Source organism: Bacteroidota bacterium, from assembly GCA_021300195.1.
In the GTDB taxonomy this organism is placed as follows: domain Bacteria; phylum Bacteroidota; class Bacteroidia; order J057; family JAJTIE01; genus JAJTIE01.
This window is the reverse complement of the sequence record JAJTIE010000025.1, coordinates 1-57,671: the sequence shown is the minus strand read 5'-3', so window position 1 is coordinate 57,671 and position 57,671 is coordinate 1. Positions and strand designations below refer to the sequence as shown.

At 58.9% G+C, this 57,671-nt stretch carries 37 protein-coding genes, 1 tRNA gene and 1 other RNA gene (1 of these 39 running past the window's edge); 25 read left to right on the top strand and 14 right to left on the bottom strand.

Annotated elements, in window-relative coordinates:
• Positions 1 to 3,081, top strand: the 3' portion of a protein-coding gene (locus LW884_06520; protein ID MCE3007983.1) for a gliding motility-associated C-terminal domain-containing protein. The gene continues 483 nt to the left of window position 1, outside the view; 3,081 of the gene's 3,564 nt are visible here — the last part of the coding sequence; its start codon lies off the left edge, out of view; the stop codon is at positions 3,079 to 3,081.
• 29 nt (positions 3,082 to 3,110) lie between these two features.
• Here LW884_06520 and LW884_06515 read toward each other — a convergent pair whose 3' ends face one another.
• The gene (locus LW884_06515; GenBank protein MCE3007982.1) at positions 3,111 to 8,747 is read right to left on the bottom strand and encodes a T9SS type A sorting domain-containing protein; all 5,637 of its coding nucleotides are present in this window, start codon (positions 8,745 to 8,747) and stop codon (positions 3,111 to 3,113) included.
• A gap of 454 nt (positions 8,748 to 9,201) precedes the next feature.
• On the opposite strand from LW884_06515, the gene LW884_06510 reads away from it, so the two are divergent.
• Positions 9,202 to 17,220: a gliding motility-associated C-terminal domain-containing protein gene (locus LW884_06510; protein MCE3007981.1), complete on the top strand. Its 8,019-nt coding sequence runs from the start codon at positions 9,202 to 9,204 to the stop codon at positions 17,218 to 17,220.
• 182 nt (positions 17,221 to 17,402) lie between these two features.
• Here LW884_06510 and hflX read toward each other — a convergent pair whose 3' ends face one another.
• The 3 genes from hflX to LW884_06495 are packed head-to-tail and all read right to left on the bottom strand — an operon-like array spanning position 17,403 to position 19,947.
• Positions 17,403 to 18,563 carry a GTPase HflX gene (gene hflX / locus LW884_06505; GenBank protein MCE3007980.1) on the bottom strand — a complete coding sequence of 387 codons (1,161 nt, stop codon included), beginning with the start codon at positions 18,561 to 18,563 and terminating at the stop codon, positions 17,403 to 17,405.
• The gene (locus LW884_06500; protein MCE3007979.1) at positions 18,564 to 19,208 is read right to left on the bottom strand and encodes a hypothetical protein; all 645 of its coding nucleotides are present in this window, start codon (positions 19,206 to 19,208) and stop codon (positions 18,564 to 18,566) included.
• A 25-nt stretch (positions 19,209 to 19,233) separates the two neighbouring features.
• A complete protein-coding gene (locus tag LW884_06495) occupies positions 19,234 to 19,947 on the bottom strand; it encodes a hypothetical protein (GenBank protein MCE3007978.1) in 714 nt (237 codons plus the stop codon).
• A gap of 114 nt (positions 19,948 to 20,061) precedes the next feature.
• Here LW884_06495 and LW884_06490 point away from each other — a divergent pair, with 114 nt between their 5' ends.
• From LW884_06490 to rnpB, 9 genes are all read left to right on the top strand, one after another.
• Complete coding sequence (locus LW884_06490) at positions 20,062 to 20,775, top strand: hypothetical protein (GenBank protein ID MCE3007977.1); 714 nt, start codon at positions 20,062 to 20,064, stop codon at positions 20,773 to 20,775.
• Complete coding sequence (locus LW884_06485; GenBank protein ID MCE3007976.1) at positions 20,772 to 21,341, top strand: RNA polymerase sigma factor; 570 nt, start codon at positions 20,772 to 20,774, stop codon at positions 21,339 to 21,341. The genes LW884_06490 and LW884_06485 overlap by 4 nt, the downstream gene beginning before the upstream one ends.
• A 28-nt stretch (positions 21,342 to 21,369) precedes the next feature.
• The gene (locus tag LW884_06480) at positions 21,370 to 22,074 is read left to right on the top strand and encodes a hypothetical protein (protein MCE3007975.1); all 705 of its coding nucleotides are present in this window, start codon (positions 21,370 to 21,372) and stop codon (positions 22,072 to 22,074) included.
• 139 nt (positions 22,075 to 22,213) lie between these two features.
• Positions 22,214 to 25,198: a TonB-dependent receptor gene (locus LW884_06475; protein MCE3007974.1), complete on the top strand. Its 2,985-nt coding sequence runs from the start codon at positions 22,214 to 22,216 to the stop codon at positions 25,196 to 25,198.
• A 294-nt stretch (positions 25,199 to 25,492) separates the two neighbouring features.
• Entirely contained in the window at positions 25,493 to 26,134 is a 642-nt protein-coding gene (locus LW884_06470) for a hypothetical protein (protein MCE3007973.1), read from the top strand.
• A gap of 84 nt (positions 26,135 to 26,218) precedes the next feature.
• Positions 26,219 to 26,821 carry a thioredoxin family protein gene (locus LW884_06465; protein ID MCE3007972.1) on the top strand — a complete coding sequence of 201 codons (603 nt, stop codon included), beginning with the start codon at positions 26,219 to 26,221 and terminating at the stop codon, positions 26,819 to 26,821.
• A gap of 1 nt (position 26,822) precedes the next feature.
• Positions 26,823 to 28,520 carry a DNA repair protein RecN gene (gene recN / locus LW884_06460; protein ID MCE3007971.1) on the top strand — a complete coding sequence of 566 codons (1,698 nt, stop codon included), beginning with the start codon at positions 26,823 to 26,825 and terminating at the stop codon, positions 28,518 to 28,520.
• Between the two features lie 69 nt (positions 28,521 to 28,589).
• Complete coding sequence (locus tag LW884_06455) at positions 28,590 to 29,570, top strand: DUF6263 family protein (protein MCE3007970.1); 981 nt, start codon at positions 28,590 to 28,592, stop codon at positions 29,568 to 29,570.
• Positions 29,571 to 29,611: 41 nt separating this feature from the next.
• An RNA gene (rnpB, locus tag LW884_06450) (RNase P RNA component class A) lies at positions 29,612 to 30,023 on the top strand.
• 250 nt (positions 30,024 to 30,273) lie between these two features.
• Here the strand turns inward: rnpB and LW884_06445 are convergent.
• A tRNA-Val gene (locus LW884_06445) sits at positions 30,274 to 30,348 on the bottom strand.
• 211 nt (positions 30,349 to 30,559) lie between these two features.
• On the opposite strand from LW884_06445, the gene LW884_06440 reads away from it, so the two are divergent.
• From LW884_06440 to LW884_06415, 6 genes are all read left to right on the top strand, one after another.
• Positions 30,560 to 31,087, top strand: coding sequence for an NADH-quinone oxidoreductase subunit J (locus tag LW884_06440; protein ID MCE3007969.1), 528 nt, complete (start codon positions 30,560 to 30,562; stop codon positions 31,085 to 31,087).
• A gap of 30 nt (positions 31,088 to 31,117) precedes the next feature.
• Entirely contained in the window at positions 31,118 to 31,429 is a 312-nt protein-coding gene (gene nuoK / locus LW884_06435) for an NADH-quinone oxidoreductase subunit NuoK (protein MCE3007968.1), read from the top strand.
• Position 31,430: 1 nt separating this feature from the next.
• Positions 31,431 to 33,398 (top strand): NADH-quinone oxidoreductase subunit L, encoded by a 1,968-nt coding sequence (gene nuoL, locus LW884_06430; GenBank protein ID MCE3007967.1) that lies wholly within the window; start codon positions 31,431 to 31,433, stop codon positions 33,396 to 33,398.
• A gap of 150 nt (positions 33,399 to 33,548) precedes the next feature.
• Positions 33,549 to 34,724, top strand: coding sequence for a 1-deoxy-D-xylulose-5-phosphate reductoisomerase (locus LW884_06425; GenBank protein MCE3007966.1), 1,176 nt, complete (start codon positions 33,549 to 33,551; stop codon positions 34,722 to 34,724).
• Positions 34,725 to 34,758: 34 nt separating this feature from the next.
• Positions 34,759 to 36,141, top strand: coding sequence for an RIP metalloprotease RseP (rseP, locus tag LW884_06420; GenBank protein ID MCE3007965.1), 1,383 nt, complete (start codon positions 34,759 to 34,761; stop codon positions 36,139 to 36,141).
• A gap of 24 nt (positions 36,142 to 36,165) precedes the next feature.
• Entirely contained in the window at positions 36,166 to 37,278 is a 1,113-nt protein-coding gene (locus LW884_06415) for an RluA family pseudouridine synthase (GenBank protein ID MCE3007964.1), read from the top strand.
• 89 nt (positions 37,279 to 37,367) lie between these two features.
• Here the strand turns inward: LW884_06415 and rsgA are convergent, their stop codons facing one another.
• Positions 37,368 to 38,309 (bottom strand): ribosome small subunit-dependent GTPase A, encoded by a 942-nt coding sequence (gene rsgA, locus LW884_06410; GenBank protein MCE3007963.1) that lies wholly within the window; start codon positions 38,307 to 38,309, stop codon positions 37,368 to 37,370.
• Between the two features lie 29 nt (positions 38,310 to 38,338).
• On the opposite strand from rsgA, the gene LW884_06405 reads away from it, so the two are divergent.
• Entirely contained in the window at positions 38,339 to 39,481 is a 1,143-nt protein-coding gene (locus LW884_06405; protein ID MCE3007962.1) for a trypsin-like peptidase domain-containing protein, read from the top strand.
• Here the strand turns inward: LW884_06405 and dgt are convergent.
• Positions 39,478 to 40,896: a dNTP triphosphohydrolase gene (gene dgt, locus LW884_06400; protein MCE3007961.1), complete on the bottom strand. Its 1,419-nt coding sequence runs from the start codon at positions 40,894 to 40,896 to the stop codon at positions 39,478 to 39,480. The genes LW884_06405 and dgt overlap by 4 nt on opposite strands.
• Before the next feature lie 160 nt (positions 40,897 to 41,056).
• On the opposite strand from dgt, the gene LW884_06395 reads away from it, so the two are divergent.
• A complete protein-coding gene (locus LW884_06395) occupies positions 41,057 to 42,511 on the top strand; it encodes a hypothetical protein (protein MCE3007960.1) in 1,455 nt (484 codons plus the stop codon).
• Here LW884_06395 and LW884_06390 read toward each other — a convergent pair.
• Positions 42,489 to 43,493, bottom strand: coding sequence for a M28 family peptidase (locus tag LW884_06390; protein MCE3007959.1), 1,005 nt, complete (start codon positions 43,491 to 43,493; stop codon positions 42,489 to 42,491). The genes LW884_06395 and LW884_06390 overlap by 23 nt on opposite strands.
• 123 nt (positions 43,494 to 43,616) lie before the next feature.
• Here LW884_06390 and LW884_06385 point away from each other — a divergent pair, with 123 nt between their 5' ends.
• Positions 43,617 to 45,203 carry a T9SS type A sorting domain-containing protein gene (locus LW884_06385; GenBank protein MCE3007958.1) on the top strand — a complete coding sequence of 529 codons (1,587 nt, stop codon included), beginning with the start codon at positions 43,617 to 43,619 and terminating at the stop codon, positions 45,201 to 45,203.
• A 201-nt stretch (positions 45,204 to 45,404) separates the two neighbouring features.
• Here LW884_06385 and LW884_06380 read toward each other — a convergent pair whose 3' ends face one another.
• The gene (locus LW884_06380) at positions 45,405 to 46,583 is read right to left on the bottom strand and encodes a tetratricopeptide repeat protein (protein MCE3007957.1); all 1,179 of its coding nucleotides are present in this window, start codon (positions 46,581 to 46,583) and stop codon (positions 45,405 to 45,407) included.
• 37 nt (positions 46,584 to 46,620) lie between these two features.
• Between LW884_06380 and LW884_06375 the strand changes: the two genes are divergently transcribed.
• On the top strand, positions 46,621 to 48,333 hold the full coding sequence (locus LW884_06375) for a glycosyltransferase family 39 protein (GenBank protein MCE3007956.1): 1,713 nt from the start codon (positions 46,621 to 46,623) through the stop codon (positions 48,331 to 48,333).
• Positions 48,334 to 48,416: 83 nt separating this feature from the next.
• Here the strand turns inward: LW884_06375 and LW884_06370 are convergent, their stop codons facing one another.
• Complete coding sequence (locus LW884_06370) at positions 48,417 to 48,848, bottom strand: hypothetical protein (protein MCE3007955.1); 432 nt, start codon at positions 48,846 to 48,848, stop codon at positions 48,417 to 48,419.
• Between the two features lie 139 nt (positions 48,849 to 48,987).
• On the opposite strand from LW884_06370, the gene LW884_06365 reads away from it, so the two are divergent.
• Both LW884_06365 and LW884_06360 read left to right on the top strand, forming a co-directional pair.
• Positions 48,988 to 49,716 (top strand): SAM-dependent methyltransferase, encoded by a 729-nt coding sequence (locus LW884_06365; protein ID MCE3007954.1) that lies wholly within the window; start codon positions 48,988 to 48,990, stop codon positions 49,714 to 49,716.
• Between the two features lie 24 nt (positions 49,717 to 49,740).
• Positions 49,741 to 50,667 (top strand): ABC transporter substrate-binding protein, encoded by a 927-nt coding sequence (locus tag LW884_06360; protein ID MCE3007953.1) that lies wholly within the window; start codon positions 49,741 to 49,743, stop codon positions 50,665 to 50,667.
• Between the two features lie 120 nt (positions 50,668 to 50,787).
• Here the strand turns inward: LW884_06360 and LW884_06355 are convergent, their stop codons facing one another.
• Positions 50,788 to 51,945 (bottom strand): class I SAM-dependent methyltransferase, encoded by a 1,158-nt coding sequence (locus LW884_06355; protein ID MCE3007952.1) that lies wholly within the window; start codon positions 51,943 to 51,945, stop codon positions 50,788 to 50,790.
• Positions 51,946 to 52,017: 72 nt separating this feature from the next.
• On the opposite strand from LW884_06355, the gene LW884_06350 reads away from it, so the two are divergent.
• Positions 52,018 to 52,488 carry an NADH-quinone oxidoreductase subunit A gene (locus LW884_06350; protein MCE3007951.1) on the top strand — a complete coding sequence of 157 codons (471 nt, stop codon included), beginning with the start codon at positions 52,018 to 52,020 and terminating at the stop codon, positions 52,486 to 52,488.
• Positions 52,489 to 52,578: 90 nt separating this feature from the next.
• Here the strand turns inward: LW884_06350 and LW884_06345 are convergent, their stop codons facing one another.
• From LW884_06345 to LW884_06335, 3 genes are all read right to left on the bottom strand, one after another.
• Positions 52,579 to 53,115, bottom strand: a complete 537-nt coding sequence (locus LW884_06345; GenBank protein MCE3007950.1) for a GNAT family N-acetyltransferase — start codon at positions 53,113 to 53,115, stop codon at positions 52,579 to 52,581.
• A 70-nt stretch (positions 53,116 to 53,185) separates the two neighbouring features.
• A complete protein-coding gene (gene crtI, locus LW884_06340) occupies positions 53,186 to 54,652 on the bottom strand; it encodes a phytoene desaturase family protein (GenBank protein MCE3007949.1) in 1,467 nt (488 codons plus the stop codon).
• The gene (locus LW884_06335) at positions 54,645 to 55,091 is read right to left on the bottom strand and encodes a MarR family transcriptional regulator (protein MCE3007948.1); all 447 of its coding nucleotides are present in this window, start codon (positions 55,089 to 55,091) and stop codon (positions 54,645 to 54,647) included. Before LW884_06335 ends, crtI begins: the two co-directional genes overlap by 8 nt.
• 128 nt (positions 55,092 to 55,219) lie before the next feature.
• Here LW884_06335 and LW884_06330 point away from each other — a divergent pair, with 128 nt between their 5' ends.
• Positions 55,220 to 57,487, top strand: coding sequence for an aconitate hydratase (locus tag LW884_06330; GenBank protein ID MCE3007947.1), 2,268 nt, complete (start codon positions 55,220 to 55,222; stop codon positions 57,485 to 57,487).
• Positions 57,488 to 57,671 lie beyond the last annotated feature (184 nt).

The window sequence follows — 57,671 nt, the reverse complement described above, 5'->3', positions numbered from 1 at the left end:
ATCCCGCACGCCAATGGCGAGGATGTGTGGATACTTGGCCACCGCCGGAATAGCAACGTATTTGTACGCTACCTGCTCACCAAGACTGGCCTGGGCCCACAGGGCACACAGGCCATAGGCAGCATAAGCAGCCGGGGCGATGTAGTAACCGCTGCCGAGGCGGGCGTGCTGCGCAGCAACTTTCAGTATACCCGTGTGGTGAACTGCCTCTTTGGCGACGGAGTCATCAATATCTTCGATTTCAACAACACGACAGGCCTGCTAGCTACCCCCCGGAACATCGTGCTGACGGGCCAAACCCCTTACGGAGCCGTGTTTTCGCCCAATGGACAGTACCTGTACACCACTACCGAAAGCCCCCTGCCCATCCGGCAGTATGACCTGACTGCTACCAACCTGCTGGCATCCCAGCGGGAGTTTGGCGAGCCCGGTACAGCCCTGAATAAATATGGTGACCTGCAGCTGGGGCCCGACGGGCGCATCTATGTGGCCCAGTCGGGCGGCACCGTACACCGCATCAATACCCCCGATGCACGTGTGGGCACCCCGGCCTTCCAGTTTCAGCGGAATGCCATTGTGCTGCCCGCAGGTACCGAGAGTGTGCAGGGCCTACCCAACTTTTTCCCGGGCTATCAGAAGTATGTATTTGATATTCCCGCGTTTCTGCCGCTATGCCCCGACCTGAAACGCACCCTGATAGGACCCACGGGTACCGACCTTACCTACAGCTGGCGGGCGGGTAGCAACACGCTGGCCAACCAGGTAGCCACCACCAAGGACTATACCGCTACCGGAAAAGGTAAGTTCTACCTGGAAGTGCGAAATCCATGTGGCCTGCTAGGCCTGGATTCTATCGAGCTGAAGGACCCCGAGCCCTTTACGCCCCCTAGCCTGGGCGAAACAAGCCGCCTGTGCCTGGATGAAAAGCGGATACTATCTGGCCCCGAAAGCCCCGACTATGCCTACCGCTGGTACAGGGACGGAGAATTTACTGGCATAACCACACGCGAGCTGGAGGTGAAAAACCAGGGAGGTCTCTATCGCCTGGAGGTAACCAATGGCTGCGGTGCCACGGTGTCTGGCCAGGTGGTCGTCGAGTTTGCGAATGAGAAGCGGATTGGTGATTTTGCCATCACGCCCGATCCGCCGGGTGGCACGCTCTGCGAGCTAACGGCTAAGGACCTGATAGGTCCCGACGTGTCTTATCAGTACGAGTGGCGCAAGGACCCTGACCCGACGATAATAGGCACTGAGCGAAGGCTGGAGGTGGATGAACCCGGCACCTACTCGCTCACCCTGCGCAATGGCTGTAATGCCAAGCGGGTTCCCTTTGTCTTGGTACCCCCGACCCCTGTGCCAGCAGTGCTGCTGCTGGGCGATCCGCGCAGCCTGTGCCAGGGTCAAACCGTCCGGATTTTTTCCCCCTACTGGAATGTGCCTGGCCCGCCGGCCCATACCTGGCGCCGGGATGGCACGATTTTTTCGTCTAACCCCGGCTTTATAGATGTAAACCAGCCCGGAACCTACCAGCTGGAAGTAAACAATGGCTGTGGCTCTACGGGTAGCGGCAGCGTAACCGTAACCCTACTGCCCCAACCTGTGCCCGTGCTAGCTATACCAGATGTGCTGCTGTGCGCAGAAAACACGGCCGATGTAGCTACGCTGACTGCGCCCGCAGCAGCTGGGGCTCTCTACAGCTGGATCCGCGTGGGTAACCCCGCACCACTGTCTACCAGCCAGGTATTCACCACCAACAGGTGGGGCAACTACCAGCTGACCCTTACCAATGCCTGCGGCGTGTTCACCCAGGTGATCCGGGTATTTGGCCCTAGCCCCATACCGGAGTTTGACCTTGGGCCGGATGACATCCTGTGTGCGGATGCCAAGCGAATCATTGGAGATAACATGATAGACCCAACGAAGAGTGTGCCAGTGGGTGCTGGCTTCCAGTACGAGTGGACCAACAAGCTGACCGGCGAGCGGCTGGCCGACACACGCACCTATCTGGCAGGCCCGGGCGAGTACCGCATCGTGGTACGAAACGGCTGCGGCCTACAGCGCGAGGACGACATCAAGCTGACCGAGAACACCATCCCGGGCTTTGACCTGGGGGTAGACGTACCCCTGTGCGGCACAGACAGCTACACCATCAGCGGGCCCACCGGCGCCGGCTACATCTACACCTGGAAGCTGAATGGAGCCTCGGTAGGGGCACTACGCACCGTAACGGTAGACAAGCCCGGCCGCTACTCGCTCACCGTAAGCAATGGCTGCGCCGCCCCGGTAGAGAACACGGTGGAGTACCTGCCCGCCACCCCCCCACCGTTTAGCCTGGGGCCGGATGACGTGATCTGCGTAGGCGAATCCTACCAACTGGTAGGACCGGAGGGCCAGGATGCCTATGCCGCCGCGTACAAGTACCGCTGGTACCGCGAGGGCGACCTGGTGAGCGAAGACCGCATCCTTACCACCAACCAGCCGGGTAACTACCAGCTACGCATCAACCGCGTGTGCAACGAATACACCGCCGACGAGAAGGTGCTAAGCTACCCACAGGCCGTGCCTGCGCTGGAGATGCCCACCAGTGGCTTCATTTGCCCTGGTTCGCCCAAGCAGATCGGCCTGGCATACCCGCTGCCCGAGCAGGTAGGCAACCCCTATGGCTATGCGTGGAAGAACGAGGATGGGGAGACCGTGGGCACCACCTATACCCTGACGGTGCAAGAGGCCGGCCTGTATACCCTGACAGTGGCCGACAAGTGCGGCAACACCCGCGAGGAACGGGTGCAGCTGACTGAGCCCAAGCCCTTCCAGATTTCGCCCAGCTACTGGGGCAACGTCTTCACGCCCAATAACGACGGCATGAACGATGAGTATCCCTCCAATGCGGTAGATATCTCGCAGTATAGGATGAAGGTATTCGACCGCTGGGGTACCCTGGTGCACGAGGGGAGCACGCCCTGGCGTGGGCTAAGCAACGGTGCCGATGTGCCCGAGGGTGCCTATCTGGTACTGATTGAGTACATAGACTGTGAGGGGAACAAGCGGGAGTACTTCCGTACCCTTACCATTGTGCGATAGGGGCTTTCGGAAACGGATTATCACCCCCATCATTGCTTGATGAGGCGTTGGCTGTGCGCCTCATCGGGCGTTATCAGGTGCAAGATATACACCCCGCTTTCCAGCTGGCTTGTGTCTATCGTCAGGCTATGGTTGCTAGCTGGCATCGCTGCCTGCCGTAGGGGCTGAATAGCCAGTACGCCCTGTGCATTGTAGATTCTAACTGTTACGGGTGCCGCCTGTGTAAGCCCGTAGCGGAGTGTAAGCTGCTGGCTGAATGGGTTGGGAAACACATTGTCCAGGTAGCTAGACCGGGGTACGGTTATGCTGCGTTCGCCATCCAGGTGCCGGTTGCCCTGCAGGTCCTCGCTATACAGGCGGTAGGTATAGGTGTGGCCGGGTAGCAGCCGGGCCGCATCGTAGTAGTGGTACTGGCTATTGCCCAGATAGGTGCCCCTGCCCACCAGGGTTGCGTCTGCGGTGTAGTGGGCTATGGTTTCAAAGCCATGCCCCACTTCGGCCCGCTGTAGTTCAAATCCTGCATTTCCGTACTCATTCCGGGTGAGCCAGCCCAGCTGGGCGCCCGGGTGTGCATAGCTCGCCTCGAAGCTGATCTCCTCAATGGGTAGCAGGGTCACATTATGGTACACCACGCCAAAGTCGCCATTACCCAGGCTGGAGAAGCTGCTAAGGCTCAGGATTTCGCCGCCTAGCTCATTGCCATTCACAAGGGCCTCGGCTGGGGTACAGCTCGGGTCGTAGTCATCCAGTAAGCCAGCGTGTTTCGCGCTCAGGCCACGTGGGTCCGGTCCGTTGTCCTTCAGGGCACTCATGCCCTCGTAGGTATTGGGTATGCCATCTGCAGCGCCCCACACCAGTTTCACGTTTCCGGATGCCAGGGTGGGAGAGCCCCACAGGCTGGGCCGAACTTGTGCCACATTCCACGACCGGTTCAGCAGGACAGGGCTGGTATTGGACGCCACAGCGGCACAAGTGCTGGGGGGGATAGGCCGGTTCAGGGTATCGATAGCGAGACTGAACTGCTCTACGGCGAAGAGGGCCAGCTCCGGGCCATTGGTAGCCAGTGCTATTTCCAGCTCCATCGGCTTCACGTAGTCCCCGGTTTTGCCTATCGGGAAATCATAGTTAAAGGGTACGTTAGATATATACGTGCGCGCCAGTGGCCCGTCGATATAGCTTACCTCCGAGGCATTTGTCCAGCTGCCAAATAGGCCCAGTATCGCCAGGTTTTCATACTGCTGTTTGCTGATGCCTGGTACGGGGCAGCTGGTGCACTGCGTGTTCAGGTTTCGCTGCCGCAGGTCTAGCACCCCGTTTACCAGCAGGGTAGCCCTGCTCTTCACATCCTGCCCTACGGGAGACAGGTGCTTGTCGATCACCAGGTTGAAGAAAGTCTCGGGTACCCGCACCAGGTTGGCCAGCGAGTCGGCAAAGGTGGTGTAGCCATTGGTGTAGCGTATGGATTGGGCACTGGCTACGGCGGGGTAGCTCACCGTGCTGCCCCCCAGCGCCTCGGTGTGGGCATCCAGGTCTACAAAGGCCACGGTACCAAAGCGCGGCTCAAAATTTCCGTTGTTGTTGGTCCAGTTGCCCGCCAGGTTGATGCGGAAGTTGTCATTAGAGGCATCCAGGACACCCGTACTCTGGATGGTAACGTCATTTTGTACCTGGATGATGGAGTTCAGCTCATAGATACCATTCAGGAAGTTCATAGTGTAGAATGGATAGTCAGCATAGCCCGAGTTGTTAATCACATTGATGCCGGTTCCATCGAAGTTCAGATTCGGATTGTTTCCGTGGTAAAACTCGCCATCCAGGCTGAAACTGCGGCGGAAGGTAAGGGTGGAGGTGCTGTTCTGGATATGGAAGGTGCCCAGGGCATCGCAGGTAAACTGCCCGTTTACCGTAAAGTTGGCATTCACCCGCAGCACAATGGGGTTTACCGTACCGGCAGCCAGCTGGTTGTCGGGTATGATGTATAGGTCTTTGATCGCGACCGGCGCGCTGGCTGTAATGGTATAGGCCGCCAGTGGGCTACAGGCCGTGTGGTCCAGGATCACATCATCCGTGGGCCCGGGCACGGTGTTGTCGCACCAGTTGTTGGCATCGTTCCAGCTGATGCCGTCTCCGCCGCCATCCCAGCGTTTAATGTTGGTAATGACCCAGTCAACATAGGTAATAGCCTGGCCATTGTCATCATCAAAGTCTTCGCCAGCAAATATGCCACTCGGCAGGTTGAAGGTAATAGTGGTGTTTGGCCCAGCACCGCTTACATCCCGCCATACATTTATCGCGCTGCCATGTGCCCGCGCGGGGAAGTTGGCCTGTTGTACGGTTTTTTCTACCGGGTCCCAGCGCTTGGGTATGCGCAGCAGGATGCTGCCCGCTGTGGGGGCACCGTTGGTAAAGGTGGTGTGGCTAAAGCAGGCATTGCCCGAGGCAGGTGTGACGATGGTGGCCAGGCGGCAGTCTATGCCATTGGCATCCATCAGGTCGAATAGGGCTTGCTCTGCGGATATGCTCGCCCCTGCCTCTACCTCCAGCCGGTATCGCCCGTTTATGCCTTGGCGAGATACTTTTGAGGTTTTGGCAGCGGTGCCAATCACATTCAGGCGTCCGCCGGTTCGCACCCGCAGCGAGTTATCGGCCACGGTACCTGCCGTCGGATAGGTATAGGTTCCGTCTCCTGTGGTATTGGCGTTGTCCAGGCCCTCTATTAGCAGCTCGGCGCCACGCGGGCCACTGCCGGGGGTTACATTCAGGGTGCCATCTACCACAAAGTGCTGCACCCGCATCTGGTTTCCATTCAGGTTCAGGGTGTTTCCGGCTGCCAGCCAGGCGTGGTTGTAGGTGGTGCCTATGAAGGCCGGCGCTACGCCCTTGTGCGAGCTCAGGATAGTCAGGTTGTCCTCCAGGGTAAACACACAGCCTGCTACCCCCCCTATGCGGAGGTAGTTAAAGGCCTGGTTATTCGTCTTGAAGCGATAGGTACCTGCCACGGTGTGTTCAAACTGCACGGAGCTGCCCTGCGGCATCAGTTCCCCGTCGTTGATGACAAAGTTGCCCCGGAAGAAGAGCGGGGAGAAGTTCCATATCTGGCGGCCGCCATTCATCGTAAAGTTTCCGTGCACCCGCAGCTGCTGGCCGGTAAAGAGCTCCATGGCACCACTCTGGTGCAGGAAGTTGTTCCGGATAGTCAGGCTATTATTCTGGATGTACACGGTGGAGGAGGGCTTGATGATGGTTACATTCCAAAACTCATCATCTCCCGTGCGTACCTGCTGCGGGCCGGCCCCGTTGAAGTACACCGTGCTATTGGCCCGGTTAAACTGTGCGTTGGCAGAGTGGTTGAAGTAACTGCCCCCTACGTACAGCTCGCTTGCGCCCGTCATCGTTAGCGTGCTGCTGGCATAGTTAAAGAGGTCTCCCTCGAATGAGAGGCGCATGCCGGCATTTACCGTCAATATCTTGTTTGTGGTAGACTGGGTGTAGGTAGTGGTGGCGGGGTAAATGCCCAGGCTATTGTTTAGATACACAGTAGGGATAACCCAGGTGGTGAGGTTATTGTGGATAGAGCCTCGGAGGCTGACCGGTACATTCACCACCGGATTTCGGCGTGCACCCCGCGGGATGATGACGGTGAAGGTGTCGGCCCCCCCTACTCCTGGTATGGGGCTGCCGGGCAGGGTCTTGGTACTCCAGTTATCTATATCATTCCAGTTGTCGCTGGTGGCCGATCGGCCTATCCACACAGCTATTCCACGTCCGGTATGCACCACAAAGTCATTGACGTAGCTCAGCCGGTTGCTGTTGTTTTCGTGGTAGCCCCAGGCTTGGTTGCTGGCGCTAGCGGCATAGGCCGGGTTCAGGTAGGTCTGTACATAGTCCCGGTTACCGGCATCAAAGTATTCGCCGATGATGTCTCCCCCGATCATGCCACTGCCATTCACCAGGGTAATGGTGGTGTTCGGGTTGTTCGAGATGATGTTTGTGGGCGTCACAGTGCCCCGGCACAGGCATTGGTCCGTTGGGTTTACAAAGTCGTCGCAGGTGGCTGCAGGTGGCCGGCCAAAGATGTGCGGGATAGAGGCATCCTGGTTGGAGCCATTGAAGACCACATTCTGCAATATATGGTTGCCGGTTACATTCAGCAGTAGGCCAGTGTAGGCGTTTGCACCGGCGGAGAAGGCACAGTCGGAGAAGTTGGCACCAAGTCCATCGGGGTCGAGCACCGCACCCTGGAATACCTTGAAGCCACCCAGGCTACTGTAGCAGGGGTCGGCCGGATCCTGGCAGTTGCAGGTGCTGCCCAGCAGCCCATTGTTATTGAAGCCCGTGTTTGAGCTGCCCTGGAAGTTGAAGTCTACATAGCGGGCAGATATACGCCCGCCGTTGTATACCGCAGTACGGAAGTAGCGGCCCGGGGTAGCCGCATCTCGGGTTACGATTATCCGCTCAGCCGGGCCGCCTATCATCTTCAGGTGCCCGCCGCTATATACTCGCAGGAATACCCCGTTCGCATTTTGCCCCAGCAGGCGGATCTCGCTATTCTCATTGGCATACAGGGTGCCACTGTTGGTTATATCCAGGGTTTCGTCGTTCCGCTCTCCAAATAGCAGGCGTTTGCCATTCGTTAGCAAAACGCCGCTCCGGATCTCCGAGTTACCGTAGATCCGCATGTTGGTAAGCATGGCTACACGCTTGGCCGGGTTGCTCTTGTCTATCCGTATTCGGGGCATCCAGATGCCTGCGCCCTGGTTGGGCACATTGCCCTCGTCAGTTAGGGTGTACTGGCCTAGCACGGTTTGGTCGCGCGCACCTACGAAGACTAGTAGTGCCCGTTCGCCTGCATGGGTGGCACTATTGATTGTCAGATCGCCTATATAGAATCCGCGGCTGGGGGTGGGGTCGTAGGGGCTGGAGTTGTCGCTCAGGTTCCCTCCCAAGTGTACCCGTATCTCTTCGCTGTTATAGCCATCGGCATCCACAGCGCAGCCTTGGGCAAAGTCTTCGCGGCCACTTAGGTCTAGGCCTCCACCGTTGTTGATGATGATGTTTCCGTTTACTGAGAGCTCGGGTTGGGTTTGGCCATTGTCTGCATCGCACACCCGGTACACCCCCAGGTCGATGGTCAGGTTGTTGTCGATGGTAACGAAGGTGGGGATTCCGCTACACAGCGGTGCATTGAACACGTAGTAGGGGGGTGTTTTGCTGATGGTAATGTCGTAGAAGGTGATGTCTCCCAGAATTTTCGTGTTCTGGGTGCCATACAGGACAACCCGACTACCAGGTTGCGAGATCAGGTTGCCGTTTCCCGAGGCATTGTCCAGGTTGCCCTGTAGCTTCAGCCGGCTATTGGGCTGTAGGGTGATGTTGGTGGCATTCACAAACTGCAGATTGCCCTGTATGTCCAGTTGCATGCCGATTGCCACCTCCAGGTCTACAAAGTCGATCAGCAGGTGGCGGCAAGAGGCCGTGGTAACATTCACAACCGGAGCAGGGGCGCCGGGCCCCAATGGGCCGATGATTCGCACGTCATCGCCCAGGTTCCCATCTGGCACGCCGACGGGAGACCAGTTGTTTGGCTCATCCCAGCTGCTATTGACCGTACCCATCCAGAAGAAGGTGGCCGCTGTGCCGGGTTTTGCCAAGAGTATGGCAAGCAAAGCAACGCAGAATACCCGGCTAGGTAGTAGAAAAGGGCCCATAAACGCTTGTTTTGTTGTGTGAGGGTGTTCTGTGGCGTGTACGCCTCACATTTCGGAAAGTTTGTCCGTTCTCTGCCTACCTAGGCTGCTGCTACCAGGCATTTGTTTTTTATTAAGTAATTAATAATCAATTATTTAAAAAAAAGACACAGATATATTTGTTAGGTCTTTTTTAAAATAAAAATGGGTCATTCCTGTAAAAAAATGATCGTATTGGTTTGGTTATATTGGGCAAAAATGCCTAGGTAAATCTGCAGGTGTACCTATTTTATCTATCCTGGCATTTGTTCGCCAGATGGTGTATAGAATGGAAATCCTTTTATATTGGCCTACCGTATTTACATAAGATTAGTTTTTTCTACTTTTGTTCAACTATTGCAAAAAACCAGGATATTTTTATTGAGTAACTCTTATGCGATCTCTGCTGTGGCGAACTTGCTTGTCTCTTGGCTTGGTTATCATGTGTGCGGCGGGGCTGTGGGCCCAGCCGGCAAATGACGATTGTGCGAATGCTATTTCTCTTTCCGTAGGTAGTGGCCTGTGCGAAGCCAATGTGTACTCCAATGCACTGTCTACTTCTGTTTCCGATCCCATCCCGCCCCTGTGCTGGGGCAGTGGTTTTAACAATTCGGTCTGGTTTACCTTTGTGGCTCCCGGTCCGGCTGTCCGGGTAAGTACCAACTTTGCCCAAACCGTTATCGATACCAAGATTGCGGTGTATAGCGGCAGCTGCGGCACCCTGGCCCTGGTGGGTTGCCAGAAGGATGTGTTTGCGATAGAAAATGAGCGTAAGAATAGCCTGTTGGTCACGGGCCTTACTGCCGGGCAGACCTACTACCTGGTGGTGGATAGCGACGGGGGTAGCGGCAACTTTGCCGTGTGTATAGAGCGCCAGGTGGTGCCCACCCCCTGTAGCACGCCCGGACAAGACTGTGGTTCCGCCTTCTATGTTACCAATACCAATGCACTGGTTATCCCGTCCGGAAGCCTGGGCGCCGGCACCCGCGTAGAGCCTACGCAGTGTACCGTGGACGAGGAAAATACGCTTTGGCTCAAATTTTACGCAGTTTCTGGGGGGCGGCTCGCCTTCACCGTTACCCCCAATACCCCTGTAAACATCGACTATGCTGTATACGACGTTACCCAAGGCTGCCAAGGTAGTCCTCTGGCCTTGCCGCAGGGGTGCAACTCAAATACCGCTACCACCAATGGCGGAACGGTAGGGTGGAATTGCCCGCCCTCCATCTGCGGGACCAACACCTGTACAGGTGCCAGCCTGAACTGCCCCGATGGCCTAAGCATTACCGCAGGACAAACCTATGGGCTAATGATTGATCGAAAAGCCAGCAACACGGGCTTGATTGTAACCTTTTCGGGTATCACCAGCCAGCCCGGCTTATTGATCGGGATGCCCAAGCCCCGTTTTGCCAGCTCGCTGGAATGCGATGGCAATGCGGTGCGCTTTACCAACTTTAATGATGCTTGTCATTTTGCCTATAGCTGGGATTTTGGCGATGGCAGTACCAGCTACCAGCCCAATCCCCAGCATCAGTACGAAGTAGCAGGTACCTATGAGGTGGTACTAACCCTGACGGACCTGAACACCGGCGTAACCAGCATGGCCCGCCAGAATGTAACTATTACCCCTGGCCCCACCGTTGCCACCAGCCCCAGTACCCCAGCCCTGCCCTATGATATAGCCGTATGCGCTGGCGGGCAGGTGAATATGACTGGCACCGTGCAGGCGCTGCCCTCCACCACCACCGGCGAACTCACTTTTGGCAACTTTGAGGGAGGCCCAGTGGCTGGCACCGACACCTATTTCCCAATAGCCGTAACCCAGGTGCTACCCAACACAGTAACGGCCAGCACGGTAAAGGAGGTGTGCTTGAACATTGCCACGCTCCGCAGCCGAGATCTGGTTGTTCTGCTACAAAACCCCGCCGGCGGCATCGATACGCTGATCAACCGCCGGGGAGCCCTAAACAGCACTTTCTTGTCTGGTGTATGCATCCGCCCGGGTGCCTCTGCCTGGCCCAATAACCCCCCACCTGCCACGCCCCCACAGGTGGTAACCGGCACATTCCGGGTAGACAATCCCACGCTCAGCTCCACGGGCCTGTGGGCAGGCATACTCGGCTCCGAGGCTACCGGCACCTGGAACCTGATTGTGAAAGATGATAATGTAGCTACACCTGCGTCGTTATTGGACTGGTCGATTACCTTCAATGTAAGCTCTTCGGTCAATGAGATTGTAGACATCGTGTGGGAGGCGGACAACGGCGGGTCAGTAAGCTTTGGTGCACCTACCCTAAACCCTGCTACAGGCACGGGTAGCAGCATAGCCACAGCCTACCCCTTCAGCTCCACGCGCTACATTATGCGGGCCTTTGATGCAGTGGGCTGCTCCAGCGCCGATACCGTGCGGGTGCGTGTGGCCGATGCCAGCATCAACGTAACCAAGACGGATGTAACAGCCCCCGGAGGCTGCGATGGTACGGCTACCGCTACCGCTACGGGTCAGAGCCCGTTTCCGCCCTATACCTTCGAGTGGCGGCGTCCCAATGGCACGCTACTGGCTGCTCCGGGCATCTCCGGTCTCTGCAGTGGCACCTACAAGGTTTACAGCATCGATAGCCGGGGCTGCCGAGATAGTACGACCTACGTGATCCTGGAACCGGCCGTGGGCGACCTGCGCCTGAACAGCCTAGTTACCCAGCCCGCCTGCCACGGCGATGCCAATGGCCAGATCAGCATCACCCCCGCTGCTGGTACTGCGCCCTATACCTATACCTGGACAGGGCCCATACCCCTCCCCGATGGGCTGAACCTGAACCAGCAGGCCAACCTGCCCCCCGGTCAATACAAGGCAGTTGTGCTGGATAGCAGTGTCCCCGGCGTACGAGACTCCGTGGTCGTTACCCTTCTGGATCCGGCACCTCTTGATGCCATAATCACCAATTCCGCACCTGTTCGTTGCTTTGGTGGCAATAACGGAACAGCCAGTGTGGATGCTACCGGCGGCACCCTAAGTTCGGGATCCGACTACACCTTCCTCTGGAAGCGTGTGCCTGCAGGAACCCTCATTGGCCAGTTTGGCCGCACGGCTACCGGCCTGGCCGCAGGTACCTACCGCGCCGTGGTGACCGACCAGAACGGCTGTAAGGATTCAGTAGACGTGGTGATAACCCAGCCTGCCACGCCCCTTGCCATCAGCCTGAATAGTACCACGCCCACCAGCTGTTTCGGCCTGAGCGATGGGGCCGCTAGTGTGACGGCCAGCGGAGGCAACGGAGGTTACACCTACCTGTGGACCCCGGGTAATGAGGCCACTGCCAGCGTAAGTGGTAAGCCCGCCGGAAACTATACGGTAACAGTGCGCGACGGCGAAAACTGTGTGCAAACCCGGAACGTAACTATTAGTGGGCCCACCGCCATCAGTGTCAATACCTTTAGCCAGACCAATGTGGGCTGTAACGGAGACAACAGTGGCAGCTTCACCCTGAACGCTACGGGCGGTGCTGGTGGCTATACCTACCGCTTTACCCGCCAGCCGAGCAATGCCACCCTGCAGAATGGCCCGTCCAATACCCTGGGCAGCCTCGGTGTGGGCTCCTATCGCGTAGAGGTAACGGATGCGAACGGCTGCAGGGCCCAGCGCGACTTCAGCATCACCCAGCCTGCTACACTAACCCTCAGTAGCTCGCAGGTGAACCCTAGCGTGCCCGGCGCCTCCGATGGTAGTATTACCCAAGAGCCAGCCGGGGGCACCCCGCCCTACACCTACCGCTGGGAGACCCTGTCCGGCACCCCCATTGCCGGTACCAGTGCTAGCCTGACAAATCGGCCTGCTGGTTTCTATCGCGCCATCGTGCGCGATGCCAGTGGCTGCGAGCGCGTCCTGGTGGTAGAGCTGTTAGACCCGGACGTATTGCGCCTGACGGTTGCCACTAGTGGTACCCTGTGCCCAGGAGACGCCAGCGGAGAGGCCTTGGCAACGGCCGCTGGCGGTGCAGCCCCCTACACCTTTGCCTGGAGCAAGGTGCCGGGCCCGCTGCCAAGTGGCTTTGCTACCACCAACCCCACGGCAGATACGGAACGCGCAACGGGCCTGGACGCAGGCACCTACACGGTAGCGGTAACAGATGATGCGGGCACAATAAAATCGGTTACGTTTGTGCTGAGCCAGAACCCAGCCCTGAGCCCAACTGCCGCCCGCACAAATGTGAGTTGCTTTGGCCTGGCCAATGGTACGGCCAGCGTAAACCCCAATGGGGGTACCCCGCCCTATACCTATAGCTGGAGTGGGCCTGGTAGCTTTTCCAGCACAAGCCAGACCCTCTCGGCCCTACAGCCGGGCACCTACACCGCCACGGTTACCGATGCCCTTGGCTGCACCGGGCTTGCTTCCGCTACCATTACCCAGCCTGCTGCGGCAGTTTCGATCACCAACATTAGCAGCACGAACCTGACCTGCAATGGCAGCCAGGATGGTGTGCTCTCTGTTACTGCTAGCGGGGGTACCCCCAATACCACCGGACCCGCCTATAGCTACCTCTGGCAGCGAGCCGGTTCTCCCGTGGTATACACCACTGCTACGGCAAATAACCTGCCTGCGGGCACCTATACCATTACCGTAACGGATGCCAATGGCTGTACGGCCAGTAGCACCACCAGCCTTAGCCAGCCAAGCCCCATCACCATTGCCCGCACCATTACCCCAGTTTCTTGCCAGGGTGGCACAAATGGCGCCATCAACATTACCCCAGCGGGGGGCAATGCCGGGGGCTATACCTACCTGTGGACACCGGGTGGACAAACTACCCAGGACCGAAACAATCTGGCAGCGGGCACCTATAAGGTGGTGGTGCGCGATCCACTGGGGTGTAAAGACTCGGCCTTTATCACCGTACTCCAGAGCCCGGCCCTACTGGTGAATATCCAGCAGAACAACGTGAGCTGTAACGGAGGAAACGATGGACGAATCACCGTTCGGGCAAGTGGCGGCGTACCTCTGGGTGGTGCCAGCCCCTATACCTATGCCATCAGTCCTACCGCCGGCACGGTTTTGCAAGACAGTATTTTTCAGAATCTGCCCGTCGGCACCTATACCGTTACGGCCACCGATGCCAACGGCTGTAGCACCAGTCGGCAGACCATTGTGACCATGCCTGGCCCCATCAGCCTACAGACTACCCAGACCAGTGCCACGGCTGCCGGGGGTACCAATGGTATGGCCAGTGTGCTGGTGGAGGGCGGCCAGGCCCCCTACACCTACGACTGGAGCAACGATGGTACCGGAGACAACAACGACCCCGTTACCATCACGGGCCTAGGCCAGGGTACCTACACCGTACGGGTAACCGATGCCAACGGCTGCACCGCCAATGCGAATATCCAGGTAACAGAGACCACTGGTGGTGCCATTGTAGCCACAGCCTTTACGGCCGATGCCAGCTGTAGTGGTGCCACAGACGGGGCAGCGAGCATCAATGTAACTGGCGGCCTACCCCCCTACAGCTTTGTGTGGACGCCCAATGTGAGTACCAGTAGCTACGCAGGGGGCCTCAGCACCACTACTACCTATGCTGTTGTGGTAAATGATGCCGGGCCAGCCCCTGCCGTTACCCTAACTGGTATCACCATTACGGCCCCCACTGCCATCACCCTGGCAGTGGCCAATGATGCCCTGGACTGCCACTCAGCTCTGGATGGCAGCCTGAGTGCGACTGTAAGTGGTGGCACCCCCCCCTATAGCTACAGCTGGGTGAGTGCCCAGTACGTAGGCGTGCGTACCACGCCCAGCCTGACGGGCCTGGCAGCGGGCACCTATATCCTTACGGTAACGGATCAAAAGGGCTGTAACACCAGTACCAGTGCACAGGTTACCCAGCCAGCTGATCTGGCCATTAGCGTCAGTTTTGTAGACAACAACGATTGTTTTTCAGATAACAGCGGTAGCGTGGTGGTAACCCCCTCTGGTGGTACAGGCCCCTATACTTACCGCTGGAGCCCCGGGGGCTACACTACTGCCAGTGTAAACAACCTGACGGCGGGTATATACAAAGTAGTGGTTCGAGACCAAAATAGCTGTAAAGACTCGGTAAACGTAACCGTAGGCGAACCTGCCCAGCTGAGCCTAAGCGTCCAGGTATCTAACGTGAGCTGTAGTGGTGGTAATACCGGCGCAGCAGGGGTAGATGCCAGTGGTGGAACGCCTCCCTATGCCTATCTATGGAAAAACCTGTCTAACCCCGCCTTTACCGTGCTGGGTACGGACACGGTTGCAAACCTGCCTACAGCAATCTATCGTGTCATCGTTACCGATGACAATGGTTGCCGGGATAGCGTAGCCTTCCAGATTTTCCAGCCAAATCCGCTCCAACTACAGCTTACACAAGACCCCATCAGCTGCCACGATGGAGCCGATGGAAGCCTCTCTGTACTGGCCTCAGGAGGCATACCGGGTACGGGGGGCTATACCTACCGCTGGTTTGCACTGGGTAGCACCACCACACTGGTAGGCACTGCTGCCACCCAGCCGGGCCTGGCTGCTGGCACCTATCGGGTTCGCGTAACGGACAGCCGGGGCTGTTCAGACAGTATAGAGGTTACGCTCGCCAATCCACCCGCCTTTGTGCTGGATAAGCAGACCACCCTGCCCATCTGCCCGGGCGATGCATCTGGGGCACTGGCAGTGTCGGCCAGTGGGGGGAGTGGCGGCTTCAGCTTCCTGTGGGCCGACAACGGCGCCACTACGGCCGCCCGCACCGGCCTGCCGGCGGGTAGCTACAAGGTGTATGTAACCGATGCTACCGGCTGCCGAGACAGCGTGGTGCTTAGCCTGCCCAATCCGGCACCCATTACCTTGCTCATCACGGATGTGCAGCCCAGTACCGGCCTGGCCAATGGCCGCATCCAGATACTGGATGCCAGTGGACAGAGCGACCCAAGTACCCTCACCCTTTCGGGGGTTTCCAATCCGGGGTTTGGTCCCCTGTCCGTAGGTCCCGCCTCCGAGCCCTATCCGGCTTTTGAGGGCCTACCCCCCGGCACCTATAGCCTGCGACTGACGGATGCCGACGGCTGCCAGACCCTATCGAACTTTGAGATCAGCCGGGGCGACCTGATTCTGGATAACCTGGTGCCGGAGAGCTGCCGCCGAAACGATGGGGCGGCCACCGTACGCGTAGAGCGCAGCAAGGTAACCGGTACCCTCAACTTCACCTGGACGCGCCTGCCCAGCGGTACTGTCGTGCAGCAGGCCTCTACGGCAGATACCTTCCAGGTAGCGCTGAACCTGCCCAGTGGTGCCTATCGTGTGCGCGTACGGGATCAGGCAGGCTTTGATGAGACGCTGGACTTCTTCATAGCCGAGGGCCCCAGGCTGTTGGTGCGGCCAGACTATGCCCTGTGCACGAATCCCGGCGAGCCTGTGGCCGACCTGGTAGACCTGGCTAGCCCTGCGCCCACACTGGGGGGCAGCCCGGTTAGTGGCACCTGGGCCGCATTTGACCCGGCGGGCAACCCGGTGAGTAACCTAACAGGCAGCGCCTTTGTGGCCGATGCACCCGGCATCTTTATTGCCGTATTTACCGAGGCTACCTTTGGGTGCCAGGATACGGTGCGGCTATTCTTCGGGCCACTGGATGCAGGGCGAGATACCATTGCCTGTGTATCCGCCACCCGCCGCACTTTCCAGATAGCCGAACCTTTTGGAATCGGTGTATGGAGCAGCAGCAACCCCGCTATAGCGGTACTGGATCCGGTCAAGGGCATCTTCGACCTTTCTTCTGCCACGCCACCCCTTGGGTTTGTGGCCACCCTAACGGCTCCGTCTGCTACGGCCTGTAGCGACGACGTGCTGGTGCAGGTGGAAGCGGGCCCCGAGCCGGGCTTCAGCACACGGCCACAGCTGCCCGGCCAGGTGCTAAACCTGCCGGCGGCGGATGTCATCCTACAGAACACTACCCGCCTGAATGGTGCTACGGCGGAGAACTGCCTGTGGGATATGGGCGACGGTACGGTGCTAAGGGGCTGTACAGATCAGATCGCCCACCGCTATACGCGCCCCGGAACCTACACGATCTGCCTGACCGTGGATGTGGGCTTTTGCGACGAGACCTACTGCCTACAGAATGTGGTGGTTTCGGAGGAGGCCTATTTCACCATACCCGAGGTGTTTACACCCAATGGAGATGGTGTGAACGACCTGCTACGGGTTACTACCTCCAACCTGCGGCGCTTCGAGCTGCTGATTTACGACCGCTATGGCAAGCAGGTGTTCAGCACCACCCGTGCGGACGAAGGCTGGGATGGCACCATCAATGGAGCCGATGCCCCCACCAACAGCTACTTCTGGATCGTGCGCGCCACGGACCTGTATGGCACCGAGATAGAAGACCAGGGTACGGTGGCCATCATACGCTAGGTATCCGGGTAGGCTAGTGGATCGCCGGGTTCTTCCTGGTGATCCACTATGCCTGATGGTGGGGTGTGCCGGTATACGCACTACGGCCGTAAGCCGGGTCTACCCGCTAGGGTGGGGGCGTGCGCAGGCAGTAGAGGGGCTGTTTTGCCCTGTATCAGACCGTAGCCCGCGCAAGCTGGGCTCTACTGCTGGTAGTAGTCCAGGCCGGGGAACTTGTGCTTGTACTGGTCGATCACCAGGGTGGCGAGCTGGCTGCGCAGTTCGTCTAGGCCCTGCTTCTGGGTAGCGGAGATAAAGACACAGGGGGCTTTCTCGCCATATAGCCAGGTGTTTTTCAGATTTTCTATTTCGTAGTCCTCCAGCGTGTCCACTTTGTTGAATACGTAGAGCACAGGTTTTTCATGGCAACCCAGGCTGTGCAGGGTGTCTTGCACCACACGGATGTGCTCCATGTAGTGCAGGTTGCTGGCATCTACCACATGCACCAGCAGGTCAGCTTCGCGCACCTCATCCAGGGTGCTCTTGAAGCTCTCTACCAGGTGGTGGGGCAGCTTGCGGATGAAGCCTACGGTATCAGCTAGCAGGAAGGGCACCGAGTGCAGTACCACTTTTCGCACGGTGGTATCCAGCGTAGCGAAGAGTTTGTTCTCTGCTAGCACTTCTTCTCGTTTGGTCAGTGCATTCAGGATGGTGCTTTTGCCCACGTTGGTATAGCCTACCAGGGTAACGCGCACCGTCTGCGTGCGGTGTTTGCGGCGGGTAGCGTTTTGCAGGTCTATCTTTTGTAGTTGCTGTTTCAGGCGGGCAATGCGGTCTCGCAGCATCCGGCGGTCGGTTTCTATCTCTTTTTCACCGGCCCCTTTCAGGCCTATTCCCCCCCGTTCTCTACTCAGGTGGGTCCACAGCCGTGTCAGGCGGGGCAGCATGTACTGCGCATAAGCTAGCTCTACCTGCGCACGTGCCTGGGCAGTGCGTGCATGTTCGCTAAAGATCTGGAGGATGATGCCACTTCGGTCCAGTATGCGCACATTCAGCGTCCGCTCAATGTTTCGCAGCTGGGTGGGGCTTAGGTCTTCGTCAAAGAGTACCAGGGTGGCCTCCAGCTTCTGGATGTCTTCTTGCAGCTCTTCCAGCTTGCCTTTTCCTACATAGGTGGCAGGGTGGGGGTTGTCCAGGCGCTGCAGGCGTTGCTTCACGGTTTGCACGCCTGCCGTCTCGGCCAGGAAGGCCAGCTCAGCCAGGTATTCATCGGCCTGGTCTTGGCTGATGTGGCGGTTCCAGATACCTATAATAATGGCCCGGTCTGCCCGCACCGCCGGGTAGTAAAAACCGTCTTCTTTCATTTATTCGCTTAGTTGGATAAAGAGGTGCAGCAGGGCCTGGTCTAGCAGCAGGGCCAACATGCGTGCTGCAGGCCGGGTTTCGGCCTGCCAGTTGATAAAGACGGGCACGCCCGGGGCTTTATCGGCATCGTAGGTGGCGGTGTAGGCGTACACTGCGCCGCTCTGCAGGTTTACCAGCCGCACCTGCATGCGCACCACCTCCACGTTTCGGGGTTGGTCAATAATCTGGTTGCTATACACCAGCAGGTTCCGTCGCTTCTCCTGGCGGTAGATCAGCGAGTCGATGGCCAGCAGATAGTCGGCCCCGGCCAGCTGCGCCCGCAGGCTGGAGGCGGATATGGGCTGCCCGGGCTGGTAACTGCGAATCAGCGCCTGGGCCACCTCGGGCCGCGAAGCGGTAAACCAGCTGCGGGGGCTGCCCAGTGCCTGTAGCTGCTGGGTCAGGTAGTTGCCCGCCTGTATGCTGTAGGCCAGCTTTAGTGCCTCGTCACTTAGGCCCAGGCTATCTTCCTGCTGTACAAAGGCTGCAAAGGCCTTGGCATAGTGGGGTGGATAGCTCAGGTTTTTCTTGCTGAAATACAGGGCTACCTCCGAGCCACTTAGGGGGGTCTGTGCCTGGGTGGGTCCGGCTACAGCAGCCAGCAACCCGAATAAGGACAGAAAGCAAAGGTTAGAAAGGGCGAACAAGGGACTGGATTCGGATATAGCTGTCGGTTAGCAGGCTGCCAGGTCTGGCATCATCGTACAGGATGTTTTTATCGTAGCGGTAGATAAGCCCCACGTTGGGCGCGTAGACCTCGTAGGTATCTACGTCGAACAGCACGTTGCTGGCCTTGCGCTGCTGCACCCACAGGCAGCCGGTGTAGGTGGTGCCGTGCAGGGTGATGGTGGTGTCGGTGCTTAGGTACACATAGTCTTGCTGGTCTGGCCCTCCCTGGCGGGTGTTGAAGGCATTGCCGTCCCAGTCTCCCCCCCGCTGGATGGGGAACCTCAGTACCTGATAGCGAATATTTCCCTCGGTCCGTTCGGCAAAGTTTTCGCCCCGAAACAGCGTCCACAGCTCCTGGAAGGTGTAGGTGGTGTCTATCTTGACGGCGTTCGGGCTGCGGTATAGTTCCAGGCGCTGCAGGCTGCGTCCGGTTTGGTCGGCCTCCACCCCGCCCTGTACCTCTCGCCGGTAGTGGGGGTCCAGTACCAGGGTTAGCCCATAGGAGTTGGTGGTACTGGGCTGTGCTGTGAAACTGGTATCTATGATTAGATAAGTACGTGCGGTACCCTGGCCCAGGGGGAAGAAGTCCTCGCCCCGGCTCTCGGTTTCCAGCTCCCGGTTGCAGCCGACACAGAGCAGACACAAGCACCCTAGCAGAATCGTAACGATGCGCATAGCCTGTAAATATACGAGTTCGAGCCCGAAAGTATTGCGCCTGCTGGCTGAACCTTCGGCTGCCTGTGGGGTATAGCTGGATAGTTGAATGCAGAAGTACTAATTTGAGGGACCATGCAAGCTGTGTTTCGAACCTTATGTCTATGTTTCTTCTTCGTCCTGCTCTGTCGGACGTTGAGTGTGCGGGTGTGGGCCCAGCAGGCACCACCGCGTGGCCAGGCTGTGGCCCCAGCCGAGGCCCGCGCCCACGACCAGCTGGTGGGCATGCAGCTGCCGGCGGTGCTGATTGTGCAGGATCCGGCTAACTACAGGGCCCTGCTGGCTGCCCGGCAGCGGCTGGGCTGGCAGGAAGCCCTGGCCGTGCTGACCGAGCAAGACATCCACACCAATAGCGAACGTGCCAGGCGTGCCCTGGCCACCCTGCAGGTGCAGGTGCCAGCGGGGCAGCCGGTGCCGGCCTTTGTGCAGCAGCTGGCACAGCGGCATCCGGGCCTAGGGGTGTATCTCAGTGCGCTGGACAACCCCACGCGCTACCCCGAGCTGAAGGACAAGCTGTATGTAACCGGCCTTACCTATCAGTTCGGCCTGCAGCCGGTAGCCAATGTGGAGGTGCTGATGCAGCGCTGGCGGGGCGGGCACTACGGAAACTTTGCAGATGAGGTGCGTGTGCCTACGGCAGAAGACCTGCCCTATTTCTATCCACTGCTGGTGCTGGCGCAGGCGCACCGTGCCCGTGGCGAGGAGCAGCTGGCCCGGCAGTACCGCCTGCATGCGGCAGCCCTGGCCACGCGGCTAAACCGTCCCGACCTAATGCCCTATCTGCCATGAGCCAGGAGGATGCCACCCCGGATGCCCAGCTGGTACAGCAGGTATTGGCGGGGAATAGCCGGGCCTTTGACCAGCTGTATGCCCGATACAGCCCCCGGCTATACCGCTACTTCTATCGCATGCTGTATCAGGACGAAGCCCTGGCCCAAGACAAGGTGCAGGACTGCTTTGTGCGCGTAGTGGAGAACCTGCCCCGCTACGATGCCCGCTATGCCTTCACCACCTGGATATACACCATTGCCTACAACCTGTGCAAAAACCACTACCGAAAGCAGGGAAATGCCCGAAAGGCGCTAGAGGTAGCAAAGAACGGCCACGCCCCCCACACGGCTGCCGAGGCCGGAGGCCGAATAGACAGCCAGGTGTATCAGGACGTGCTGCAGCGCGCTATCCGGGCGCTGAAGCCAGATCTGCAGCAGCTGATAGCCCTGCGCTTTGAGCAAGAACTGGAGCTGAAAGAGATCGGCCAGATTATGGGTGTGCCCGAGGGCACCATCAAAAGCCGACTACACTATACCCTGAAGAAGCTGGCCCATGTGCTGGGCCCTGTGCAGAGCCGGCTGTAAGCTGGTGTGCGAAACGAATCAAGCCAAAATGGAACCATCCACCCCCAAACCATCCACCGACCCTTACGAGCAGTTTTTGCAGCTCGCACAGCATACGCCCTGGGCCTTGCTTTCGGCCGATGAGCGGAGCCTGGCCCTGCAGTTTGTGGCCGACGAGGCCGAGTATGCAGCCTATAGCCAAGCCCTGCACGCCCTGGCTGCGCCCCCGCTGCGGGTAGCCCCACCCCCAGAGCCGGGTGCTGCCGTACGGGCAGCACTGGGCAGGCTACAGCAGCGCCGTGTGCCCAGCCCGCCCCGGTACCACCGGTTCAACAACATGCTAACCCTGGCAACTGCTACACTGGTACTGCTAATTGCCGTGGGGGCAGGTTTCTGGCTGATCAACCGGAACAGCGATGCGGACAGGCAGCCGGCCATAGAGCGGGGGTCTACCCTTGCCCAGGCACCCGCCCCTGCGCCCCTGGCTGAACCCAGGCAGCCGGCCCCCCTGCCCCCCGAGGCCCCCGCTACGGCTGCTCTGGGTAGGGCTGCCGATGTCCCTGCGCCGCTTCCCCCCACGCAGGATACGGAGCCGATGATTCGCGAACAGGTGGCTGGCTGGAAGGAAGGAATCCAGCTGAGTGAAAAGGCCAAGCCAGCAACCAATGCCGCCGCCTCGGCGCCGCCGCCTGTGCCAGCAGCCCAGGCCCGACCCCTGGCTATGGACTGGACCCTTGTGCAGAAGCTGTATTAGTGCAGAAAAAAGCAAAGTAATGGGTTGCCTGCCGGTCAGCAGGGTGTAACTTCGTACTCCTTTTGCTTTACACCGTTCGCCTATGTATAAATCTCTATTCTGCCTTGCACTCGCGCTTCTTTGTTTGGCACCCTTTTCGTTGCTAAAAGCCCAGCGCGAAGACCGCAAGCGCCTGCAGCGTAGCGAAAGCACTACCTATGAGGTGGTGGCGGCTGCAGACCATAGCTACGAGATTTCGGGCACGGTGCACGACCGAGAGACCGGCGAGCCCCTGATAAGCGCCCCCGTGCAGGTGAAAGGCCTGATGGTAGGAACCCTGACGGATGCCGACGGCAGGTTTACACTCCGGTTTGCAACTGGCGATTCTGCCACCATACAGATAGAATATGTGGGCTACCTGCGGCTAGAGCAGGCAGTGTATCCCGGTGCTAGCGAGCTGAAAGCGGCCCTGGCCCCCCAGGTGTTTATGACCGATGAGGTGGTGGTATCGGCCGCGCGCCTGGAGGAAAAAACCATGAACAGTGTGGTGTCGGTGTACAAGATCAACGCGATGGACATACGCCAGTCGCCCAACCTGAACCTGTACAGCATGCCCTACAGCACACCCGGGGTGGAGGTGGTGAGCAGCAGCATCGGGTTTCAGGTAATGAATGCCCGGGGCTTCAACTCTACCAGCAACGCCCGCTTTTTGTACTGGGTAGACGGGGTGGATGTAACAGCACCTGGCCTGAATATCGTAGTGGGTATGCTAAATGGGGTGAACGACCTGGACGTGGCCAGTGCGGAGATTACCACGGGTCCGGCTTCGGCCCTTTATGGACCCAATGCCTTCAATGGGATGTTTCAGGTATATACCAAGAGTCCGTTCGACTTTCCCGGCCTCTCCGTATCCGCCAAGGCGGGGGTAACCCATGCAGACAACATAGATCACTACCCGTCTCCGATGTATGATGTGGGCGTACGCTATGCCCATCGCTTCAGCAACCGATGGGCGTTCAAGGTAAACAGCAGCATCCTTTCGGCCTATGACTGGGAGGCAAATAGCCGGCGGGACGTGCAGGTGTATGAAGGGGTAGGGAACAACATCCCCGGGCCCGGAAATCCCGGATATGATGGCGCAAACCGCTACGGAGAAGTGGTGAATAATGTTTTCACTCCCAGCCGGTCGTCCACTCCTTTCCTGCTGCCGGGTGCCCAGGTGGCTCCGCTCACCCAGTCTCTGCTGTTGGCTCGCACCGGCTATGCCGAACCCGATCTGCTGGACTACAATATGCGTAATGTCCGGACGGATGCCAGTGTACACTTTCGACCCACCGACAAGCTGGAGCTGATTGCATTCGGCAGGTATGCCCTGGGCACAGCCATCTATCAGGCTACCAGTCGTTTCAACCTACAGGACTTTGCCACCTACCAGGCCAAGCTGGAGCTGAGGGGGCGAAACTTCTTTGTGCGCACCTATACCAGTGGCCAGTACTCTGCCAATAGCTATAACTCTGAATTGGCTGCTGTATTTATCGAGGGCAATCGTAAGGCGAACGAAAACTGGTTTGCCCAGTACCTGCTGGCCTATACGGGCGATCAGTTTCTGAACGGCGCCCTGCAGGCCACTGGCCAGCCTACCTTGGCACCGGGTAATGACGCGGCTGCACGCGCCTTTGCCGACGGAGACAACCGGGCGCTGCAGCCGGTGCTGCAGCAGATTCTTTTCAGCCAGCTGCAGCCCACACTGGGCACCACCGCTGCCCAGCAGCAGGCTGCGGTGCTTAGTGCCCTCTACAGCGGCGGGCAGGCCCGCGTGGAGCCCGGCAGTGCTGAGTACCAGGGGCTGCTGCAGCAGGCCAAGCGCCAGCGCATAGACGGTAACCTGAACACCGGCGCAAAGTATTTCGACCGATCTCGTTTTTACCATGCCGAGGCCCAGTACAACTTTGAGCAGCTGAAGGAATATGTGGAGCTGATAGTGGGTGGAAACTACCGGCTGTATACCCCCAATAGCGGGGGGACCATCTTTGCCGACACCAATGGCGTATCGCTCACCACCTACGAGTACGGAACCTATGTGCAGGCCTCGCGCTGGCTGCTGAACGAGCGGCTGCGGCTGCTAGGTTCGCTCCGCTTCGACGGGCACAAATACTTCCAGAGCCAACTCTCGCCGCGCCTCGCCGCCCTCTACGCACTGGGCGAACGAAAAAACCACATTGTACGCGCTACCTGGCAGACTGGCTTCCGCCAGTCTAGCCTGCAAGACCAGTTTTCTTTTCTGGATCTGGGTAGGGCAATCGATGTGGGTGCTATAAAAGCCACCCTGGATAGGCTGAACTTGGAGACGGGAAATAATTTTTCCCAATCCTCCTACCAGAGCTACCTGGCAGCCCGCCAGCAGGGCCAAACGCCCGAACAGGCCGCCCAGCTGCTACAGCGCATAGACATACAGGTGCTGAAGCCCGAACAGGTAATCAACTATGAGCTGGGCTACCGAAACCAACTGAACGACCGCCTGAGCGTGGATGTAGTGGGCTACTACAGCGAATATCGACGCCTGATTGCCAATGCCACCTTCCTTACGGCCACCCTCTCCGACCTGGATACCCCCAATGAGACCCTGACAATCGACGATATAGAAAATCGAAACTTTGAGGTGTACCGCATTGCTTACAACAATACCCGGAGCATTCCGGTATGGGGCTACACCCTGGCGGCGGGCTACCGCCTGAACCGGCAGCTGACCCTGGATGCTAACCTGACGCACAATGACCTGAAAGGGGAGGACGAGGCGTATATAAACCAGAACTTCAGCAACGGTTTCAACTCATCCCGTTATCGGGCCAACATCGGCCTCTCCGGTCGCAAGATTCGAGATCGCTGGGGCTTCAACGCCATCTGGCATTGGGTAGATGCCTTTTACTATCAGGCTGCCATTGGCCGGGGCGTTGTGCCTGCCTATCAGACCGTAGACCTACAGGTAAGCTATAGCCTGCCCGAGTGGTACTCCACCATCAAGCTGGGGGGAACCAACATCCTGAACAACCGCCACATCGAGGTAATCAGCGCGCCCCTCATCGGCAGCCTGTACTATGTGCAGTGGATCCTGGATCTTAATCTACAGTTTGGCAGTGATAAATAGCGGGTTGCTTTCGGCCTGATCGTGCTGCGTAGCAGGCCTGGATGGAGCCAGAACGGTATACACTGTGCCCCATGATCTGTTCGAATGCCGCCTCTTTTTGTTTGTCAAAAAAAAAGACCCATTAGTCGCCAAGTTTTGCTTGCAAGTCTCAAACTCGTCGTGTATCTTTGTACTAGTAGCTTGCAGCAGTGTAGGTTATCATAGTAGTTAGTTTAGTTAGTTTATTGTTGAACCCCAAAGTGCCGAGTCACTTGGGGTTTTTTATTGCCGGTTATTTGATTCTTCTTTGTAGCCATGCTACGTTTTATCGGGTTGTCGCTGCTGCTAGCCTTTTCCGTGCCCCTACAGGCCCAGTATCACCTTGCCGAGCTAGGGGCGGGCATCCAGGCAGGGCCCACGCTTTCCGCCCTGGAGTCTGCGGATGGCATTGGCACCCTGGCTCGGGCTACCATTTTCTACACCCACTTCATCTGCGGCAAGCCCTACGGCTACCAGCTGGAGGCAGGCCCCTCTTATCTCAGTCAGCACCACACCTTGGCCCCCGGCCAGGGCATCACCACTAACCGGGCCGGGGGGCACCTGGCTGCCTTGTTCAAGCTGCGGCGCAAAAACTACCATCGCCCCCGCGAGGCATACCTGCTGGCAGGCCCCCGCCTGGAGCTGCTGGGCGGCGGCGATGAAAAAGCCGCTTATTTGGTTGCCAATCAGCCCGAGCAGGCTACCCTGGAGCAGCCCGGGCTGCAGCTGGCTGCCAGCCTGAGTGCCTGGTACCGCCTGCCCATGAGTAAACACAACAGCTGGCTACTGGGCCTGGGGGCAGACTATGCCCTACTGGGCACCGACCGCTACCGCCCTACGGCCACCGCCAGCCGCACGGGCGCCCCGCTACTACGGCTGTGGATGGGCGTGGGCCTCACCTTCTGGAATAACCGCTAATGTCTTTTTGGGCAGCCTGTGTACCGCTGCGGGCTTGTGCACGGGGCCTACAGCTGCTACCTTTGTGTACAAACGATTACCCGTATGCAGATCGATAGAGTGCTCATATCCGAGGCCTACACCTGGCAGGCCTATATGGCCCTGTTTGAAGACAAGGTGGCTGCCAAGGCTACTACTGGCCCAAACCAGAGCGATGAACTGGTGCAATACACTGCCCTGAACCTGCAGCGCAGCCGCCGGGTAGCCCAGCAGACCCAGCTAGCCCCCAGCCTGCAGCAGGCCCTGCAGCAGGTGCCCGGGCCCTGGGTGTGGCTAGCCCTATCCGAGATATGGTGCGGAGACGCAGCACAAAGCCTGCCTGCCATAGCTGCTATGGCCGAGTATAGCCCACAGATAGCCCTGCACGTCCTGCTGCGGGATGAGCACCCCGACCTGATGGCGCATTTCAAGACCAACGGGGGCATTGCCATCCCCATCGTCATCTGCGTGCGGAGCACGGACGGCCAGGTGCTGGGCCACTGGGGGCCCCGCCCCGCCCCGGCCCAGCAGATGGTGGATGACCATAAGGCCAACCCCATCCGCAGCCGGCAGGAGCTGTACGCCGACCTGCACCACTGGTATGCCAAAGACCGCACGGCCACCCTGCAGCTGGAGTTTATACAAAAGATAAAAGACTGGAGCCGCTAGCATGCTCACCCGCCTGCTGATACAGAACTATGCCCTGATAGACGCCCTGGACCTGCAGCCTGGCCCGCAGCTCAACCTGATTACGGGCGAAACAGGGGCCGGAAAGTCCATCATGCTGGGTGCACTGGGCCTGATACTGGGCGAGCGGGCCGACACTGCCGTGGTGCTGGATACGGCGCGTAAGTGCGTGGTAGAGGCGTACTTTAGGCTGCCCGATGAGAGCCCCGTGTGGGCGGCCATGGCCGAGGCAGACCTGGACCGAGAGGGGAACGAACTGATCCTGCGGCGCGAGCTAAGCCCACAGGGGAAGAGTCGCGCCTTTGTGAATGACACCCCCGCCACCCTGCCTGTACTGAAGGCCCTGGCTAGCCAGCTGGTAGACCTGCACAGCCAGCGCGATGGGCAGCGCCTGCTGGATGAGCGCGAGCAGCTGAATATGCTAGACCAGTATGCCGGCACACAGGCGCAGGTGGCCGCATTTGGCCAGGCACTGCGGGCCATACAGGCCCACGAGCGCCAACTGGCCCAGCTACAGGCCGAGCACCTGCGGGCCAGCCAAGAGGCCGACTACCGCCACCACCAGCTGGACGAGCTGAGCCAGGCACAGCTACAGGCTGGCGAGGACGAGGCGCTGGAACAGGAGCTGCGCAGCCTGCAGCACTACGAGGCCCTGACCCAGGGCATGGGCGAGACCCTAAGTGTGCTCAGCGAATCTGAAACCGCCGTGCTGCAGCTGCTGGCCCGGCAGCGCCGGGTGCTGGAGCGCCTGGCCAGCCTGCACCCAGCCCTACCTGGCCTGCTGGACCAGCTGGCCGAGGCCCAGGTGCTGCTGCAGGATGCCAGCCATACGCTGAGCCACGAGCTGGACCAGCTGGAGCGCGACCCCCAGCGCCAGGCCGAGCTGGAGGCACGGCACGACCTGTACACCCGCCTGAAGCTGAAGTACAAGGTGGCCGTGGCGGCAGACCTGATTGCACTACGAGACCAGCTGGCCCTACAGCTGGGGGCCTACCAGGATAGCGACCGGCAGCAGGCCGAACTAAAAGCACTGATAGCCGCCGGATACCAGCAGCTGGCCCAGCTAGCACAAGCCCTGGAAGAGGCCCGCCAGGTGGCGGCTGTGCGGCTGGCCCAGCAGGTGAATGCCCAGCTGGAGGCGGTGGCACTGCCGCATGCCGAATTTGCCATTGAGCTGACGCGGCTGACACAGCCCGATGGCCCCCTGAAACTGGGCGCTGACTACCTGCAGCCCCAGCCGAATGGCATCCACCGGCTTAGCTTCCGCATACGCACCAATGCCGGTGTACCCATGGGCCCGCTCAACCAGGTAGCCAGTGGCGGAGAGCTGGCCCGCGTGATGCTAGCCCTGAAGGCCGCACTGGCCGAGCACACCGATCTGCCCCTGCTCATCTTCGACGAAATAGATACGGGCATATCGGGTGAGGTTGCACTCCGGGTGGGGCGCGTTATCCAGCAGCTGGCGCTGCGCCACCAGCTCATTGTCATTACCCACCTGCCCCAGATTGCCAGCCGCCCCGCCACCCACTACTATATCTACAAAGATGTGATGAACGGTAAGACAAATACGCGCATTAGACCCTTACTTGCAGCCGAAAGAGTGCAAGAGGTAGCGCGCATCATGGCCGGAGATAACCCCAGCCCGGCTGCCCTGGCCTCGGCCGAGGAACTGATGCGATAACACAAACCCAAGCCACCAAGGGCGCTATTTTGGAACAATTTTTGTATTAAGCCAAACATGTATACCCCCATGAACAAGAATAGGAAGCGGATGACGAAGCGCGAAGCCGGTGTGCCAGGTAGCTGGCGGCAAGTGCTGACTGGTACGCTGCTGGCTGTGCTATTTGCAGGCAGCGCCATGGCCAAGGCGGGCCAGCCCCCCACCATACGGCTAGAAGTGGGCAAAACCTACACCTACCAGCTGCAGGCTAGCATAGAGCAGACCCAGAGCGTGATGGGTACTAACGTACTGGTAAAACAAAATACCCGGAAGGTAACCGATTACAAGGCGCTCCGTACGCGCCAGGGGGGGGGCTATGTGCTGGCCGTAACCCTGCGCAAGCTGGTAGCCGATAGCGAAAACAGCATGCAGGGCAAGGAGGACTACAATAGTGAGGATGCCGCAGACAAACCCTATGATGCTGTGCGCCTGGATGCCTGGATGATAGACCGAACCTATGAAGTGGAACTAGATGCGCAGGGAAAGGCCGTAAAGGTTGTAGGATGGGAGGCCCTGCGCAAGGAGATGGAGGAAAAGGTAAGCTTCAAGGGCGAGCAGTCTCAGCTCATGAAGGCGGCACTGATCAACGCCTATACCGAAGAGAAGGTGCTGGAGCAGGTTACAGCCATTTTCGGCGCTACTCCTGCCGAAGCGCTAACGGCTAATAACAGCTGGAAAGTAAAGCACAAGAAGGGCAAGCACCTGGGCGAGGAAAACTACAAGATAAGTGAGGTAACCGAGGCCCAAATAACCGTAGTGGCCGACTGGGCCAAGGTGCCCAACCCCAAGGCGGAGGCCGAACGCCTGCCCAACGGAATACTGAACGAGGACAAAACCAGTGGTACCCAGCACACGGAGCTGCGTATACAGCCAGGCACCTACCTGCTGCTGGGCCGCTCCATCACCCAGAACATGACCGGCATCCAACAGATGAGCGGCGGGCCACTGGGCAATAGTCCCATTCCGGTGGATACCAAGAGTGAACTAAAAACCAGTATCCAGCTGCTATAATGCGCCGGATGCGTTCTTTGTAAAGCACAAGAGAGAAGACACAGACAGGCCGAGCTGCCGCTTCTGTCCACACCGAGGCAGGGGAGGAAAGTCCGGACAGCATAGGGCAGCCTGCTACCTAACGGGTAGGGGAGGGGACAGGGAGCGGGCATGCTCGCCACCACCCCTCTACGGAAAGTGCCACAGAAAGCATACCGCCTACGTAGCACAGCCCTCACGGGTTGTGCTGCCGGTAAGGGTGAAAGCGTGGGGTAAGAGCCCACGGCTTTGCCGGGCAACCGGCATCGCGGTAAACCCCAGGTGCTGAAAGACCATGTATACCGGCTAGGGTGGCCCGCCCAGTCATGCCGGGGGGTAGGTCGATAGAGCCGATGCGTGAGTAGCGGCCCAGATAAATGGCAGCTGCTGCCAGCAGTGGCAGTACAGAATCCGGCTTACAGGCCTGTCTGTTTGTTCTCGTCTTCCCGCTTCTGCATTTATCCCAAATCCGGTTCACAACCCGGCGGCCTCTGCTGCCGCGTGCCTCTTACGTTTGCTATTTCCTATCCTGCCGTAGGGCCGGCTGTGCCGCCCCTGCCTGGCAGAAAGGTTGATCTGCTTCGAAAAAATGCGGGAGACGAAACGCACCGCTGTATGCCTTCCTTCCAAGGTTTTAAAAAGAAAACGGGCCATCTATCAAGTAGATGGCCCGCTCTTCGTTTAGTGGGAATTGAGGGATTCGAACCCCCGACCCTCTGCTTGTAAGGCAGATGCTCTGAACCAGCTGAGCTAAATTCCCTTCCCGAATGGGCCACAAATATAGAGATAACGTGAATGCCTGCAAGTGTCCGTCCGATTTTTTTATCAAAAAAATCAGACTTTGCCCCTGGGTAGTTCAGCCTGCTATACCTGGGCTCCATGCGCTCCGGCCAGATGGGCCAGTGCCAGGCAGATTCTGTTTGCTTATCTGAACAAAACGCCTGAATTTAGCGTGCGCATAACTCCATGCTATGATACACGAAATTCTGTTCTGGATCCTTGCCACCGTAGGTCTCCTGGGCGGCATTGGGCTTATTACCAGCCGCAACCCCATCTACTGTGTGCTTTACCTGATCGTAAACTTCTTTGCCATTGGCGGCCTATTTCTTAGCCTGGGCAATGAGTTTCTGGCCGTAGTGCAGATCATTGTATATGCGGGTGCCATTATGGTGCTATTCCTGTTTGTCATCATGCTGCTGAACCTGAGTGAGGAGGACATGGAGCCGAATGACCTGACGGTAAACCGTGCTTTCTCCTACATGCTGGGCCTGGCTTTTCTGGCCGAGCTGCTCTATGCCTTTGGCGGCCTACAGGCAGCCATGCCCGAGTACAAAGGGCCCTTTGTGGGCAAAGTGGAGCCAATAGGCCGCTACCTGATGACAGACTATGTGTTCCCCTTCGAGATGATCTCGGTAGTGCTGCTGGTGGCGCTGCTAGGTGCCATGGCCATAGCCAAAAAGCACGGCAAGAAACTGAACCAGACCCCCAGCCAATCGTAAGTCCAGCCAATCTGCAAGTAACCTACGCCCATGAATCCCATCGAAACCCTGTACTACTATCTGGCCATTAGCGCAGCCATGTTTATGCTCGGCGTTATTGGGGTGCTTATTCGCCGCAATGCCATTATCGTCTTCATGTGCGTGGAGCTTATGCTGAATGCGGTAAACCTGGCCCTGGTTGCCTTCAGCAACTATTGGAATGACCCTGCCGGTACCATGCTGGTCTTCTTTGTGATGTGCGTGGCCGCAGCAGAGGCAGTGGTAGGCCTTGCCATCATCATCGCCCTCTTCCGGAACAAGGAGACCGTAAAACTGAATAACGTAAACATCTTTAAGTGGTAGTATGGAGCTGAATGCACTGATCATCTTGTTGCCGCTACTGGGTGCTACCCTGATCGGCCTGCTGGGCTTTGTGTCGCCCGCCTTTCGCCGGCAGGAGAAATTGATAGGCAGCCTGGCTACCCTCATGGTAGCCATTCCGTTCATCCTGGTGCTGCAGGTGTTTCTTACCTATGGCAGCCAGCCCGTTACCTTCACCATCCTGCACTGGATGCGGGCCGGAAGCCTGGACCTAAGCTTTGGCTACCACCTGGATGAACTGAGCCTGCTCATGGGCCTGATTGTAACCGGTGTGGGTTCGCTCATCCATCTGTACTCCATTGGCTATATGCACGGCGACAGCGGGTTCTACAAGTACTTTTTGTACCTGAACCTCTTCATCTTCGCCATGCTGAACCTGATCCTGGGCGATAACCTGATCGTTACCTTCCTGGGCTGGGAGGGGGTAGGCGCCTGCTCTTTCTTCCTCATCGGCTTTTGGTACACCGATATGGAGAAAGCCAAGGCCGCCCAAAAAGCCTTCGTGGCCAACCGAATCGGAGACTTTGCCTTTCTCGTGGCCATCTTCCTGCTGTACTGGAACTTCGGCAGCCTGCAGTACTCCACCATCCTGGCAGGGAGCAAAGACTTCTTCGATGGCGGAGCCCACACCGATCTGGCGTTCTGGATCGGCCTCCTGGTCTTTATTGCCGCCACGGGCAAGAGTGCGCAGATCCCCCTGTACGTATGGCTGCCCGATGCCATGGCGGGCCCTACGCCGGTATCCGCCCTTATCCACGCCGCTACCATGGTTACCAGTGGCATCTTCCTCATTGCCCGCCTCAGTGGTAGCATCTTTATCCATGCCCCAGAGGTGCTGATGATTGTGGGCGTGGTGGGTGCCCTCACCGCCCTGGTGGCCGCCCTCATTGCCATCACTCAGTACGACATCAAGAAAGTGCTGGCTTACTCTACCGTCAGCCAGCTGGGCTTCATGTTTATGGCACTGGGCGCAGGTGCCTTCTCCACCGCCATCTTTCATGTTATGACGCACGCCTTCTTCAAGGCCTGCCTCTTCCTGGGTAGCGGCTCGGTTATCCACGCCATGGACCACACCCATGCGGTTAAGGATCCGCAGGATATCCGCACCATGGGCGGCCTGGGCCGCTTCATGCCCTCTACAGCCATCACCTTCTGGATCAGCACAATCGCGATTGCCGGCATCCCGCCGCTGGCAGGCTTTTTCTCCAAGGATGAAATCCTGGCCAAGAACTTTGCGGCAGCCTATATAGGCGGCGATGCCGTATACTACCTGGTGTGGGGTGTTGGGGTGTTTACCGCCCTGCTGACGGCCTTTTACATGACCCGTGTTACCACCCTTACCTTCAACGGTCAGCCGCGCTTCTCCCTGGAGGGGCACCATCCGCATGAGAGCCCGGCGCTGATGACCATCCCGCTGTGGGTGCTAGCCATACTAGCTGTTGTGGGCGGTGCCGCAGGCCTGCCCGAGCTGATAGACCACGGACACCTGAACTGGATAACCCACCACTGGCTGGCCGGCGAGCAGGGGCACCCGGTGCATAATGTACACTACGAGCACCTGAGTCTCGGCATCGAGGCCATTCTCATTGCCCTTTCTATTCTGATCGCCTTCTTGGGCCTGCTGTGGAGCTACCGCATCTACAGCCGCCGCGGCGTAGCGGGCGACCAGGTAGTGCGCGGCCTCTTCCGTGGCTTGTACCCCGCCATGCAGGGAAAATTCTTTGTAGACGAGCTGTACAATACGCTTCTCATTCGCCCCTTTGTGGCCATTAGCCGCTTCATCGTGGCCCCCTTCGACAAATACGTAGTAGATGGCGTGGTAAATGCTACCGCTGGCATTGTGAATGTATTTGGTTCGGCTCTGAAGCTTTTTCAGACAGGCCTGGTGCAGCACTATGCCCTGCTGATGGTGCTGGGCATTATGGCCCTGCTGGCCTATCTGGCCTTCTAGCCGCCACATGATGTAGTCTCCGGGAGGGGCCGGGTGCTGTTTGTGCGCTACAGGTTTCTGCTCGTGCAAAACTGGACGGGCGGCAGAGGCCAGCTTTGTGACAGGCGGCGATACAGCAGCTCATATTAAGCCTATATTTACGCCACATTCATGGCTTTGGCGAAACAAGAGAACCAGCACATTGCGCTACTAGGCAGCACTGGTAGTATAGGCACCCAGGCACTGGAGGTAGTGGCCGCACACCCCCAGCTGCGGGTAAGCAGCCTGGCAGCAGGCCGGAACCTGGACCTACTGGTGGCGCAGGCCCGCCGCTTCCGCCCCTCGCTGGTTGTCATTGGCGACGAAAGCCGCTATGCAGAGCTAACAGCCGCCCTGGCAGATCTGCCGGGCATACGCACTGCCGCGGGGCTACAGGGTATGATAGAGGCCGCCACCCTGCCCGAGGTGGACACCGTGCTGGGGGCCATAGTGGGTTTTGCGGGCCTGCAGCCCACCCTGGCAGCCATAGAGGCGGGCAAGCAGATAGCCCTGGCAAACAAGGAAACCCTGGTGGTGGCAGGCGAGCTGGTGATGCAGCGTGTGCGTGCCCGAGGTGTACAGCTCCTGCCCGTAGACAGTGAGCACAGCGCCATCTTCCAGTGCCTGCAGGGCGAACCTGCCCACCGGGTGCAAAAGCTGGTGCTTACGGCCAGCGGTGGCCCTTTCAGGGGCTACGATACCCAGCGCCTGGCACAGGTGAGCCGCGCACAGGCCCTGAAGCACCCCAACTGGGAAATGGGGGCCAAAATAACCATAGACAGCGCCAGCATGATGAATAAGGGCCTGGAGGTGATAGAAGCCCGCTGGCTGTTTGACCTACCGCAAGACCAGATAGAGGTGGTAGTGCACCCTCAGAGCATCCTGCACAGCCTGGTGGCCTTTGTAGATGGCAGCTGGAAAGCCCAGCTAGGCCTGCCAGACATGCGCGTGCCCATCCAGTATGCCCTAAGCTACCCCGACCGGCTGCCGCACGCCCAGCCAGATGAGCCAGGGTTCAGCTTTGCCAACTATCCACAGCTAACCTTTGAGCCAGTAGACCACAGCGTATTTCGCAGCCTGGACTTTGCCGCCGAGGTGCTGCGCGATGGCGGAAACCGCCCTTGCGTGCTGAATGCCGCCAATGAAGTGGCCGTACAGGCCTTCCTGGAAGAAAAAATCCGTTTTACCCAACTATATGACCTGGTAGAGGCTGCCCTGCACAGGGTGCCTGCCATACCCAACCCCCAGCTGGAAGACCTGCTGCTAACCGATGCCGAAACCCGGCAACAGGTGGCTGCCCTGGTGTAGCCCCTTACTCCCCATCCCCAGTCTTTTTTTTAACATGGAAACCCTCGTCTATATTCTTCGTCTGATAGGCCTCTTGATTGCCGGCCTTAGTGTGCTCATCATCGTCCACGAGTTTGGCCACTTTTTACCCGCCCGCCTCTTTGGCATGCGGGTAGAAAAATTCTTCCTGTTTTTTGATTGGCCCCGAAAGCTATTTTCCTTCAAAAAGGGCGGCACCGAGTATGGGGTGGGCATGATCCCCCTGGGCGGCTATGTGAAGATTAGCGGCATTGTAGATGAGAGCATGGACAAGGAGCAGATGCGCGAAGCCCCCAAGCCCTGGGAGTTCCGCAGCAAGCCGGTGTGGCAGCGCATGATCGTGATGGTGGGGGGCGTAACCATGAATGTGCTGCTGGCCATCCTGATCTATTCGGGCCTGGTGGGCCTGTACGGCGAGACCAAGGTCTCCAACAAGGCTGTACAGAAGCTGTATGTGCTGGAGGGTAGCCTGGGAGACAGCCTGGGCTTTGAGTCGGGAGATAAGCTCTTGACCTTTATGGGCCAGCCCATCCAGTACTTCGACGAGGTGGCAACCCCCGGCATACTCCTGGAAGACAATGCCTGGTATGAGGTGGAACGTAGCGGCCAGCGCGTAAAGATTACGGTGCCCAATGGGATGATCAATTACTTTGCCGAGATACAGGAAGACCCGATCAAAGCATCTGTACTGATGCCCTGGGTGGGCAACCGCGTATGGGTGGATACGACCGGCGCTGCACCAACGGCAAAAGGCCTGGGTATCCGCACCGGAGATCGCATTGTAGGCTTTCAGGGCAAGGAGATCGTAACCTTTGAGCAGTTTCTGCGCCTGCTCACCAAGGAGAAGATGCTACTGGGCGAAACGGAGAAAAAGACTTTCCGCTTCACCTTTTCCCGTACCGGGCAGGATAGCACCACCACCTATGAGGTGAAAGTGCCCCTGGGCAAGACGGATCAGCTGGGACTGGGGTCTGCCGATACCCTGGCCACCGAGCAGAAGTCCTACGGCTTTCTGGGCAGTATAGGCCGGGGCACGGCGCTTGCCTTTTCCGCAGTGAGCCAGAACCTGAAGGGTCTGGGTAAGGTATTCTCCGGCGATGCCGATGTAACCAAGAGCCTGAGTGGCCCCGTAGGGATAGCCAAGATGTGGGACAAGGCCACCCTGCGCGGCGGCTTGCGCGGCTTCCTGGAGATGATGGCCCTCATCAGCATGGTGCTGGCGCTGATGAACATACTGCCCATACCCGCCCTGGACGGGGGCCACCTGGTGTTTCTGCTGATAGAGGCCGTAACGGGCCGCGAGCCCAGCCTGCGTGTGCGCGAGGTAGCCCAGCAGATAGGCATGCTGCTGCTGCTTAGCCTGATGGCTTTTGTGATATTGAACGATTTCTTTAAGTAAGCTCGTTCTGGGGAATGAACAGCCATGAACAGCGATAAACCGATACCGATAGACTACGACCCCGAGGAGTTTGGCCTGGATGAGGCGGACGACATCCGTATATACGAGCACCAGCGCATCCGGGTAGACCCCGGGCAGGAGCCCATGCGGGTGGACCACTTCCTGGCCAACCGCATCCGGCACGTAAGCCGCAGCCGCATACAGAATGCGGCCCTGGCGGGCTTTATCCGGGTGAATGACGAGGTGGTAAAAAGCAGCCACAAGATACGGGCCTACGATGAGGTGAGCATGATCCTGCCCTATCCGCCGCAGCCCGACCTACTGGCCGAGAATATTCCGCTGAACATAGCCTATGAGGATGAACACCTGGTGCTGGTGCACAAGCCTGCGGGCCTGGTGTGCCACCCCGGCAGTGGCAACTACCGGGGCACCCTGGTAAATGCCCTGCTGTATTACTTCAACGAGACCGACTTTGCCAAAACCAAGGGGAGCGACCCCATCCGCCCCGGCCTGGTGCACCGCATAGATAAGGACACAACCGGCCTGCTGGTGATTGCTAAAAACGAACAGTCTTTCAACTCGCTCGCCCGCCAGTTTTACGACCGTACTACGTTTCGCAACTACTGGGCTATTGTGTGGGGCGATGTGGCCGAGGACCAGGGTACCATTGTGGGCCATATAGGTAGGCACCCCACCCAGCGCCAGCGCTTTATGGTATACGAGGATGGCAGTATGGGCAAGCACGCCGTTACGCACTACGAGGTGTTGCAGCGCTTTGGCGTAGCCACCCTGGTGCGCTGCAAGCTGGAGACAGGCCGCACGCACCAGATCCGCGTACACTTTAAATACAAGAACCATACCCTGATGGGCGACCCCTTCTACGGGGGCGACCGTATCCTGCGGGGCAAGCAGAGCACCTTTTACCAGCGCTTTATGGAGGAGAACCTGGCTATTTTGAGTCGACAGGCCCTGCATGCCAAGAACCTGGGCTTTCTGCACCCTGCCACGGGCGAGTGGACGTTTTTTGAGAGCCCCCTGCCTATGGATATGAAGCGGGTGCTGAGCCGCCTGGCCGAGTTTGCCCATGTAGACCCCCTGCCTGAGTATGCAGCCATGCCCCGCGAGCTGGGCGACTAGGCCACGCATTGAGAGCCTGATCCCCCCCGGGGGGGGGAAGCTTGGAATGGCTACCGACCCACAAACTGACGGAGGATCAACAGGGGGTGCTAGTAGGGCTTTTCCATCGCCTCCAGCATGTTCAGGTAGGTGTTGAAGCGACTCTCGGCAATCTCGCCCATGGCCAGGGCGTCCTTTACGGCACAGCCGGGCTCGTAGGTGTGCGTGCAGTTGTGGTACTTGCACAGCGGCAGCAGCTGGCGCATCTCCGGGAAGTAATGACTTACCTCAGCCCGCGCTATGTCTACCAGGTCAAATTCCTTGAAGCCTGGTGCATCTATCACATAGCCGCCAAAGGAAAGGGGGTGCATCTCGGCAAAAGTGGTGGTATGCCGCCCCTTGCCACTGTGCAGGCTGATGCTGCCGGTGCGCAGGTTTAGCCCAGGGTCTGCCAGGTTTACCAGGCTGCTTTTTCCGGCCCCACTCAGCCCTACCAGAAAGCTTACCTTGTCTTTTAGCAAGGCCACCACATGCTGGCGAAAGTCGGCCTCCAGGGCACTCAGCACCTCTACCCGGTAGCCCAGCTGCCGGTACAGCTCGGCAAAGGCTACCAGCTTTTGCAGGTGCTTGTCCTTGGCCAGCAGGTCTACCTTGTTGAACACCAGTACCGCCGGGATGTGGTAGGCTTCGGCCATTACCAGGAAGCGGTCTATGTAGCCCAGTGGGGTAAACGGCAGATCGATACAGGCCACGCAGATGGCCTGGTCAATGTTAGCGGCCAGCACTTGGTAGCGTGCGCTCTTTTTTACCGCTTTACGTATCAGGTGGTTGCTGCGCGGCAGCACATCCGCTATCACGGGGCTCTCGCCCTGCAGGTCTACCCGCACGTGGTCTCCCACGGCTACCGGGTTGGTTGCCTTGTTCTCTTCCAGCCGCAGCCTGCCGCGCAGGGTGCAGGTTAGGGCGCGGCCATCTGGCAGGCGCACATCGTAGCTGCTGCCCACGCTGCGCATCACAATCCCTGTTTCTATATCCGGATGACTTTCTGGCACTTTTAGCGAAAATAGCCGTTATTTCTGGTATGTACACTAGGTTATTTCCCTTTGCCACGGTCTTTATCGGTGGTTTGCTGGTGGGCGGGCTGTTATTCAGCTGGATTTCGGATCGAAAAATAGCGCGCCTGCAGCAGCAGATGCGTATTGACCAGCACATACAGCCTGCGGCAGCCGTGCACCCGTCTGCGGTGCATGCCGCACAGGTGCCGGGTACCAATTTTGAGTACGCGGCCAGTCGATCGGTACACGCTGTGGTGTACATCAGCACACAGGGCAGTTTTGGCCGCTTCAGCGAGGCCTCTTCTGGCAGCGGGGTACTCCTCACTGCCGATGGCTACCTGGTTACCAACCACCATGTGGTGGCCGAAGCCGAGGGCATACAGGTTACCCTGAATGACAAGCGCAGCTTTCCGGCCCGCCTGGTGGGCAAAGACCCGCATACAGACCTGGCCGTGCTGAAGATAGACGCCGGTGCCGACAGCCTGCCCAGCCTGCGGATGGGTAACTCGGATTCGGTGCGCATAGGCCAGTGGGTGCTGGCTGTGGGCAACCCCTACCAGCTTACCAGTACCGTAACCACCGGCATCGTGTCTGCCAAGGCGCGGAATATAGGCCTGCTCAGGCGGCAGTCGGTGGCTGCCCGTGGGCAAGACTACTCCATCGAGAGCTTTATCCAGACAGATGCTGCTGTAAACCCCGGAAACAGTGGCGGTGCCCTGGTGAGCCTGGATGGAGAGCTGATTGGCATCAATACGGCCATTGCTACCGAAACAGGCAGCTTTCAGGGCTATAGCTTTGCGGTGCCCAGCCAGCTGGTGCGCAAGGTGGTGGCCGACCTGATCCGCTATGGCGAGGTGAAGCGGGCCTTCCTGGGCGTTAGCATCCAGGATATATCTGCCCACACGGCCAGCGAGTACAAGCTACCCACGCTGCAGGGTGCCCTGGTGGTGGGGCTGGTGCCGGGCGGCAGCGCGGGGCGTGCTGGCCTGCGCCAGGGCGATGTACTGGTGGCCGTGCAGGGTGTGCCTGTGGCCAGTGCCAGCGAGCTGCAGGAGCAGGTGGCCCGCTACCGCCCGGGAGATGCCATCCGGCTACGGCTGCAGCGAGGTGGCCAGCTGCTGGAGAAGACAATCCGCCTGCGCGATGCACGGGGCGGCCTAGGTAGCTAGGCATGCACGCCGGGGGTTTCTATGCCATTCAGGTTTCGGTACAGCTTCAGGGCAAAGGGGTCGGTCATGCCCGACAGGAAGTCGAGCAGCCGCAGCGTCTTCTCATAGGGCGATTGTGTTTCCTGAATGCCAAATTGGCTCGGTATCAGGCCGAATGCTTTTTCCTGATAGCTGGATAGCCCCTTGCCAGCGCCCAGTAGGAGTGTGCTCTCCAGGAATACATCTAGCAGGCCGTGGAAGATGCGGTAGCCACTCAGTTCGATACGCACCACCGAGCTGTGGTTGTAGATCCTTTGTACACTGATGTTTTTAACTTCTTTCAGCACATTAGGCCGCCCGTTTTGCTCTAGCTCGGCGTTCAGTGCATCTACCAGGGAATGGGTGAACGTACCCGCCAGGATGGACCGCCGGTGGGCGATGAACTGTCGGACCGTTGCCTTAGCCAGGCCGTTGATGGCCTTGGCCCGCAGGTAGCCAATCTGCGCATTGTGATCGTCTCTAAACTGAGCCAGGCGTTGGGCCAGATGCGCCTCGGTGGTGGCCTCATCTAGCAGGCATAGGGGCTGCAGCAGTTCCCTGCACTCTGCGTAGGAGAGGATGCCCAGTTTGTGCGCATCCTCCAGGTCGATAATGCTGTAGCAGATGTCGTCTGCCGCCTCTACCAGGTACACAAATGGGTGGCGCCGGTAGGCAAGCTGCTTGCCGCTTCCGCCATCGGGCTGCATGCCTGTGCGCTCGGCCACGGCCTGCAGGATGTGCCGTTCGGACTGAAATACCCCGTATTTTTTGCGGTGCAGCAGCTTCTTGTCGTTCAGGCCCGAGGTGCAGGGGTATTTAAGAATGGCCGCCAGGGTGGTATAGCACAGCTGAAACTCCCCATGCTCCAGCTCGGCCTTGGGCTTAGTCAGTACCCGGATGGCATTGGCGTTCCCTTCATAGCGGATCAGGTCTTTCCACTCTGCCTTGCTGTAGTACTTCGTCAGGGGTTTGTTTGCATACAGCTTGTCCTGGTTTTGCTGAAAAAAGCTGGAGATGGCATCCTCGCCCGAGTGGCCAAAGGCCGGGTTGCCCAGGTCGTGCGCCAGGCAGGCAGCAGCTATCACGGTCTTCAGGTGGTTCAGGTAGAAGTCTCGGCTTGTTTCGTGGTCTGCAATCTCGGGTTCCTCTCGCACCAGCTGCTCGCCCACCATGCTGCCCAGAGATCGGCCCACACTTGCCACCTCCAGGCTGTGGGTCAGCCGGTTGTGCACAAACACTTCGTTGGGGAGCGGGAAGACCTGTGTCTTGTTTTGCAGCCTGCGAAAGGCGCTGGAGAAGATGAGCCGGTCCCAATCGCGCTCAAAGGTAGAGCGATTCGGGTCGCTTTGGGGGTCTTCGCCGGGCCGGTCATAGGTGTAGCATCGGGTCCATTCCATCGTCAAAGATCCCGATAAATTTTCATCAGGCGCGGTACCCGCTAGTGCTCATTTTTTTCTGTGCGGGCACCATGCACTTGCCCCTTACTGGCCGCAGGTGTCACTTGTTTGTTAGCTCGTATCTTTGATGATGATGGCAGCTCGCTTTAATAAAAGATGGATGTATCGGCTCCTGGTGCTGGTACTTTTTGCGGCTATTTTGCTGGGGCTGTATGATTATGCCCGGTACTGGTCGTACCCACCCTGCTGCATCCACATCTGGCGGCAGGCCGATGTGCTGAGTGTGATAGATCGATATCAGGCGGGGGCACCGTTTTGGGCACCGGAAACCTGGAACCTCTTTGAGGGCGACCCGCGCATCCTGAGCGAGTTTCCCTTTTGGTACTGGCTGGTGGCGCAGGGCCCTGCTGGCACTGCCGAGTTCAGCCTGCGGTTTGTGCTGGGCCTGCATCTTTTGGCCCTGCTGCTAGGCCTGTATGCCTGTGGCCGGGCAGTCCGGCTGGGCCGGCTGCAGGCGCTGGTGCCGCCGCTGGTATACCTGGGCTTCCCGGTGGTGGCCTACTACGGCAGCAGTTATTTGCCCGATATCATTGCCCTGGCCTACGCGGCCTGGGGCCTGTGGGCTTATTTCAGGCTACGGTACAGCCCGCCCGCTGCCCCCCGGTGGCAGGTGCGGGCGTATGCGCTGGTATTCTGTGCCGGCTTTGGCCTGGCTGGCCTTTTCAAGGTTACGGCGCTTATTCCGTATGCGGCCATTTTGCTTGCAGAGGCCCTTTGGTGGCTACGCAGCCGGCGGGCTGTGTGGCCCCTGCTAGCGGGCCTTTTGGTGGGCCTTTTCCCCCTGCTGCTCAATGTGCTTTGGTGGGGCTATGCACGCTGGTATGCTAGCCGCCATGCGGACTACTTTCTGCTGTCGCCCCTGCCCATCTGGGATAGTGCCGACCCGGTAGCCGACATCCATACCATGATCCTGAATTGGGGCAGCCTGTACACCTCCCGGTGGATGCTGCTGGTGCTTGCCGGACTGCTGGTTTGGGGCTTGCTCCGCCGCCATCCACTCCGCCCCTGGCTGTGGGCTATGCTGGGGGTATCGTTGCTGGGCTTCGTGCTGCTTTTTACGGGCTTTATGCCGCACGATTACTTCAGCCTGCCCTTTCTATGGATCCTGGTGGTGCCCCTGTGGTCTATACTGGGTGGTTGGTCTCAGCCCGGGCCGGGTCGTCGTGCCCGCCTTGCCCAGGTTCTGCTGGGCCTGTGGGCCCTGCTGCACCTGGGCTATGCACGCATGCAGCTGCATAGCAACTACTATGGTGCAGGCCGCGAGTATCTACACCCGGTTTTGCGGTCCGATCCTCATTTTCGGCAGCTACTGGATGCACAGGTGCCCCCTACGGCACACGTGCTATGCCTGCCAGATGATACGCCGAACCTGACCCTGTATGCGCTGAAACGGCCTGGCTATACGGACTTCAGCTGGCATGGCCAGCCGGTAGACTATGTGGTGCTGCTGGACTCAGCCTTCCGCTGGCGCTTTCCGCCCCCCCACCTGGCACTGGTTGGGCGCGTGGGCGCAGTTTCGCTCTGGCGTGTTGCTAGGCCGGAAGCGAAAAGATGAAGTGCAGCAGGGTAGTGCCCACGGCCTCCAGGGTTTTTTTGTCTATCACCTCCAGCCTGTCTCCCTGTGTGTGCCAGTGCTCAAAAAAGCTGCCTTCGCGGGCATCCAGCCGCAGGTGAATAATGTCCAGGTACGGTATGCCTGTTAGCTGCCCCACTACCGAGTGGTCGTCCAGGATGCTGCCCAGCTCGGCAAACGGGAAGTACTGCCCATAGCCTAGGCTGTGGGCCTGCTGCCACAGCCGGTCTTGTATGGCTCCGGCTGTTTGTGCGCCCCATCCTTCCTGCGGGAAGGTGGCCTGTGCAGCACCCACCATATCCAGGTTGATGCCAAACTGTGCGGTGTAATTGGCCCGATGCGGATGCTGTGCCCAGTAGCGGCTGCCCAGGCACCAGCTGTTGTCGTTGCCACTCACGCCGCCATCCTCAGCATCCCACAGGAAGATGTCTACCCCCATGCCGGGTTGCTGCTCTTTCAGCGCACGGGCCAGCGCCAGTAGCACGCCCACGCCACTGGCACCATCATTTGCGCCATCCAGGCTGCCGGCCGGGTTACTCGGGTCTTCGTCGGCCAGTGGGCGTGTATCCCAGTGTGCACTTAGCATGATGCGGCTTTTGGCATCGGGCTGATAGGAGGCAATGATGTTGCGGATCGGTATAAGCTGGCCCAGGTGGTTGCGTAGCTCGGTTTTTTGCTCGTGCACCTCGGCACCCAGTGCCTTTAGCTCCTGCACCAGCCAGTCTCCGCACTGCCGGTGGGCCGCCGTGCCCGGCACCCGGGGGCCAAACTGCACCTGCCGCGCCACATACTGGTAGGCCTGCTCGGCGTCAAATTGGGTCTTCAGGGCGATAGCCGGGGTGCCCAGTTCGGGGCCTTTCAGCTCCACCGCCTGGCCCTGGGGGGTGTCGCTTTCGCATCCGGCCAGCACGCAGATGAGCAGGAGGATACCCAGGGGCACATAGTTTGGTCTCAGCAGTTTCATCCCCAAAAGTAGGGCTTGGCGGTGAATTTGTCCGCTTTTTTGGCGCATTTGGGTAAATAGCTTGCATGGGGAGCGGCCTGGTCTTTAACTTTGGTAAAACAAGGTCTTCCATTTTTTTGCTGTATGAAAAAACTGATACTCCTTTGCCTCGCTATTTCTGGCTTCGCCCTGGCCCAGCTCTCCAATGTGAGAATTACCAGCGAACCTTTTACCTACACCGCCGGTACCGCCTTCAATGTGCAGCTGGCAGCTGATTTTGAGGATGGGACGGGGCTTGACTGCGAATTGCTGCCCTATCGTCCTATCATAGGGGTCAAGAACCTGCCTGCAGGATGGACGGTTAACTCGGTTACGGTTAGCACAAACACGGGGGATAATTTCACCCTTTTACTGAATGACCTGAATATAGTTTTGCTTTTGGAGACCTCGTTTGGAGGTGCTGGCTGTGGTTCTACCGCAGCTTATAATGTTTACTACAAGAACGATGCAAATTTTTGTGATGGCGTTACTGCACTGACGGCTACCGTCTCTATTACCCCCAGTTCTACGGTCACTTTTCCCGCCTACGATATTTCCTTTCTGGCATTTGGGGGAGGGGGTGCCGTGCCTACTAATACCGATTGCCCGCAAAATCATGATATTCCCCTTTCCAATCGCCCTGCGCCCCTGGCTGGTGGCGACATAGCGGCCAACCAGACGGTTTGCCTGGGGGGCGACCCGGCGGCCTTTACCAGCGTGGCTGCTGCTACGGGGGGGACGGCACCGCGCAGCTACCAGTGGCAGAGCAGCGCCACGCTAACGGGTACCTATGCCAACATTGTGGGTGCCACGGATGCTACCTACGATGCCCCCGTGCAAAACACTGTGGGTACCACCTACTATCGCCGCAGGGTAACAGACAATAGCAGTGCACAGGCGTTCTCTGATACCCTGTCTATTACCGTGAACCCCCTGCCAGTGGCCAATGCAGGTGCCGATGCCAGCACCTGCGGAAATAGCTACACCCTTAGCCCCACCGCCACCAATGGCACGGGCAGCTGGAGTGTGGTGAGCCAGCCGATGGGCGCAAGTGCCAGTTTCAGTGGCAATACGGCCAATAACCTGACTGTACCCGGCACGTATACCTTCCGCTACACGGTATCTGCCAGCGGCTGTACGAATGCAATCGACGAGGTGAGCATTACCCGCCCGACCGAGGTGGCCATCAGTACCCAGCCCATTAGCCAGACAGTGGCTGCTGGTACGGCTGTTGTCCTAAGCGTAGTTGCCACCGGCAGTGGCCTGGGCTACCAGTGGCGCAAAGGTGATGTGAATATTGCCGGTGCCACGGCTGGCAGCTATGCACTGGCATCCGTTTCGCCTGCCGATGCCGGTAGCTACACGGTGGTGGTAAGTGGCGACTGTGGCTCACCCCTAACCAGTGCCCCGGCCGTGCTGACTGTACAGGGTACCAACGCCCGGGGTCGTGCTGGCACCCTGGCAGGCCTGCAGGTGTACCCCAACCCCGTGCGCGGCCAGCTGAACCTGGCGGTGGCACAGAGTGGCACCTATACCGTGCGACTACTGAGCCGGCAGGGCCAGGAGGTTGCCCGTAGCAGCTTTGGCGGTACCACATATCAGCTAGATGTAGCCGGTGTGGCTGCCGGCACCTACCTGCTGAGCATAAGTGGCCATGCCGGTGATGCCGTGCAGCGTATCGTACTGGAGTAAGAGAGACCCAGTGGCCCTTTCTACTTCTACTTCACGAAGAGACGGCCACTTTACACACAAATAGCACCTGAAACTGACTCGTTTAGCCAGAGAGAAGCTCTACAGATTTGAGGGGGAGCTTCGGGTTATGTTCTCGTGCCAGGCGCCGCTCGGTCTTTGGCTTGTTCGTTCTTGTTCCGTTTTGCCGGGCATTCACCTTGTCTACAGGCGTGCCTGCATGCGGGTTACTTTCTGTAGCTGCCGGGTGTTTCCGGTGGCTTCATACAGCAGTTTCAGGGCTTTCAGGGCCTCTTGGGTTACAGCCAGGTCCTTTCCCTCGGTGGCCTCCCACAGCCACCTATCGGCTTGGTTATAGTCCAGTAGCAGTAGCCGCATGCGTCCCACATCATAGGCCATGGCTGGTGGTATGGGCTGGCCTGTTTCCTGCATCCTGGCATAGGCGCGTGTATAGCTGTCTGCGGCCTGCTGATACAGCTGCTGCTGCTCAAAGCAGTGCCCTAGCAGGCGCCAGGCCTCTACCACTTCCTGGGCGGGTACTGTGGCTGCCTGTGCCTCAAAGTCCTCTAGCAGGATGCCCAGTACCTTTATCGCATCCTGCTCCTTTCCCTGCTTCAGCAGGGCACCTGCCAGCCCGCGTGCTGCCCGCCCTGCCAGGATAAGCACCTGTTCGGTGGGCTGGTAGCCATCTAGCACGTGCAGGGCTGCCTTGTAGGTAGCCTCTGCCCGGGCATACTCCTCCATCAGCATCTGTGCACGCCCCAGGCTTAGGCTTACGTTTGCTACATCTATGTCTTTGGGCCCCCGTTTTTCCACCAGGATGCCCCCTGCCCGCATGAAGGTGTAGGCTGCGGTTTCGTAGTCCTGCTGCTCCAGGTAGCACTGGCCCAGGTTGTTAAAGGTCTCAGCCACAGTCAGGTGCCACTCGTTGCCCAGTGTTTTCAGCTTAATGTTTAGCGCACGCCGGTACACGGGTATAGCTTCTGCACAGCGTTCCGTCTGCTGATACAGCACCGCACGGTTATGCAGCAGCACGGCGTATGCCAGGCTCAGGGTATCGGTCTCGGGCATATCCGGCCTCGGCAAGAGCCAGTGGCTAGCCTCCCGGTAGTTGGCCTGCCTTAGCTGGCTAGCACCCAGTTCATTGCGTAGCTGCAGCACAGCCAGTTTGTCCAGGCTATCCAGTTTTTCATAGTCCAGGTGTTTTATTTTTGGCAATAGGCAGTGCCATATCTGGCTGTATTGGGCCTGTTTGGGCTCTCCGGCCAGGCTATCGGCTGCTGCTACCTGCGCTGCCACCGTGCCAGGCAGGGCGTTGCAGTCCCGCTGTGCCCATAGGTAGGCCGGCAGTGCCAGCAGCAGCAGCCAAAAGATTCTCTTCATCAGCAGTAAAAATGGCTAATTTTGACAAAATCGCGGCATGAACCGAAAGAAGAAACCGGCAGAGGAGCCTTTCTGGCTCAGCAGGATGGCGCTATTCCTCCTCGGAGGTCTGTGCGTCATCTATGGCTTGGGCCTGATGGTACCGATTATCGACCTGGACAGCGCACAGTATGCCCACATGAGCCGGCAGATGCTAGAGGAGGGCAACTACCTGCAGGTGCGCGAAATGGACCACGACTACCTGGATAAACCCCCGCTCCTTTTCTGGCTGGGCAGCCTGAGCTACCGGCTGTTCGGTGTGGCAGGCTGGAGCTTCAGGCTACCTACGCTTCTTTTTGGCCTGCTGGGCCTGCTTAGCGTATATGGCATGGGCCGCCGTCTGTACAGCCACCGCATTGGCCTGATGGCCAGCCTGATGTGCGGTAGTTCGCTGGGGTTTTTCATCATGGTGCTGGATGTAAAGACAGATGGCTTGCTGTTTGGCAGTGTAGCCTTCAGTAGCTGGATGCTGCTGGCCTACCTACAGGATCAGCGGGTTACACACTTTATGCTGCCCTTTCTGGGCATTGGCCTGGGGCTGCTGGCCAAGGGCCCGATGGGGCTGATGGCCCCTGCGCTGGCTTTTACCATCCACCTGGTGATGGCCCGCCGTTGGAAGGAGTTTTTTCGCTTTGAGTGGCTGGTGGGCCTGCTGCTGCTAGCCCTTATGCTGCTGCCCATGCTCTACGGCTTGTACATGCAGTTTGGCTGGCAGGGCCCCGAGTTTTATCTGTGGACCCAGAGCTTTGGCCGCATTACAGGCGCTAGCGAATGGGCAGATGACAGCGGATGGTATTATTTTTTACACGTGGCGCTGTGGGTGTTTTTTCCCTGGTCGCTACTGGTGTTTGGGCAGATAGTTGCCGACGTGTGGCGCCTTTTTCGCCAGGGCCTCAGGCTGCGCGGCATGCAGGAGTTTCTTACGGCGGGCGGTTTTATTCTCCTCTTTGTAGGGCTCAGCAGCAGCCGCTACAAGCTGCCACACTACTTGTTTGTTTTGCTACCCTTCGGGTCTATCCTGGCAGCACGCGCCCTGCAGCAGGTGGCTAGTATGCGTGTCTGGAGCCGCGTACTGCTGGGTTTCCACCTTTTTTTGATTCTGGGTGTACTGGCGTTGGCAGGCTGGGTGCTTTCTACCGTTTTCCCCACACGTCAGCCCCTGCTGTGGGCTGTGCTGGCGGCCACCCTCCTGGCAGCTGTGTGGCTGCTCTGGCACTTCCGCAAAAACCGCATGGCACAGTTGTTTGTGCCGCTTTTCGTAGTGGTGCTGGGGGGCGGGTTTATTATGAATGCCCATTTTTACCCCAATCTGCTCACCTATCAGAGCAGCATACCAGTGGCCCAGGAGCTTAAGAAGCACCAGGTGCCGATTGCACGCACCGTGCAGTTCCGCACCCACCTGCATTCGCTCGACTTTTATGCCGGGCACTACACCCACAAGATCAACACCGATAGCGCTGATGTAGACCTGCGTGCCCTGCAGGCCTACCACATGGAGGTGGGCAGGCTGTGGGTGTACACCACGGCCGAGGGATATGGGCTAATAAAGGGCCGCTTGCCGGTAGAGCGGGTGTATAGTTACGACTATTTTAAGGTACAGGCACTTTCGTTGCCCTTTCTGCGGCCAAGCTGGCGGCACCTTACGCTGGAAAAACGCTATCTGGTGGTTATCCCCGGCGGGAATGACGATGTAGCGATGGCAACGCCCTAGCCACCTAGCCACTCGAGTAGGCATTCCACCCAGCAAACGGCTGCTGTATGTGGGTGATCGCTACACACCCGCACTGCGCAAGGCTACTGCTGAGCCTCCTCACCAGTAGGGCGTGCAGGTGTGCTGCTCCGCAGCCTGCTACCCCACACTACCGCCGCCAGAAAAATAAGCAGCCCGCACAACATGCTTAAATAAATGCCGCTGCCAAAATGGGTTTCTTCTATACTGCTAGTGCCTGTTCGGATATTGGTATGCTGCACAGAAACCTGCGTAAAGTTTGCCATAAAGGCGATGGACACTACCAGAACGCCTACGCCACATAGGCCTACCAGCAGCCGCCTGCCCCTGGAGAAGGGATGCCGACGCGCCCTGCCCATCAATACATAGAGCGGTACCATATATAGCGCAAAGCACAGCGGCCCATATAGGCGCGTGGTACTTAGGTTGAACGCGTTTGAGATAAATAGGGTCTCATACACACTTCCATTGTCTACGCCAAAAATAACCCAAGGCATGAAACAAGTTACCAGGCCAAGTAGGCAGAGTAACATAAGAATAACCCGCTGTATTTGCATGCCGGAAAAGTACGAAATTCCAGCTACAACGCCACCCGCATGGGCTAAACTGCTGGGCAAGGCTGTGTAGCTTTGCGGCATGGAGCCAGCCCTGTACCTCATACCCAGCCCCCTGCAAGAGCAGTCTCTGTGGGGCATATCGGCAGAAGCACGCAGCTGCCTGCTGCAGCTACGCCACCTGGTGGTGGAACATGCCCGCCCGGCCCGCCGCTTTGTGGCCCAGGCAGCCCGGGCCGATGGGCTAGATACGGGCCTGGTAGGAGATTACCACCTGTATGAGCTGCGGCCAGATACCCCCGATGTAGAGCTGATGCAGTGGGCCCAGCTGCCCCTGCAGGGCCAGGCCCTGGGGCTGGTGAGCGATGCCGGGGCACCTGGCGTAGCCGATCCGGGTGCGCGCCTGGTGGCCTGGGCGCATGAGCTGGGGGTGCCTGTGCGGCCACTGGCAGGCCCCAGCAGCATCCTGCTGGCACTCATGGGTAGTGGCCTGCAGGGCCAGCGCTTTGCCTTCCAGGGCTACCTGCCGGTAGCCGAAGGTGCACGCCGAAAAGCCCTGCGTAGCTTGGAACTACAAAGCCGCCAGCAGGACATGACCCAGGTGTTTATGGAAACACCCTACCGAAACCGCCAGCTACTGCAGGCCTGCATGGAGGTGCTGCAGCCCGATACACGCCTGGGGGTGGCGGCAGACCTGGGTGCCACCACCCCCTACATCTATAGTGCCGCCGTAGGCAGCTGGCACGCACGCCCCCTGCCCGAGCTGCACCAGCGCCCGGCAATCTTTTTGATCTATGCAGGCATTGTGTAATATTTGCAGCATCTTTGTCTACCTATGGCACATCATCGAATTGCATCCCTATTGCCCGCCGCTACCGAGATTGTGGCCGAGTGTGGATTTGCCGGTCAGCTGGTGGGGCGTAGCCACGATAGTGACTATCCCGCGCGCGTGGGCAGCGTACCGGTGGTTACGGCTCCGCGCATCAGCAGGCCGATGTCCAGCCCACGCGCTGCCGATGGGAAAGATTTGCTGCAAGCAGCGCTCTCTATCTATCAGGTAGAGCTGGATAGCCTCAAGGAACTAAAGCCGGATATCGTCATCACCCAGTGCCTTACGCGAGAGCTGAATATCCCCTTTGCAGAGGTGAGCAAGGCCCTGAGTGATTACCTAGGTCAAGAATGCAAGCTGGTGTCCATTGCCCCCGAGAGCATGGATGAGGTGATGGAGAGTATAGAGGTCATTTCCTTTGAGGTAGGTGCCCCGCACAAGGGGGTAGAGCTGGTGAAGCAGATGACCCTGCGCCTGGAGAAAACCAAGCGAAAGCTGGAGAAGCTGAAGGATGAGCCGAAACCTACCGTTTTGGCGCTGGAAAATTTTGCTCCACCCACCAGTGTGGGGCAGTGGATACCCGAGATGATCAGTCTGGCAGGTGGCTACGAGCCTTTTGGGGCCGAGGCACACCCTGCCCGCATACTCAGCTGGGAGCAGATAGCGGAGCTGGACCCCGATCTGCTGCTGATGATCCCCTACGGACTGGATCTGTACGGGGCGGGGGTAGCGGTACGGAATATACACCAGAATGAGTACTTCCGTACACTGCGGGCTTTCAGGCGTAAGCAGGTGTACGTGCTGAATGGCAGTAGCTACTTCAACCGGCCGGCTCCGCGCCTGGTGCAGGGCTTCGAGATTTTGGCTGAGGTACTACACCCCAGGCTTTTTCCCGCTGCCTATATGGGCACGGGTTGGGCCGAGTATTTTTGATCTGCCAATCCGCCGGTCCAATCAAAGTACTGGCGCATTCGGTCTCCTGCTGCATCCCCCCATAATCTATCTTTGGGTACGAGTGTTTAGGTAGTGCGAGGCACCTCAGGGCCATGGGGTCTACCCGGTTTCCACGTGGTATACAGCCCCTGGGGTAAACAGCAGCCCAAGCTTGCTGCTTTCTTTCAGCTTCAGCCTTTTGCGCAGCAGTTCTGGTTTTTCCGGGTATTCGCGTCCACTGATAAATGCGGCGGTTATGCCCGCTGCGGTTAGCATTTTTTTTAGGGCATGCTGTGCTGCCGGCAGGGTTCCTGCCAGCCGCCAGCGGCGACCTGGCCAGGCAGGGGCATCGGTATCACTCAGTGCATAGCCACGCGGCCCTGTTAGCCTATACTCGTTCAGGTACTGCTGGGCGGCCTCGGCTAGCAGATCCATCTTGTACACAGCGGGGTCGGCCTCATACACCCAGGTATCGGGCTTGCCTACAGCCGGTTCGGCCACCGGTACCAGCTTTGGCTGGGGTTGTCCCTTTGCTACCTGCCAGCCGGGGCCCCGCGCCAGCCACTGGTGCGGAGATGCCGGTTCTCGCTGCACCCAGGCCAGTAGCTCCTTACACTCGCCCTGCAGCCCCAGTGCCTCTATGCGGCAGGCCTGGGGCAGCCTGCGTGCCAGCTCCTGTGCATCCAGCATGGGGCTTAGCTTGACACACACCCGTGGGGCCAGGGCCAGCAGGTGTGGCATCAGCTGCAGTACGTCTGGCTGCATGGCCTCCAGCCGGATGCGCCGCCCCCCATCGGCGCGTCGGTCTGGGTCCAGGTAGATCAGGTCAGCCTCGGGTAGGGTGGTCAGGGCCGATTCGGCCGTATGGAGGAGCAGCTGCATGCGGGGCAGCACCCCCAGGGTCTCAAAGTTTTGGCGGGCCAGCTCTATCCGTTCGGGCTGCGGCTCTACGTATAGCACCGCTCGGTACTGGCGGGCCAGCTGCCAGCTGTCTACCCCCAGTCCCCCGGTCAGGTCTATAGCCCGCTCGCCCTGCAGGCCTGCAAACCTGAGTGCGGCTGCGGCCTCGCTGCTGGCCTGCTCCAGCGCCGTACGCTCCAGCTCGCAGCGGGCTGCGGCCCAGGTGGGCAGTTTGTGCCGCGCCCGCTGTAGCAGTGCCACCTGGGTGGCCACCACGGCCGCCCGTGCACCCGCCTGCCGCCGCAGCTGTAGCGCCAGGCGGGTGGGGTCATCGGCCAGATGCCGGGCCACCAGGGCGCGCTCTTCGGGTGAAAGCATACACAAAGCTACAAAGCCCACGCCATAGCGGGCGAGCGGCGGGTCTTTTGCCTTATCTTTACACCATTACAGATGCCTATGCAGGAGTATGCCAAGATTCTACTCTTCGTAGCCGGGGGGCTTATTTTTATTCTGGGCGGAATGGTTACCAGCCGCCTGCTGGCTCCGCGCCGCCCCAATGCTGAAAAAAACAGCAGCTACGAGTGCGGCGAGGAGCCTGTGGGCACCGCCTGGCATCAGTTCAATGTACGCTACTATGGGATGGCCCTCATCTTTCTGATCTTCGATGTGGAGGTGCTGCTGCTATTCCCCTGGGCCACCGTGTATGCAGACCCAGGCTTGAAAACGGTGCCCGGCTGGACAAGCTTTGCTGTACTAGAGGCCTTCCTCTTTATCGGCATCCTGCTGCTGGGGCTGGTATACATCTGGCAGAAGGGCGATATAGACTGGATACGCCCGGAACCGCCGCAGCCGAAGGCACCCGCAGCCACCGTGCCCATCCCACCTGAGCTGTACCAGGCGGTGAATGAAAAGTATAGCTAGCGAATAAGCCTTTTCATACAGCCTCTTTGCCGGGAGAAACTGGATTTGGCCTGCCCGGCTAGCCCACTACCCCCAGGGGCGCGCGCCCCGCTAGAGCTGGGGTTTCGGGGAGATGCCGTAGAGGTGTACATCCACAAACTCGCGGTCCTTATTGCCCGCCTTGGGGTAGGTGGTCATCCGCTGAAAGCCGCAGGCCTCCAGGGTGTGTGCGCCTTTTTCGTTCCAGCCCAGTACCATGGAGGTAAGGAAGCGGAACCCCAGATTATCGAAGGCATACTTGGCATAGGCCGGGATAGCGGCCTTCAGGATGCCGGTGCCCTGGTGCTTGGTGCCTATCCAGAAACCTACTTCGCCCACAAAGCGCATGATGTCTCGGCCTGGCTCCATGCCTATCCCGCCGGCTACCTTGCCATTCAGCACAATGGCCAGGTTGTACAGGGGGCGCTGCTTGCTGGCAGTGGCTACCCAGGCCTCCGCATCCTCCAGCCGGTAGGGGTGCGGAAAGTGGTCGCGCAGGTTTCGCCATATCTCCAGGTCGTTGGCAATGCTGCTGAGGGTAAGCTGGTCGCCATCCTGCCAGGGCCTCAGGATAACTTCCGGCATTTTTGTCTTGATTGTCAGGTTCATAGGCTATGGTCGCATAACATTCAGCCTACAAGATACAAGAAACCACCGATTTTCAGCCAGGCTGCATGGATCAGCGCTTTGCAATCAAGTCTGCCACAATCTTACCCGAAAGTAAGCTGAGGGGCACCCCCCCACCCGGGTGCACGCTACCCCCACAGAAGTACAGGTTGCGGATACGGTGGATAAAATTGGGGTGGCGCAGAAAAGCTGCAAATCGGTTGTTGCTAGCCGTGCCATACAGGGCACCCTGGTAGCTGCCGGTATTTGCCTGTATTTGCTCGGGGCCGAGTACCTGCTCGGCCACTATGCGTGCGGCCACGGGCTGCCCGAGCATGCGCTCCAGCTTGGCCAGTATGTGCTGCCGCGCACGGGGGATCAGCTTGCCCCAGTCCTGGCCGGCCAGGCTAGGCGCATTGATCATCACAAACCAGTTTTCGCATCCTGCGGGTGCATCTTGCGGCTCCTGTTTGCTGGTTATGTGTACGTACACGGTGGGGTCGGCGTGCAGGCTTCGGTCTGCAAAGAGCGCGCTGAACTCCCCGGCATAGTCCTCCGAAAAGAAAATGTTGTGTACATCCAGCTCGGAAAAACTGCGGTTTATCCCCCAGTAGAAGATCAGCGCACTGCTGCTGCGTTCCTGCCGCAGGGTTCGCTCGGGGGGCTTTTGGTCTGGCAGCAGCCGGTGGTAGGCATAGAATACATCCAGGTTGCACACCACCTGGTCGGCTGCTAGCAGGCTGCCATTTACCTGTAGGCCGGTGGCACGTTGTTTCTCCACCGTTATGCGTTCCACCGGCTGGTTGTAGTGGAAATGCACGCCCTGCCGCCGGGCCAGCCCTTCCAGCGCCTGGGCTATGGCATACATGCCCCCCACCGGCAGGTAGGCCCCCAGGTTGAATTCCAGGTGGGGGATCAGGTTCAGGGTAGCGGGGGCTCGCTCGGGGTGGCTGCCGTTGTAGGTGGCATAGCGGCGGAATAGCTGCCGCAGCTTGGGGTGCCGGATGCGGCGGTCTATCCCGCTGCCCATGCTTCGGCCAGTCTCTAGCTGGGGCAGCTGCAGCAGGGCACGCAGGGCAGTGGGGCGTGTGTAGCTGTGCAGGCGGTGCAGGCTCTGCTGCAGGAAGAAGGGGGCGGCCAGCCGATACTTGGCGGCTGCCTGCTGCAGAAAGGCCCTCACCTCGGCTGCTGGGGCACCCAGTACCTGCTGGCATTCCTGGGCAAAACGCTCGGGATCGGCCCAGGCTGTTAGCCGTGTTCCGTCTGCCCAGAAGTAGCGTGTAATGGGGTCTAACCGCCTGTACTGGAAATAGGCCGCGGGATCTTCCTGGCAGAGGGAAAACAGCTCGGTTACCAGCTCGGGTAGGGTAAAGAGGGACGGCCCCGTGTCGAAGCGATAGCCATCCAGCTGTAGCACGTTCAATTTGCCACCGGGTCCGCTTTGCTGCTCATACACCGCTACGTCGTAGCCCAGGCGGGCCAGGCGTATACTGGCTGCCAGGCCGGCCATTCCGGCACCTACTACCAGGGCTTTAGGCATGGATGGGGGCTGCTTCCAGGTTTTGTATAACCACCCTTAGCGCAGCCTGCAGCTGGTCTTGCTGCAGGGCGTGCAGGCCCTGGCTAGCGTCGGCCAGGGCCTGGCTAGCCGCAGTGCATGCACTGTGCTGCCAGCGTCTTCCCTCGGCCGTCAGGCACACTTTGTTCACACGCTTGTCGCCGTCATCGCAGCGGCGGCATACCAGCCCCTTGCGCTCTAGCACGTCCAGAATACGGGTTACCGAGCCACGGTTTCGCCGCAGTGCACAGGCCAGCTGCTGCTGGTTTGTGCCTTCGGCCTCCCATAGCCTTTGCATGATCCGGAACTGATCGGCAGTAAGGGGCACGCCAGCGGCATCCAGCCGCGCTTGTAGCCGCCGGTTTATCTGCTCGTGGGCACAGGCAATCAACTTGAAAATGGCTTCTTCCGGCTGATGCATCCCCCTATGAACCCCGAGCTGCGGGTATAAATTCAATATCCCCCGCATTTTATAGGTTTTTGTCCGGCCAGAATGCTGTATTTTTGCAACAGCAATCGTTATTATCGTTCCCATCTGAATCTTTGTATATGGCTTTTGATATCGACATGATCAAGGCGGTGTATGCCGCATTTCCGGACCGTGTGGCCGCTGCTCGCAGCATAGTGGGCCGTCCGCTCACCTTCACCGAGAAAATACTGTATAGCCACCTGTATGACGGGTTGGCCACAGAGAAGTATGAGCGAGCCAAGAGCTATGTAGACTTCCGGGTAGACCGTGTGGCCATGCAGGATGCCACTGCCCAGATGGCCCTACTACAGTTTGTGCAGGCAGGCAAGGCCCGGGTAGACCTGCCCAGTACCGTGCACTGCGACCACCTGATACAGGCCGAGGACGGGGCCGATGCCGACATGAAGCGCGCCCTGGAGGAGAACAAAGAAGTATTCGGCTTTCTGGAGTCTGTCTCTAAAAAGTACGGCATCGGTTTCTGGAAGCCCGGTGCCGGCATTATCCACCAGGTGGTGCTGGAAAACTACGCCTTCCCTGGCGGGATGATGATCGGTACGGACAGCCATACGGTGAACGCCGGCGGCCTGGGCATGGTAGCCATAGGCGTAGGGGGGGCCGATGCCGTGGATGCCATGACCGGACTGGCCTGGGAGCTGAAGTTTCCCAAACTGATCGGCGTAAAACTGACCGGCAAACTGAATGGCTGGACCAGTGCCAAAGACGTGATCCTGAAAGTGGCCGGTATCCTGACTGTGAAGGGCGGTACCGGTGCCATTGTAGAGTACTTTGGCCCAGGTGCCGAGAGCCTGAGCTGCACCGGCAAGGGCACGATATGCAACATGGGGGCCGAGATAGGAGCCACCACCAGCACCTTTGCCTACGATGCCAGCATGGACCGCTACCTGCGTAGCACCGGGCGGGCCGATGTGGCCGACCTGGCCCAGGGCATCAGCCAGCACCTGACAGCCGATGCCGGGGTGTATGATGCGCCCGAAAAGTATTTCGACCAGGTGATCGAGATCAACCTGAGCGAGCTGGAGCCGCACATCAACGGCCCCTTTACGCCCGACCTGGCCTGGCCAATCAGCCAGTTTGCCGCAGCGGTGCGAGAGAAAGGCTACCCCGCCAAGCTGGAGGTGGGCCTGATAGGCAGCTGCACCAATAGCAGCTACGAAGACCTGACCCGCGCCGCTAGTGTGGCCAGGCAGGCGGGCGAGAAAAACCTGAAGGTGAAGTCGGAGTTTACCATAACCCCCGGCAGCGAGCAGGTGCGCTACACCGCCGAGCGAGACGGCCTGCTGGCCACCTTTGAGGAGATAGGGGGCGTGGTGCTGGCAAACGCCTGTGGCCCCTGCATAGGCCAGTGGAAGCGCCACAACCAGGCCGGTAACCCCAAGAACAGCATTATCACCAGCTTCAACCGGAACTTTGCCAAGCGTAACGACGGGAACCCCAATACGCACGGCTTTGTGGCCAGCCCCGAGATCGTAACGGCCATGACCCTGGCGGGCGACCTGACCTTCAACCCGCTGACCGATACCCTGACCAATGAAGACGGCAAGCAGGTGAAGCTGGATGAGCCACAGGGCATAGAGCTGCCGCCCAGGGGCTTCGACGTGGAAGACCCCGGCTACCAGGCCCCGGCACAGGATGGCAGCAGTGTAGTCATAAAGGTAGCACCGGACAGCGACCGCCTGCAGCTGCTCAGCCCCTTCCCGGCCTGGGAGGGTACGGACCTGAAGGGGCTGAAGCTGCTCATTAAGGCCAAGGGCAAGTGTACCACCGACCACATCAGCATGGCCGGCCCCTGGCTGCGCTTCCGTGGCCACCTGGATAACATTGCCAACAATACCCTGACCGGTGCCATCAATGCCTACAACGACAAGGCCGATGCGGTAAAAAATCCGCTAACGGGCGAATACCAGCCGGTGCCGGTGGTGGCCCGCGCCATGAAGGCCAGTGGACTGGGCAGCATTGTGGTGGGAGATGAAAACTATGGCGAAGGCAGCAGCCGCGAGCATGCAGCCATGCAGCCCCGCCACCTGGGCGTGCGTGCTGTACTGGTGCGCAGCTTTGCCCGCATACACGAAACCAACCTGAAGAAGCAGGGTATGCTGGCCCTCACCTTTGCCAACCCGGCAGACTATGACCGCATACAGGAAGACGATACCCTCGACATCCTGGGCCTCACCAGCTTTGCCCCCGGCAAGCCGCTGACCCTGCAGCTAACCCATGCAGATGGCAGCACCGAGCAGTTTGCTGTAAACCACACCTACAACGCCCAGCAGATCGAGTGGTTCCGCGCCGGCAGCGCCCTGAACCGTGTGAAGGAACTGAGTAAGGCCTAGGCAACCCCCCGCAGCCCAGTGCCTGAACAAAAGCCCGGTAGGAATACCGGGTTTTTATTTTTTTGAAAATAACTTGACGATTTAATAAAAAATAGCTAGGTTTGATTGTGTTGAATTAAGTACTTCTTGCTATTTGTTTCAGTCATGCTAAAAATCAATCAATTACCCCCCCCCCCCCCCCTTT

Coding starts and splice junctions, on each gene's coding strand:
- LW884_06510 (MCE3007981.1), top strand. CDS start 9,202: ATGCGATCTCTGCTGTGGCGAACTTGCTTGTCTCTTGGCTTGGTTATC.
- hflX (MCE3007980.1), bottom strand. CDS start 18,563: ATGAAAGAAGACGGTTTTTACTACCCGGCGGTGCGGGCAGACCGGGCC.
- LW884_06495 (MCE3007978.1), bottom strand. CDS start 19,947: ATGCGCATCGTTACGATTCTGCTAGGGTGCTTGTGTCTGCTCTGTGTC.
- LW884_06490 (MCE3007977.1), top strand. CDS start 20,062: ATGCAAGCTGTGTTTCGAACCTTATGTCTATGTTTCTTCTTCGTCCTG.
- LW884_06485 (MCE3007976.1), top strand. CDS start 20,772: ATGAGCCAGGAGGATGCCACCCCGGATGCCCAGCTGGTACAGCAGGTA.
- LW884_06480 (MCE3007975.1), top strand. CDS start 21,370: ATGGAACCATCCACCCCCAAACCATCCACCGACCCTTACGAGCAGTTT.
- LW884_06470 (MCE3007973.1), top strand. CDS start 25,493: ATGCTACGTTTTATCGGGTTGTCGCTGCTGCTAGCCTTTTCCGTGCCC.
- LW884_06465 (MCE3007972.1), top strand. CDS start 26,219: ATGCAGATCGATAGAGTGCTCATATCCGAGGCCTACACCTGGCAGGCC.
- recN (MCE3007971.1), top strand. CDS start 26,823: ATGCTCACCCGCCTGCTGATACAGAACTATGCCCTGATAGACGCCCTG.
- LW884_06455 (MCE3007970.1), top strand. CDS start 28,590: ATGAACAAGAATAGGAAGCGGATGACGAAGCGCGAAGCCGGTGTGCCA.
- LW884_06440 (MCE3007969.1), top strand. CDS start 30,560: ATGATACACGAAATTCTGTTCTGGATCCTTGCCACCGTAGGTCTCCTG.
- nuoK (MCE3007968.1), top strand. CDS start 31,118: ATGAATCCCATCGAAACCCTGTACTACTATCTGGCCATTAGCGCAGCC.
- nuoL (MCE3007967.1), top strand. CDS start 31,431: ATGGAGCTGAATGCACTGATCATCTTGTTGCCGCTACTGGGTGCTACC.
- LW884_06425 (MCE3007966.1), top strand. CDS start 33,549: ATGGCTTTGGCGAAACAAGAGAACCAGCACATTGCGCTACTAGGCAGC.
- rseP (MCE3007965.1), top strand. CDS start 34,759: ATGGAAACCCTCGTCTATATTCTTCGTCTGATAGGCCTCTTGATTGCC.
- LW884_06415 (MCE3007964.1), top strand. CDS start 36,166: ATGAACAGCGATAAACCGATACCGATAGACTACGACCCCGAGGAGTTT.
- LW884_06405 (MCE3007962.1), top strand. CDS start 38,339: ATGTACACTAGGTTATTTCCCTTTGCCACGGTCTTTATCGGTGGTTTG.
- dgt (MCE3007961.1), bottom strand. CDS start 40,896: ATGGAATGGACCCGATGCTACACCTATGACCGGCCCGGCGAAGACCCC.
- LW884_06395 (MCE3007960.1), top strand. CDS start 41,057: ATGTATCGGCTCCTGGTGCTGGTACTTTTTGCGGCTATTTTGCTGGGG.
- LW884_06390 (MCE3007959.1), bottom strand. CDS start 43,493: ATGAAACTGCTGAGACCAAACTATGTGCCCCTGGGTATCCTCCTGCTC.
- LW884_06385 (MCE3007958.1), top strand. CDS start 43,617: ATGAAAAAACTGATACTCCTTTGCCTCGCTATTTCTGGCTTCGCCCTG.
- LW884_06380 (MCE3007957.1), bottom strand. CDS start 46,583: ATGAAGAGAATCTTTTGGCTGCTGCTGCTGGCACTGCCGGCCTACCTA.
- LW884_06375 (MCE3007956.1), top strand. CDS start 46,621: ATGAACCGAAAGAAGAAACCGGCAGAGGAGCCTTTCTGGCTCAGCAGG.
- LW884_06370 (MCE3007955.1), bottom strand. CDS start 48,848: ATGCCTTGGGTTATTTTTGGCGTAGACAATGGAAGTGTGTATGAGACC.
- LW884_06365 (MCE3007954.1), top strand. CDS start 48,988: ATGGAGCCAGCCCTGTACCTCATACCCAGCCCCCTGCAAGAGCAGTCT.
- LW884_06360 (MCE3007953.1), top strand. CDS start 49,741: ATGGCACATCATCGAATTGCATCCCTATTGCCCGCCGCTACCGAGATT.
- LW884_06355 (MCE3007952.1), bottom strand. CDS start 51,945: ATGCTTTCACCCGAAGAGCGCGCCCTGGTGGCCCGGCATCTGGCCGAT.
- LW884_06350 (MCE3007951.1), top strand. CDS start 52,018: ATGCCTATGCAGGAGTATGCCAAGATTCTACTCTTCGTAGCCGGGGGG.
- LW884_06345 (MCE3007950.1), bottom strand. CDS start 53,115: ATGAACCTGACAATCAAGACAAAAATGCCGGAAGTTATCCTGAGGCCC.
- crtI (MCE3007949.1), bottom strand. CDS start 54,652: ATGCCTAAAGCCCTGGTAGTAGGTGCCGGAATGGCCGGCCTGGCAGCC.
- LW884_06335 (MCE3007948.1), bottom strand. CDS start 55,091: ATGCATCAGCCGGAAGAAGCCATTTTCAAGTTGATTGCCTGTGCCCAC.
- LW884_06330 (MCE3007947.1), top strand. CDS start 55,220: ATGGCTTTTGATATCGACATGATCAAGGCGGTGTATGCCGCATTTCCG.